The organism is Actinomadura vinacea, assembly GCF_039532545.1.
Lineage (GTDB): Bacteria > Actinomycetota > Actinomycetes > Streptosporangiales > Streptosporangiaceae > Spirillospora > Spirillospora vinacea.
On record NZ_BAAARW010000039.1, the window covers coordinates 452,920 to 510,590 of the forward strand.

52 protein-coding genes and 1 tRNA gene (2 of these 53 only partly in view) are annotated in these 57,671 nt (G+C 70.7%); 46 read left to right on the plus strand and 7 right to left on the minus strand.

Annotation, left to right across the window (positions count from 1 at the left end):
- Together ABD340_RS43355 and ABD340_RS43360 are read left to right on the plus strand one after the other, a co-directional pair.
- Positions 1–280 carry the 3' portion of an HXXEE domain-containing protein gene (locus ABD340_RS43355; protein WP_344597431.1) on the plus strand. 218 nt of this gene lie to the left of the window's left edge, so 280 of the gene's 498 nt are visible here — the last part of the coding sequence; its start codon lies beyond the left edge, outside the window; the stop codon is at positions 278–280.
- Between the two features lie 78 nt (positions 281–358).
- Entirely contained in the window at positions 359–649 is a 291-nt protein-coding gene (locus ABD340_RS43360) for a DUF1330 domain-containing protein (RefSeq protein WP_344597433.1), read from the plus strand.
- Positions 650–721: 72 nt separating this feature from the next.
- Here the strand turns inward: ABD340_RS43360 and ABD340_RS43365 are convergent, their stop codons facing one another.
- A complete protein-coding gene (locus tag ABD340_RS43365) occupies positions 722–1,177 on the minus strand; it encodes a hypothetical protein (protein ID WP_344597435.1) in 456 nt (151 codons plus the stop codon).
- A 175-nt stretch (positions 1,178–1,352) separates the two neighbouring features.
- Entirely contained in the window at positions 1,353–2,006 is a 654-nt protein-coding gene (locus tag ABD340_RS43370) for a GntR family transcriptional regulator (protein ID WP_344597437.1), read from the minus strand.
- A gap of 176 nt (positions 2,007–2,182) precedes the next feature.
- Here ABD340_RS43370 and ABD340_RS43375 point away from each other — a divergent pair, with 176 nt between their 5' ends.
- The 10 genes from ABD340_RS43375 to ABD340_RS43420 are packed head-to-tail and all read left to right on the plus strand — an operon-like array spanning position 2,183 to position 11,961.
- Positions 2,183–3,271: an ABC transporter substrate-binding protein gene (locus ABD340_RS43375; RefSeq protein WP_344597439.1), complete on the plus strand. Its 1,089-nt coding sequence runs from the start codon at positions 2,183–2,185 to the stop codon at positions 3,269–3,271.
- Positions 3,264–4,367, plus strand: coding sequence for an ABC transporter ATP-binding protein (locus tag ABD340_RS43380; protein ID WP_344597440.1), 1,104 nt, complete (start codon positions 3,264–3,266; stop codon positions 4,365–4,367). The genes ABD340_RS43375 and ABD340_RS43380 overlap by 8 nt, the downstream gene beginning before the upstream one ends.
- Positions 4,367–5,248 (plus strand): ABC transporter permease, encoded by an 882-nt coding sequence (locus tag ABD340_RS43385; RefSeq protein WP_344597442.1) that lies wholly within the window; start codon positions 4,367–4,369, stop codon positions 5,246–5,248. The genes ABD340_RS43380 and ABD340_RS43385 overlap by 1 nt, the downstream gene beginning before the upstream one ends.
- Complete coding sequence (locus ABD340_RS43390; RefSeq protein WP_344597559.1) at positions 5,248–6,027, plus strand: ABC transporter permease; 780 nt, start codon at positions 5,248–5,250, stop codon at positions 6,025–6,027. Before ABD340_RS43385 ends, ABD340_RS43390 begins: the two co-directional genes overlap by 1 nt.
- The gene (locus tag ABD340_RS43395) at positions 6,024–7,325 is read left to right on the plus strand and encodes a M20 family metallopeptidase (RefSeq protein ID WP_344597444.1); all 1,302 of its coding nucleotides are present in this window, start codon (positions 6,024–6,026) and stop codon (positions 7,323–7,325) included. The genes ABD340_RS43390 and ABD340_RS43395 overlap by 4 nt, the downstream gene beginning before the upstream one ends.
- Before the next feature lie 4 nt (positions 7,326–7,329).
- Positions 7,330–8,352, plus strand: a complete 1,023-nt coding sequence (locus ABD340_RS43400; protein WP_344597446.1) for a dipeptidase — start codon at positions 7,330–7,332, stop codon at positions 8,350–8,352.
- Positions 8,349–10,232, plus strand: coding sequence for an FAD/NAD(P)-binding protein (locus ABD340_RS43405; protein ID WP_344597448.1), 1,884 nt, complete (start codon positions 8,349–8,351; stop codon positions 10,230–10,232). Before ABD340_RS43400 ends, ABD340_RS43405 begins: the two co-directional genes overlap by 4 nt.
- On the plus strand, positions 10,219–10,584 hold the full coding sequence (locus ABD340_RS43410; RefSeq protein WP_344597450.1) for a hypothetical protein: 366 nt from the start codon (positions 10,219–10,221) through the stop codon (positions 10,582–10,584). The genes ABD340_RS43405 and ABD340_RS43410 overlap by 14 nt, the downstream gene beginning before the upstream one ends.
- Positions 10,581–11,138, plus strand: a complete 558-nt coding sequence (locus ABD340_RS43415; protein WP_344597452.1) for a peroxidase-related enzyme — start codon at positions 10,581–10,583, stop codon at positions 11,136–11,138. The genes ABD340_RS43410 and ABD340_RS43415 overlap by 4 nt, the downstream gene beginning before the upstream one ends.
- Positions 11,139–11,181: 43 nt before the next feature.
- A complete protein-coding gene (locus ABD340_RS43420; RefSeq protein WP_344597453.1) occupies positions 11,182–11,961 on the plus strand; it encodes a phytanoyl-CoA dioxygenase family protein in 780 nt (259 codons plus the stop codon).
- On the opposite strand, the gene ABD340_RS43425 is transcribed toward ABD340_RS43420, so the two are convergent.
- Positions 11,907–12,899, minus strand: a complete 993-nt coding sequence (locus ABD340_RS43425) for a sugar kinase (RefSeq protein ID WP_344597455.1) — start codon at positions 12,897–12,899, stop codon at positions 11,907–11,909. The genes ABD340_RS43420 and ABD340_RS43425 overlap by 55 nt on opposite strands.
- 75 nt (positions 12,900–12,974) lie before the next feature.
- Here ABD340_RS43425 and ABD340_RS43430 point away from each other — a divergent pair, with 75 nt between their 5' ends.
- The 11 genes from ABD340_RS43430 to ABD340_RS43480 all read left to right on the plus strand — a co-directional run bounded on the left by ABD340_RS43430 (position 12,975) and on the right by ABD340_RS43480 (position 26,063).
- Positions 12,975–14,183 (plus strand): glycoside hydrolase family 183 protein, encoded by a 1,209-nt coding sequence (locus ABD340_RS43430; RefSeq protein WP_344597456.1) that lies wholly within the window; start codon positions 12,975–12,977, stop codon positions 14,181–14,183.
- A complete protein-coding gene (locus ABD340_RS43435; RefSeq protein ID WP_344597458.1) occupies positions 14,180–15,226 on the plus strand; it encodes a DUF4432 family protein in 1,047 nt (348 codons plus the stop codon). The genes ABD340_RS43430 and ABD340_RS43435 overlap by 4 nt, the downstream gene beginning before the upstream one ends.
- A gap of 17 nt (positions 15,227–15,243) precedes the next feature.
- On the plus strand, positions 15,244–16,038 hold the full coding sequence (locus ABD340_RS43440) for an SDR family NAD(P)-dependent oxidoreductase (RefSeq protein WP_344597459.1): 795 nt from the start codon (positions 15,244–15,246) through the stop codon (positions 16,036–16,038).
- A 1-nt stretch (position 16,039) separates the two neighbouring features.
- Positions 16,040–16,852, plus strand: a complete 813-nt coding sequence (locus ABD340_RS43445) for an SMP-30/gluconolactonase/LRE family protein (RefSeq protein WP_344597460.1) — start codon at positions 16,040–16,042, stop codon at positions 16,850–16,852.
- A 14-nt stretch (positions 16,853–16,866) separates the two neighbouring features.
- A complete protein-coding gene (locus ABD340_RS43450) occupies positions 16,867–17,805 on the plus strand; it encodes an alpha/beta hydrolase (RefSeq protein WP_344597462.1) in 939 nt (312 codons plus the stop codon).
- A 37-nt stretch (positions 17,806–17,842) separates the two neighbouring features.
- Positions 17,843–18,538, plus strand: coding sequence for a FadR/GntR family transcriptional regulator (locus ABD340_RS43455; RefSeq protein WP_344597463.1), 696 nt, complete (start codon positions 17,843–17,845; stop codon positions 18,536–18,538).
- Between the two features lie 125 nt (positions 18,539–18,663).
- The gene (locus ABD340_RS43460; RefSeq protein ID WP_344597464.1) at positions 18,664–19,938 is read left to right on the plus strand and encodes an ABC transporter substrate-binding protein; all 1,275 of its coding nucleotides are present in this window, start codon (positions 18,664–18,666) and stop codon (positions 19,936–19,938) included.
- Positions 19,939–19,945: 7 nt separating this feature from the next.
- A complete protein-coding gene (locus tag ABD340_RS43465) occupies positions 19,946–20,899 on the plus strand; it encodes a carbohydrate ABC transporter permease (protein ID WP_344597466.1) in 954 nt (317 codons plus the stop codon).
- The gene (locus tag ABD340_RS43470) at positions 20,899–21,714 is read left to right on the plus strand and encodes a carbohydrate ABC transporter permease (protein ID WP_344597468.1); all 816 of its coding nucleotides are present in this window, start codon (positions 20,899–20,901) and stop codon (positions 21,712–21,714) included. Before ABD340_RS43465 ends, ABD340_RS43470 begins: the two co-directional genes overlap by 1 nt.
- A gap of 12 nt (positions 21,715–21,726) precedes the next feature.
- Entirely contained in the window at positions 21,727–24,810 is a 3,084-nt protein-coding gene (locus tag ABD340_RS43475; protein WP_344597470.1) for a glycoside hydrolase family 38 N-terminal domain-containing protein, read from the plus strand.
- Between the two features lie 20 nt (positions 24,811–24,830).
- Complete coding sequence (locus ABD340_RS43480; protein WP_344597472.1) at positions 24,831–26,063, plus strand: enolase C-terminal domain-like protein; 1,233 nt, start codon at positions 24,831–24,833, stop codon at positions 26,061–26,063.
- Between the two features lie 96 nt (positions 26,064–26,159).
- On the opposite strand, the gene ABD340_RS43485 is transcribed toward ABD340_RS43480, so the two are convergent.
- On the minus strand, positions 26,160–26,654 hold the full coding sequence (locus tag ABD340_RS43485; RefSeq protein WP_344597474.1) for a hypothetical protein: 495 nt from the start codon (positions 26,652–26,654) through the stop codon (positions 26,160–26,162).
- 423 nt (positions 26,655–27,077) lie between these two features.
- Between ABD340_RS43485 and ABD340_RS43490 the strand changes: the two genes are divergently transcribed.
- The gene (locus ABD340_RS43490) at positions 27,078–27,371 is read left to right on the plus strand and encodes a hypothetical protein (RefSeq protein WP_344597476.1); all 294 of its coding nucleotides are present in this window, start codon (positions 27,078–27,080) and stop codon (positions 27,369–27,371) included.
- Between the two features lie 66 nt (positions 27,372–27,437).
- Here ABD340_RS43490 and katG read toward each other — a convergent pair whose 3' ends face one another.
- Entirely contained in the window at positions 27,438–29,663 is a 2,226-nt protein-coding gene (katG, locus tag ABD340_RS43495; RefSeq protein WP_344597478.1) for a catalase/peroxidase HPI, read from the minus strand.
- 29 nt (positions 29,664–29,692) lie between these two features.
- Positions 29,693–30,097, minus strand: coding sequence for a Fur family transcriptional regulator (locus ABD340_RS43500; RefSeq protein WP_344597561.1), 405 nt, complete (start codon positions 30,095–30,097; stop codon positions 29,693–29,695).
- Positions 30,098–30,732: 635 nt separating this feature from the next.
- Here ABD340_RS43500 and dpgA point away from each other — a divergent pair.
- The 7 genes from dpgA (at position 30,733) to ABD340_RS43535 (ending at position 38,807) form a co-directional block, all read left to right on the plus strand.
- A complete protein-coding gene (gene dpgA / locus ABD340_RS43505) occupies positions 30,733–31,860 on the plus strand; it encodes a 3,5-dihydroxyphenylacetyl-CoA synthase DpgA (RefSeq protein WP_344597480.1) in 1,128 nt (375 codons plus the stop codon).
- Positions 31,857–32,543, plus strand: a complete 687-nt coding sequence (gene dpgB, locus ABD340_RS43510; RefSeq protein WP_344597482.1) for an enoyl-CoA-hydratase DpgB — start codon at positions 31,857–31,859, stop codon at positions 32,541–32,543. The genes dpgA and dpgB overlap by 4 nt, the downstream gene beginning before the upstream one ends.
- Positions 32,540–33,856 (plus strand): (3,5-dihydroxyphenyl)acetyl-CoA 1,2-dioxygenase DpgC, encoded by a 1,317-nt coding sequence (gene dpgC, locus ABD340_RS43515; protein ID WP_344597484.1) that lies wholly within the window; start codon positions 32,540–32,542, stop codon positions 33,854–33,856. Before dpgB ends, dpgC begins: the two co-directional genes overlap by 4 nt.
- Complete coding sequence (gene dpgD / locus ABD340_RS43520) at positions 33,853–34,641, plus strand: enoyl-CoA-hydratase DpgD (RefSeq protein ID WP_344597486.1); 789 nt, start codon at positions 33,853–33,855, stop codon at positions 34,639–34,641. The genes dpgC and dpgD overlap by 4 nt, the downstream gene beginning before the upstream one ends.
- A 545-nt stretch (positions 34,642–35,186) precedes the next feature.
- Positions 35,187–36,314: a ParB/RepB/Spo0J family partition protein gene (locus ABD340_RS43525; RefSeq protein WP_344597487.1), complete on the plus strand. Its 1,128-nt coding sequence runs from the start codon at positions 35,187–35,189 to the stop codon at positions 36,312–36,314.
- A 190-nt stretch (positions 36,315–36,504) separates the two neighbouring features.
- Positions 36,505–37,638 carry a 4-hydroxyphenylpyruvate dioxygenase gene (gene hppD, locus ABD340_RS43530; protein ID WP_344597488.1) on the plus strand — a complete coding sequence of 378 codons (1,134 nt, stop codon included), beginning with the start codon at positions 36,505–36,507 and terminating at the stop codon, positions 37,636–37,638.
- Positions 37,639–37,655: 17 nt separating this feature from the next.
- On the plus strand, positions 37,656–38,807 hold the full coding sequence (locus tag ABD340_RS43535) for a prephenate dehydrogenase (RefSeq protein ID WP_344597490.1): 1,152 nt from the start codon (positions 37,656–37,658) through the stop codon (positions 38,805–38,807).
- 98 nt (positions 38,808–38,905) lie between these two features.
- On the opposite strand, the gene ABD340_RS43540 is transcribed toward ABD340_RS43535, so the two are convergent.
- Positions 38,906–38,981, minus strand: a tRNA-Leu gene (locus tag ABD340_RS43540).
- Positions 38,982–39,218: 237 nt separating this feature from the next.
- Here ABD340_RS43540 and ABD340_RS43545 point away from each other — a divergent pair.
- The 15 genes from ABD340_RS43545 to ABD340_RS43615 form a co-directional block, all read left to right on the plus strand.
- Complete coding sequence (locus ABD340_RS43545; protein ID WP_344597491.1) at positions 39,219–41,687, plus strand: aminotransferase class I/II-fold pyridoxal phosphate-dependent enzyme; 2,469 nt, start codon at positions 39,219–39,221, stop codon at positions 41,685–41,687.
- 100 nt (positions 41,688–41,787) lie between these two features.
- Positions 41,788–42,738 (plus strand): ParB/RepB/Spo0J family partition protein, encoded by a 951-nt coding sequence (locus tag ABD340_RS43550; RefSeq protein ID WP_344597492.1) that lies wholly within the window; start codon positions 41,788–41,790, stop codon positions 42,736–42,738.
- A gap of 590 nt (positions 42,739–43,328) precedes the next feature.
- A complete protein-coding gene (gntD, locus tag ABD340_RS43555) occupies positions 43,329–44,330 on the plus strand; it encodes a guanitoxin biosynthesis L-enduracididine beta-hydroxylase GntD (RefSeq protein ID WP_344597494.1) in 1,002 nt (333 codons plus the stop codon).
- Positions 44,331–44,718: 388 nt separating this feature from the next.
- Positions 44,719–45,996 (plus strand): sensor histidine kinase, encoded by a 1,278-nt coding sequence (locus tag ABD340_RS43560; protein ID WP_344597495.1) that lies wholly within the window; start codon positions 44,719–44,721, stop codon positions 45,994–45,996.
- A complete protein-coding gene (locus ABD340_RS43565; RefSeq protein WP_344597497.1) occupies positions 45,993–46,685 on the plus strand; it encodes a response regulator in 693 nt (230 codons plus the stop codon). The genes ABD340_RS43560 and ABD340_RS43565 overlap by 4 nt, the downstream gene beginning before the upstream one ends.
- Positions 46,686–46,860: 175 nt before the next feature.
- A complete protein-coding gene (locus ABD340_RS43570; RefSeq protein ID WP_344597499.1) occupies positions 46,861–47,877 on the plus strand; it encodes a hypothetical protein in 1,017 nt (338 codons plus the stop codon).
- A 75-nt stretch (positions 47,878–47,952) separates the two neighbouring features.
- Positions 47,953–49,224 carry a cation:proton antiporter gene (locus ABD340_RS43575; protein ID WP_344597500.1) on the plus strand — a complete coding sequence of 424 codons (1,272 nt, stop codon included), beginning with the start codon at positions 47,953–47,955 and terminating at the stop codon, positions 49,222–49,224.
- 213 nt (positions 49,225–49,437) lie between these two features.
- Positions 49,438–51,216: a non-ribosomal peptide synthetase gene (locus ABD340_RS43580; protein WP_344597502.1), complete on the plus strand. Its 1,779-nt coding sequence runs from the start codon at positions 49,438–49,440 to the stop codon at positions 51,214–51,216.
- A 24-nt stretch (positions 51,217–51,240) separates the two neighbouring features.
- On the plus strand, positions 51,241–52,188 hold the full coding sequence (locus ABD340_RS43585) for a chlorinating enzyme (protein ID WP_344597504.1): 948 nt from the start codon (positions 51,241–51,243) through the stop codon (positions 52,186–52,188).
- Positions 52,188–53,342: an alpha/beta fold hydrolase gene (locus tag ABD340_RS43590; RefSeq protein ID WP_344597505.1), complete on the plus strand. Its 1,155-nt coding sequence runs from the start codon at positions 52,188–52,190 to the stop codon at positions 53,340–53,342. The genes ABD340_RS43585 and ABD340_RS43590 overlap by 1 nt, the downstream gene beginning before the upstream one ends.
- A gap of 120 nt (positions 53,343–53,462) precedes the next feature.
- Positions 53,463–53,738, plus strand: coding sequence for a hypothetical protein (locus tag ABD340_RS43595; protein WP_344597506.1), 276 nt, complete (start codon positions 53,463–53,465; stop codon positions 53,736–53,738).
- 40 nt (positions 53,739–53,778) lie between these two features.
- The gene (locus tag ABD340_RS43600; RefSeq protein WP_344597507.1) at positions 53,779–54,117 is read left to right on the plus strand and encodes a hypothetical protein; all 339 of its coding nucleotides are present in this window, start codon (positions 53,779–53,781) and stop codon (positions 54,115–54,117) included.
- Positions 54,117–55,085 (plus strand): phytanoyl-CoA dioxygenase family protein, encoded by a 969-nt coding sequence (locus tag ABD340_RS43605; protein WP_344597508.1) that lies wholly within the window; start codon positions 54,117–54,119, stop codon positions 55,083–55,085. Before ABD340_RS43600 ends, ABD340_RS43605 begins: the two co-directional genes overlap by 1 nt.
- Positions 55,086–55,138: 53 nt before the next feature.
- Complete coding sequence (locus ABD340_RS43610) at positions 55,139–56,635, plus strand: tryptophan 7-halogenase (protein WP_344597509.1); 1,497 nt, start codon at positions 55,139–55,141, stop codon at positions 56,633–56,635.
- 63 nt (positions 56,636–56,698) lie between these two features.
- Positions 56,699–57,671 carry the 5' portion of an MBL fold metallo-hydrolase gene (locus ABD340_RS43615; protein WP_344597510.1) on the plus strand. Its footprint extends 611 nt past the window's final position, so only the first 973 of its 1,584 coding nucleotides appear in the window; it begins with the start codon at positions 56,699–56,701; its stop codon lies beyond the right edge, outside the window.

Genomic DNA, 57,671 nt, shown 5'->3' on the forward strand with positions numbered 1-57,671 from the left:
GCGGGCGATGGTCGCGGATCGGAACGGTGGCTGGGTGGTGCTGGCCACCGCGTTCCAGTGGCAGTTCAGCGTCAACGCGCTGTTCCACCTGAGCAGTTGGGCCCTGCTCGGCGAGTACGCGCCCGGCGCCGTCACCGGAGCGGTGGTGTCCATTCCGGCGACGGTGTTCTACATGTGGTGGGTCCGCAGCCAGGAGCGCGCGACCAGTCGTGAGATCGCACTGGCGCTGGTGCTGGGGTCCGTCATCGCGGCTCTGGCGATCGGCTTCCTGTTCCTGTGAGCGTTGACGCCACCGCCGCGATGTGGAAGTCTGATGCGCAATATATGAGAATGTAATTCTCGGGCGCGAGGAGAGCCGATGCCCAAGGGGTACGTCATCTTGACCGAGGCCATCAAAGACCAGGCGGGCATGGACGCCTACGGCCGGGCGGCCGCGCCCTTGATGAGTCAAGGCCGGGTCTCCATCCTGGCGGTCGATTCACAGCCCGAGGTCCTGGAGGGCGATTGGCACGGCGACCGGACGGTCGTCCTCGAGTTCGAATCGGTGGAGGCGGCCCGGGCCTGGTACGAGTCGGCCGAATACGAGAAGGCGAAGGCACTGCGGCAGGCCGCGGCCGACACCAACGCCGTGATCGTCTCCGGCCTTTGACCGCCGGAGCGAGCCGGAAGGGAAGAGCCTCCCCACAGCCGATTCCGAGCCCTCCACCCGCCCCCGGTGAGATCAGGGGATGACGTCGGCGACGATCGCGATCGGGCCCTTCCGGCACGTGGAGAACCGGCCGGTGGTGGAGGCGGCCGCCGCCGTGTTGCTGGTGCAACGCCAGCCGCGAACGCTGGCCACGCCCGCGGAGCCCTGTTTGGGGGTGCCCGGCCGGTAGTACGTGCGGAAGACGCTCTGAACGGTGGCGCACGTCGTCCGGCCGCTCGACACCGCGACCGCGACCAGTTCGCCGTTGGCCGCCTTGACCTCGCCGCAGCCGGTGCGCGGCCCGACGAGTTTCGGCTGCGGCGCGCTCGGCTTCGGTGTGCCGGCCGACTCACCGGTGGCGGACGGGCTCGCCGCCGGCGCGGTCGTGGCGGGGGCTGACGAAGGCGCGGCCTTGGGGGATTCCTTCTCTTGGCATGCGCTCAGGGCGAGCAGCAGTACGAGGGCGGACGGGAGCAGGCGGGAACGCAAGGGTCGACTCCGCGGTTCGACTTCAAGATCGGCCGAGTGTCTCATGCGCGGCCGGTGAGGCCGCAAGGCGAGGTCGTGCGGGCAGGGAGGGGCCACCGATCGGTGGACGACAGGTTCGGTGGTCGTCGCCCTGGAGCAGGGCCTGCTGAAACGTCCGTGAGGGCGCTGGTCCCGGCTAGGCCGGGTCCAGGTCGCCGACGATGGCGTTGGCGATGCGGATGTCGGCTGCGGCGAGGTTGTGCGTCATGACGTCGCGGGCCGCCCGCGGGTCGCGGTCGCGGAGCGCGGCGAGCAGTTTCTCGTGCCGGTGCTTGCGCGGCACGCGCCCCTCGTCCAGCGCCTGCACGCGCAGGAACCACTGGACGTGCGTGTGCAGCCCCGCGAGGATCTCCGTCATCCGGGGCACCCTGGCCAGCTCGGCCACCGCGAGGTGGAAGCCCGAGTGCAGGGAGAAGTCCATCTCCTCATGGCCCGCCGTCCACTGCTCCTCGTCGAGCCGCTCCAGCCGTGCGATGTCGTCGGGCGTCGCGAGTTCGGCGGCCATCGCGGCGGCCTCGGGCTCCAGGAGGCGGCGCAGCAGGTAGACGTGCCGGACGTCGCGTACCGTGATGTGGCGCACCATCCAGCCGCGGCGGGGCAGGGTGTCGACGATGTTCTCGACCGCCAGCCGGCTCAGCGCCTGCCGTACGGGCGTCTTGCTCGTGCCGTAGCGCTCGGCCAGTTCGGCCTCGATGATGAGCTGGCCGGGACGCAGATCGCACCGGAGGATGTCGGCTCGCAGTAATCCGTAGACCCGTTCCTGCTTGGGCTCGGGGCGGTCGGTCTTCATCACGACGGATGATAGCAGTAGCGTCCGTGAGAAATTTCAGTAGGATTTCTCACGGACTTTAAGTTGACATCTCATCTCCTGCTATCCCACCCTGGATTGTCTGATATGCCCCGGTACCAGGGCGGATGGCTGACCGCCGGGCGCTACACGAGCCAACGGCGATGGAGGATGGCGAGATGCTAATGCGGGCGGGGCGGGGCGGACGGGTCGGCGTGCGGGGCGGCATAGTGCTCCTGGCGAGTGCGCTCATCGGCGCCGCCGCGTGCAGTTCGACGAGCACGACGGCGGGCGGCGGGTCGCAGAAGACGGTGACGTTCGCCGGCTTCTTCGGGGTCTTCCAGGACCAGTTCACCGAGGCCGTGATCGAGCCGTTCGAGAAGCAGCACCCCGACATCAAGGTGAACTTCGTGCCGATCAAGAACTCGGCCGAGGTGCTGGGCAAGCTGCGCGCCACCAAGTCGCGCCCCGATCTGGACGTGGCGCTCATGGACAGCTCGGTGGCGCCGACCGCCAACACCGAGGGCCTGTTCGCCCAGCTCGACCCGGCCAAGGTCGGCAACCTGGCCAACGTCGACAAGGCGGGCCGCAACGGGAACTGGGGCCCGGCGCTGACCTTCGACAGCCTGTCGATCCTCTACAACACCAAGCAGGTCAAGACCCCTCCGACCAGCTGGAACGACCTGTGGGACGGCGCCTACAAGGGCAAGATCGCGCTGCCCATCGCCGACACCCGCGGGGTGGCGCTGATCGTGGCGCTGGAGAAGATCGCGGGCGCGAACTACCAGCAGAGCATCGACCCCGCGCTCAACAGGCTCAAGCAGCTCGCGCCGAACGTGCAGACCTGGAACCCGCAGCCCGACGTCTACACCGCGATCGCCTCGGGTGCCGACAGCATCGGCGTCGGCTGGAACGCGCGCGGCCAGATCTTCAACCGGACGTCCAAGGGCGCGCTGGCCACCGTGCAGCCCAAGGAAGGCAACGTGCTGCAGGTCAACACGATCAATCTGGTGAAGAACTCGCCGCGGGCCGACGCCGCGCAGCAGTTCATCGACTACGCGATCAGCGCGCCCGCGCAGGAGGCGTTCGCCAAGGCGTCCTACTACGCGCCGACCAACACCAAGGCGACGCTGCCCGGCGACGTGCTCGAACTGACCGCGCAGAGCAAGCAGCAGCAGGCCAACCGGATCCCCATCGACTGGGCGTGGATCACGCCCCGCTACAGCGCCTGGGTCGACCGCATCAAGCGCGAGGTCATCAGTGAGTGATCCCCTGGCTAGAGAAGACCCGCCCGAGCTGCGGCTCGACGCGCTGTCGAAGGTCTACCCCGGGCAGCGGGAGGCCGCGGTGTCCGAGGTCAGCCTGACGCTGCCGGGCGGGCGGATGCTCGCCCTGCTGGGGCCGTCCGGCTGCGGCAAGACCACCACGCTGCGGATGATCGCCGGCCTGGTGAAGCCGACCGGCGGCCGGGTCCTGCTGGCCGGCGACGACCTGACCCGTACGCCGGTGCACCGCCGGGGGATGGGCATGGTGTTCCAGTCGTACGCGCTGTTCCCGCACCTGGACGTGGCGCGCAACGTCGCGTTCGGGCTGGAGATGCGCAACGTCGGCAAGGCCGAACGCAGGAAGAGGGTCGCCGAGGCGCTCGACCTCGTCCGGCTCGGGCACCTGGCGTCGCGGCGGGTCGGGCAGTTGTCGGGCGGGCAGCAGCAGCGCGTCGCGCTGGCCCGCGCGATGGTGGTCCGGCCGGCGCTGCTGCTGCTCGACGAGCCGCTGTCCAACCTGGACGCCAAGCTGCGCGAGGCCATGCGCGACGAGATCCGCGAGTTGCAGCGGGCCGCGCGCGTCACGACCGTGTTCGTCACGCACGACCAGGACGAGGCGCTGTCGATGGCCGACACGGTCGCGGTGATGTCCGAGGGAGAGGTCGCGCAGGTCGGCGCACCCGAGGAGATCTACGAGCGGCCCGCCACCCGGTTCGTGGCCGACTTCATCGGCCGCGCCAACCTGCTGACCGGCACGGTCGTGGCGCAGCGCGACGGCGTCGCCGAGGTCGCGGTCGAGGGGTGCGGGACGCTGCGCGCCCGGGCCGACGGGCCGGTGTCGGGCGAGGTGACCGTGCTGCTGCGGCCGCACCGGCTGTCGCTGCTGCCCGCCGGGACCGCCGCCTCCGCCGACGCCGACCGGCTGTCGGGGACGGTCGAGTCCGCCAGCTACACCGGCGGGCTGATCTCGTACCGGGTCCGGCTCGGCGACCGCCGCGTCAGCGTCGAGCAGCTGACCGGATCGGGCCCGGCCTGGGCGCCCGGCAGCGAGATCGACGTGACCTGGCCCGTCGCCGACGCGCGCGTGCTGGCCGCCTGATGGCGGCGGGCACGACGGAACGGACGGGCGGCCGGGTCGCGCTCGGCCTGCTGCTGCCCGGCGTGCTGGCGCTGGTCGCCACGTACGGGCTGCCGCTGGTGTGGGTGCTGCGGATGTCGCTCAACGAGGGCCGGTCCGGCGGTGCGATCCAGCAGACCGTCACCGCCGACAGCTTCGCCAAGGTGCTCGGCGACGGGTTCTACTGGAAGGTGATCGGCAGCACCGTGCAGCTCGGCGTGCTGGTCACGGTGTGCGCGGTGGTGCTGTCCTACCCGATCGCGCTGTTCCTGTCGCAGACCACCAGCCGCTGGCGCGGGGTGCTCGTCGCGCTGGCCGTGGCGCCGCTGCTGACCTCCTCGGTCGCCCGCACCTACGGCTGGATGGTGATCCTCGGCGACCAGGGCGTGGTGAACGGGACGCTGCGCGACCTCGGGCTGATCAGCGGCTCGGTGCCGCTGGCCAACAACCTGACCGGGGTGGTGATCGCGCTCACCGAGATCTTCATGCCGTACGCGGTCCTGGCGATGCTGTCGGGCTTCGGCCGGCTCAGCGGCGAGCTGGAGCACGCGGCGGCCTCGCTCGGCGCCAACCGGTGGCGGGTGTTCTGGCGGGTGACGCTGCCGCTCAGCCTGCCGGGCGTGCTGACCGCCGCACTGCTGGTGTTCGTGCTGGCCATCAGCGCGTACGTGACCCCGGCACTGATCGGCGGCGGCCGGGTCTTCGTGCTGGCCACCGAGATCTACGACGAGGCGACCGTGCAGCTCAACTGGCCGGTCGCGGCGGCCCTGTCGGTGCTGCTGCTGGTGCTGTTCAGCACGATCGTGCTGGTCTACCAGCGGGCCAACCGCGCCCTGGAGGCGCAGTCCGGGAGGCCGTCGTGATGGGGCGGGCGCTGTGGCGCACGCTGATCGCGGCGCTGTACCTGTTCCTGCTGGCGCCGATCATCGTGGTGCTGATCGTGTCGTTCGACACCTCCCCGTACCTGGTGTTCCCGCCGACCGGATTCTCGTTCGGTTCCTACCGGCAGGTCTTCTCCAACGAGGGCTTCCTGAACGGATTCAGGGTCAGCCTGGTCGTGGGGGCGGTCGTGGCGGTGCTGGCCACGGCGATCGGGACGATGGCGTCGCTGGCGCTGGTGCGCGGCCGGTTCCGGGGACGGGGCGCGATGAACGCGGTGTTCCTGTCGCCGCTGCTCGTCCCGCACGTGGTGCTGGCGCTGTCGCTGCTGCTGCTGTTCTCGCCGTTGGCGCTCACCGACACCTACCTCGGGCTGACCCTGTCGCACCTGGGCATCGCGATCCCGTACACGATCCGCACCGTGTCGGCGTCGCTGGCCACGGCCGACACCGGTTGCGAGGAGGCGGCGCGGGTGCTGGGCGCCGGGCCGTTCACCACCTTCCGCCGGGTCACGCTGCCGCTGATCCGGCCCGGGCTGGTCGCGGGCCTGGTCACCTCGTTCCTGATCTCGTTCGACGAGGCCGTGATCTCGCTGTTCGTCGCCGGCAACCGGGTGTCGCCGCTGCCCGTCCAGGTGCTGCAGTACGTGCAGTACCGCACGGACCCGCAGGTGGCCGCGCTGTCGGTGTACCTGATCCTGCTCTCGGTGCTGGTCGTGATCGTGGTCGAGCGCAGCCTCGGCCTGCGGAGGACGCTGCGATGAACGATCTCACCGCGGCGATCGCGGCCGAGACCGCGCGGCGCCGGGACGAGCTGCTCGAACTGCTGGCCGAGCTGATCGCCGTCCCGACCGAGACCTCCACCGGCGCGGGCTACCCGGCGATCGTCGACCGGCTCGGCACCGAGTTCGCCGCGCTCGGATTCACCACCGAACGCGTCGACCTGCCCGACGACGTGGTCGAACGTGAGTGCAGGCCGTACCAGCCGCCGCGCGACGCCGTGCACGCCAACCTGCTCGCGCGGCGCCGCGTCGGCGACCGGCCGCAGGCGCTCTGGTACACCCATCTGGACACCGTCCCGGCGGGCCCGCGCGAACTGTGGGACACCGACCCGTTCACGGCCGTGGTCGACGGCGACTTCGTGATCGGGCGCGGCGCGTCCGACAGCAAGGGCGCCGCCGCCGCGCTCGTGACGGCGTTCCGGGTGCTGGACGCGATCGGCGCCGAACCGTCGGTCAGCCCCATGGTCGCGCTCACCACCGACGAGGAGATCGGCCCGTACACAGGGCTGATGTACCTGGCCGACACCGGTGCGCTCGACGGCGCCCGCTGGTTCCACAGCTGCGACGGAACCGCGACCAACATCGGCATCGGCTACTGCGGTGCGCTCAACTGGACGGTGGCCGTGCGCGGCGAGAGCGTCCACTCGGGCATCTCCTACCTGGGCCGCAACCCCGTCGAGGGGTCGCTGCCGCTGCTGGAGGAACTGCTGGCGACCAAGGCCGCCGTGCAGGAACGCCGCAGCCGCACCCCCGCCCAGTGGCCCTGGCCGGAGGGCCGGGAACGCGTCGGGCCGCTGCTCAACGTCACGATGGCGCGCGCCGGGGTCAAGCACAACGTCGTGCCCGCGACGTTCACGGTCGAGGGCGACCGGCGCATCATCCCCGAGGAGGACTGGGACGAGGTCGTCGCCGAACTCCACGAGACGGTCGACCGCGCCCGCCGCCGCACCCCGGGCCTGGACCTCGAACTGACGATCGCGCCGTTCTACCGGGACGGCTGGGCGGTGGAGCCCGACGCGCCGTTCGTCACCGCGATGGCGGAGATCGCTTCCACCGAGCACGGCGAACGCGTCCGCCCCGGCGGCAGCAGCGGCTCGTCCGACGTCTCCCACACCGCCCGCCGCCTCGGCGTCCCGACCGTCTCGCACGGCCTGGCCAGGCCCGGCGAGTCCCGCTACCACAGCCCCAACGAACGGGCCAGGATCAGCGACCTGCTCGCCCTGGTCCGCATCATCTGCCGCGGCGCCACCGAGCTCGGCGCCCCACCGGAAGGAGCATGACGCCGTGACCGGACGATACGACGGCGCCCAGGAACTGCACTCATCGGCGGTGGTGTTCAACGCGCTGGACTGCACGCCGCTGGCGTACGCCGACGACGTCTACCACGGCAAGCTGCGCGACTCCGGCGTCACGGCGATCAACCATGCCGTCTCGTACTCGCAGGACCGCGACGGCGCCCTCGCCGCGCTCGCGGGCTGGTCGGCCAAGCTGCGCACCGACCCCGGCCCGCTGGTGCAGGCCGCGGGACTCGCGGACGTGGCCGCCGCCAAGCGGGACGGGAAGATCGCCTGGTTCGTCGGCTTCGAGGACAGCAAGCCGATCGGCGAGGACGTCGGCAACCTGGAGCTGTTCCACCGGCTCGGCCTGCGCTTCCTGGGCCTGACCTACCAGAACCGCAACTTCGCCGGGGACGGCTCGGGCGAGACCGCCAACGCGGGCCTCAGCCGCTTCGGCCGCCGCCTCGTGCGCGAGGCCAACGAGCTGGGCGTGGCGCTCGACCTCTCGCACACCGGGGAGCGCTCCACCCTGGAGACCATCGAGGCGTCCGCCAAGCCCGTGCTCGTCACGCACGCCGGGCTGCGGCACTTCGTCGACAGCCCGCGCAACAAGAGCGACGCGGAGGCGAAGCTGCTCGCCGAGCGCGGCGGCGCGTTCGGGCTCGCCGCCAAGTCCGGCTTCCTGTCGCCGACCGGCCTGACCGACGGCTCCGACCTCGACACCTTCGTCGACAACATCGACTACCTCGTCGAGCTGATCGGCATCGACCACGTCATCGTCGGCACCGACAACGGCGACGAGCGCAAGTACACGCGCGAGGGCATGGCCCGGGTCCGCCGCCTCTACCCGGAGATCCCGATCATCGGGGACGATCTCAACCTCGAGATCGTCCACCCGCGCGGGCTCGGCGACCCCAAGGACCTGCCCAACATCACCGGCGCGCTGCTCCGCCGCGGCTACACCCCCGAGGACGTCCGCAAGATCCTCGGGGAGAACCTGCTGCGCGTCCTCGCGGAAATCTGGTCATGACCCTTTCCATCTGCGTCGTCGGCGCGGGACCGCGGGGGACCGCGGTACTGGAGCGGATCGCCGCCAGCGCGCCGCTGCTGGCGGCCGGGAGGCCCGTCGACGTGCACCTGGTCGACCCGTACCCGCCGGGCGGCGGGCACGTCTGGCAGGTCGACCAGCCCGGCCACCTGCTGATGAACACCGTCGGCGCGGACGCGACCCTGTTCACCGACGACAGCGTGCGGTGCGAGGGACCCGCGGCCGACGGGCCCAGCCTGTACGAGTGGGCGCGTTCGGCGGCGGCCGGCCATCCCGACGCGTCGGTGCGCGCCGAGGCGGCCGGGATGCGGCCCTGGTCGCATCCCACGCGCCGCTTCCAGGGCCACTACCTCGCATGGTTCTTCGAGAGGGTGCGGGCCGGGCTGGCGCCCGAGGTGCGGCTGCACGAGCACCGTACCCGGGCCGTGTCGCTCACCGATCTCGAAGACGGCCGGCAGCTGGTCGCGCTGGAGGACGGCTCCGGGCCGCTGACCGTGGACGGCGTCGTGCTCGCGCTCGGCCACACCGACGTGTGGATGAGCCCGTCCCAGCACGGGCTCGCCGAGTTCGCCGCGCGGAACGGGCTGTTCTACGGCCCCCCGGCCAACCCGCTCGACGCGGACCTCGACGCGGTGCCGGAGGGCGAGCCGCTGCTGGTCAGCGGGCTCGGCATGAACTTCTTCGACTACATGTCGCTGCTGACGGCCGGCCGCGGCGGACGGTTCGTCCCGGTGGACGGGGGGCTGCGCTACGAGCCGTCCGGGCGCGAGCCGGTCTTCTACGCGGGGTCGCGGCGAGGCGTCCCCTACCAGGCCCGGGGCGACTACGGCGCGATGCCGCCGAGCTTCCCCGCCCGCTACTTCGATGACGGCGCCGTCGCCCGGCTGCGGGCGGCCGGCCCCGCCGACTTCCGCCGCGACGCCTGGCCGCTGATCGCCAAGGAGACCGCCTACGTCTATTACTCGACGCTCCTGCGGGAGCGGCCCGAGGCGTGCGCGATGGACGGCTTCCTCACCGCGTTCGACGCGCTCGCCTGGAACGACCCGGCGATGGCCGCGCTGGTCGAGTCGGCGTTCCCCGACGCGGCGGACCGGCTGGACTTCCACGCGCTGGACCGGCCGCTGGACGGCATGTCCTTCACGGACGGGGATTCACCCCATGACGTCGTCGTCGGCCTTCTGCGGACCGACCTGACGAAGGCCCGCAACGCCCCCCGCGACCCGCTCAAGAGGGCGCTGACCGCGCTCGGCGCGTCCCGCGGCAGGGTGCGCCGGCTTGTCGCCCACGGCGGCCTGACCGGCGAGTCGCACCGCCGTGACCTGGACGGATGGTTCCGGGGCTTCGCCGCGTCGCTGTCCAGCGGACCTCCGGTCACCCGCATCGCGGAACTGCTCGCCCTCGCGGACGCCGGCCTGGTCACGTTCGTCGGCGCGGACATGCGGGTGCGCGCCGACCCGGACCGGCGCGCGTTCGTGGCGGGCTCGGACGGTTCGTTCGCGGCCGGCGGCCTGCTGGAGGCGCACCTGCCGCCGCCCGACCTGCGGACCACCGCGGACCCGCTGCTGGGCCGGCTGCGCGAGACCGGAGCCGCCCGCCCGTACGTGATCCCGACGCCGGACGGCCCCGACTACGAGACCGGCGGGCTGGACGTCACGGCCAGCCCGTTCCACGTCATCGACGCCTCGGGACGGCCGCACCCGCGCCGGTTCGCGGTCGGCATCCCGATCGAGTCCGTCCACTGGGGCACCGCGATCGGCGCGAAGCCCCGCTCGAACGCCGTCCTGCTGAGCCAGGCCGACGCGGTCGCCCGCGCGGCGCTGCTGGCGGGCATCACCACCGAGGAGCACCATGCCGCCCGCTGATCCGGTCGAGCTGGAACGCCTGGCCCGCGACAGCCTGCTGGCGCCGGTCCCGGGGCTGAACCGCGATGACCTGCTGCGCGTCGCCGCGCACGCCGCCGCGATCTCCGGAGCCGCGGAGCTGGCGGCCGGGTACGCCGACCTGATCGGCCCGTCGGCGCCGCCGTCCCACGAGGCGCTGCTCGCCTACGCCGAACGGCTCACCGCCGACAGCGTCACCCCTGACGACCTGGCCGGGCTGCGCGATGCCGGGTTCGGTACGGCGGCCATCGTCGCGTTGAGTCAACTCGTCGCGTTCGTGTCGTACGAGGTCCGCGTGGCCGCCGGGCTGCGGGCGCTGGGAGGCGCGCGATGAGGTTCACCACCGACGAGCTGGTCTGGCGGCCCTGGGTGGAGCCGGTGGAGGCTTCGTCCGCGACGCCCGAGCAGGTCGAGGCGCTGGGGGAGACCAAGAAGCCGTCCCCCTATTACCGGGTGCTGGCGCACGTACCCGCCGCGCTGCGTAGCCGTACGCGCTTGTACGACGGCATCATGTACCACCGCGGCGGCCTTCCCCGCGCGGACCGGGAGCTGGCCGCCACCGCCGCATCGATGACCAACGGCTGCGTCTACTGCGTCTCCGTGCACGCCCGGCGGCTCGCCCAGCTCACCAAGGACCCCGGGTTCGTGGCCGGACTGATCGGTGAGAGCCCCGGCGCGCACCTGGACGAGCGGCGGCGCGCCATCGTCGACTTCGCCCGCGCGCTCACCGCCGGACCGTCCGACGTCGGTCCCGCCGGCATCCGCCCGCTGCGCGAGGCCGGGCTCTCCGACGAGGAGATCGAGGACCTCGTCCGGGTGGTGGCCCTCTTCGGCTGGGCCAACCGTCTCATGCAGTCCCTCGGCGCCCCGGAGCCTCAGGGCGGGTAGGGCGCCGCGGTCGCGTATTCAACTATTGACTAGATCACTTGATGTGTTCATTCTGGCGGTCATGGACATGCGCGAGTACGACTCCGACGGTTATGCGATCTTCCGTGACGTGCTGGACGCCGGCCTGGTGCAGGAGGCCGACGAGCACGTCCGGTGGCTTCAGGAGCGCCACCCCGGGCGCAGCGGCGAGGACCTGTCCACCGAGCTGGTCGCCAAGGACCCGTTCTGGGTGCGGCTGGTGTCCGACGACCGCCTGCTCGACATCGCCGAGCGCTTCATCGGCCCCGACATCGCCCTGTTCGCCTCGCACTACATCGCCAAGCCCCCGTACACCGGCAAGGCGGTGCTCTGGCACCAGGACGGCGCCTTCTGGCCGCTGGAGCCGATGAAGGTGGTCACGCTCTGGCTGGCGGTGGATCGCTCCGGCCCGGAGAACGGATGCCTCCGCGTCATCCCGGGCAGCCACCGGGAGGGGATCCACAAGGTGCGCGAGCGCGACGGGGAAGACGCGGTGTTCGGGGTGGAGAGCGATGTCGCCGTGGACGAGTCGCGCGCGGTGGACGTGATCCTGGAGCCCGGTGACGTGGAGGTCCACCATCCCAACATCATGCACGGCAGCAACGCCAACAACTCCCCGAACCGGCGGTGCGGACTGACGATCCGATACATCCCCACCTCGACCCGCATCACCGCCGAGCCGCTGCCTTTCCCCAGCGCGTTGCTGCTGCGCGGTGAACCGGGGGTCAACGAGTACCAGCCGCGGCCGCGCTACGTCGCGGGCGAGCACCTCCCGTTCCGCGGCGCGGAAGACTGGGCGGCCTGATCGGTGAGCGGGGGGAGGAGGGCGCCGGGGTGCCCGACGACCTCGGCGGCCAGGCGGCAGCCCGCCTCGGCGGCGTGCCGGGGGGCGCCGCCCGCGAGCCTGGCCGCCAGGTAGGCGCCGTTGAACGCGTCGCCCGCCGCGGTGGTGTCCACGACCGGCACGTCCGGGACTGCGGGCACGGACACCACCGCCGCGCCGCCGGAGAGCAGGCAGCCGTCCCCGCCCAGCTTGACGGCGATCTCGCGGACGCCCGCGGAACTCAGCCGGCGCACGGTGGCGCGGGCGTCGCGGTCGCCGTGGACGGCCCGGTCGTCCTCGAAGGTGGGCAGCGCGATGTCGGTGTGCCGGAGGACGGCGTCGGCCGCCCGCTTGGCCTCGGCCGCGGAGGCCCAGCCGGCGGCCCGGTAGTTGCTGTCGTAGACGACCAGGCCGCCGCGGCGCCGGGTGTCGGCCAGCACGGCGACCAGCCGTTCCCGGGCCGCTTCGGTGAGGATCGACAGCGTGATCCCCGACAGGTAGACCAGGTCGTGTCCGGCGATCTCCGCGTCCAGCGCGGCGGGCTGCTCGGGGCCGAACAGGCCGCGGGCGGCCGACTCCCGGCGGTAGTGCTGGAAGGTGCGCTCGCCCCGTTCGTCCGTGCGGATCAGGTAGAGGCCCGCTTTGCCGCCCGGCCGTGTCCGGGACAGCGCGTCCCCCACCCCGTAGGTCCGCCAGTGCTCCCGCATCGCGGCGCTGTAGGGGTCGTCGCCGGTCACGGTGGCGAACTGGACGTCCACCTCACCGGGTGCGGCGCTGCGGGCCAGGTAGGCCGCGGTGTTGAAGACGTCTCCCGCGTAGCCGACCGCGAGCCGGTCGGCGGCCAGATGGCGCAGCTCGATCATGCACTCGCCGATCAGTGCCACTCGGGCGGGCTGGGGCAGCCGGATCAGATCATCCACAAGCGCACGATACATCTAGACAATAAGTGATCTAATGACCAGACTCCTCATTGCGCAGATCTTGAGGAGGCCCCCTTGCGAAGAAGATCCCTGCGGAACGGCCTGGCCGCCGTAAGCCTGGCCCTCGGACTGACCCTCGCGCCGTTCGCCCCGGCGCAGGCGGCTCCGCCCAAACCGGTCCCCGCCCCCACGGCCGCCGTCGCGACCGCGAACCTCAAAGCCCCCGACTGTCAGGGCGCCCCCACCCCCGCGTTCCAGAGCACCGCGCCGAACACCCAGCTCAACGGCCTGTTCACCCGGTACGGCAACGACAACTCCAAGGTGAACGACTGGACCGGAGCGGACGGCACCTACTCGACCCAGCTTCCGGACGGGCGGCTGGCCTTCGTCTTCTCCGACACCTTCCTCGGCAGAGCGGACGGCGGCACCCGGTCACCGGTCATATCGGAGGGGGGCACCACCCCGTTCCTCAACAACACCTTCGTCGTCAAGGACGGCGACCGGCTGAGCACCGTCACGGCGGGCACCGCGAACGCGCCCCAATCGATCCTGCCGCAGCGTGACGCCACGCACTGGTTCTGGGCGGGCGACGCCATCACCGCGGGCGGGCTGGTGCAGACCACCTACCAGGAGTACGAGAAGTTCGGCCCGGACATCTGGGACTTCCGCTGGCACCGCAACGTGCTGGCCACGTTCGCGCCCGGCAACCTCTCCAAGCCCACCAGCGTCACGCCGCTGCCGTCCGGTCAGGGCGTCGCCTGGGCCTCCTGGCTGGAGAAGGTCGGCGACCATATCTACATTTACGGTGTGGAGGACCTCGACGGGAGCAAGTACATGCACCTGGCCCGGGTCAAGGGCGATCGCCTGACCGGCCAGTGGGAATACCGCACGGCCGGCGGGGACTGGTCCACGACCGAGGCCGACTCGGCGCGCATCATGTCCGGAGTGGGCAACGAGTACAGCGTCAGCAAGCTCGGCAACGCCTACGTCCTCATCACCCAGGACACCACCACGGCGTTCAGCGCCGACATCGTGGCGTACTTCTCCTGCTCCCCCGAGGGGCCGTTCACCGGCAAGACCAAGATCTACACCACCCCGGAGACCGGCCTGTGGGGCAGCTACGAGAACAAGGACGTCTACACCTACAACGCTCACGCTCATCCTGAGCTGAGCACCGGCAATCGGATCGTGGTCTCCTACAACGTCAACTCGCTCAAGAACACCGACCACTACCGGGACGTGTCCATCTACCGGCCGCGCTTCCTCGACGTGACGTTCCGGTGACCGGCCGGCGCCACCGGCCCTCTCGCAACTGGGGCGCGCGACTCCACGAGATCGTCTGGTCGGGGATGCGGGCCGTCGTGCTGGAGAACGAACTGCTGCGGGTCACCGTCCTGGCGGACAAGGGCGGGGACGTGGCGGAGTTCTGCTACAAGCGGCGCGACATGGACTTCGTCTGGCTGTCGCCGGAGGGGATCCGTGCCCCGCGGGACGTGGCCGGTGGCGCCGCCGACGACGTGGCGGCCTTCCACGACCACTACGAGGGAGGCTGGCAGGAGGCGCTGCCGAACGGCGGCGCCCCGACCATCTACCGGGGCGCGGCGCTGGCCCAGCACGGCGAGGTCGCCGGCCTGCCCTGGGACTACGACATCGCGGCCGACGACCCCGGCGAGGTCGCCGTCCGGCTGACCGTGCGGGCGCGGCGGCTGCCGCTGCGGGTCGTCAAGACGTTCCGGCTGGTCTCGGGCTCGCAGGAGCTGCTGATCGACGAGGAACTGGCCAACGAGGCCGGGGTTCCGCTGGAGGTCATGTGGGGGCACCACATCGTCTTCGGAGCCCCGTTCCTGCGGCCCGGTCACCGCATCAGGCTGCCGGACGGCGTCGAGGTCGTCCCGCACGAGACCGCCATCCATCCGGCGGGCCGGCGGGTCCGTCCGGGCGGGCCGTACCGGTGGCCGGACGTCCCGGCCGACGGCGGGGGCGAGGTGGACCTCAGCGTGGTGCCCGCCCACGGCGAGCTCAGCGAGATCGTCTATCTGACGGGGTTCACCACCGGCTCCTACGAGATCGTCGACCCCGCGGGCGGGCTGGGGCTCGGTGTGCGGTGGGACGCCTCCGTGCTGCCGTACCTGTGGATGTGGCAGGAACTCGGCGCGTCCCTGGACTACCCCTGGTGGGGACGGGCGTACGTGATGGGGCTGGAACCGTTCGCGGGTCGCCCGACCGACGGGCTGGCCGAGGCGGCGGCCAACGGTACGGCCCTCACCCTCGGCCCGCGGGAGGTCCGCACGCTGTGGCTGCGCGCGGCAGTGATCGACCGGCAGTGATCAGACAGGGAGCGCTGATGGGGGAGTTCGACGGCAAGGTCGCCGTGGTCACCGGCGGTTCGCTCGGCATCGGCCGGGCCGTGGTGGAGCGGCTGGCCGGAGACGGGGCGGCGGTGGTGTTCTGCGGCGTGGACGACTCCGTCCGGGAGGCCGAGACGGCTCTGCGGGACAAGGGCCTGGACGTCGCGGGCGTGGTCGCCGACGTCACGGACGCGGCGGCGATGCGGGATCTGGTGGGGCTGGCGGTGACGCGGCACGGCGGGCTGGACACCCTGGTCACCTCGGCCGGGATCCAGCGGTACGGCTCGGTGGAGGAGACCTCCGAGGAGCTGTGGGACGAGGTCCTGTCGGTCAACCTGAAGGGCGTGTTCCTGGCCTGCAAGGCGGCCGTCCACGCGCTGCGCGAGCGCGGCGGCGGGACCATCGTCACCATCTCGTCCGTCCAGGCGTTCACCGCGCAGGACGGGGTCGCCGCGTACACCGCGAGCAAGGCCGCCATCAACGGGCTCACCCGGGCGATGGCGATGGACCACGCCAGGGACGGCATCCGCGCCAACGTGGTGTGCCCCGGTTCGGTGGAGACGCCCATGCTGCGCTGGGCCGCCGACCTCTTCCGGGGCGGGACCTCGCAGGACGAGCAGGTCGCCGCCTGGGGCAGGGCCCATCCGCTGGGCCGGGTCGCGCGTGCCGAGGAGGTCGCCGAGGTGGTGGCGTTCCTGGCCGGGCCGCGCTCGTCGTTCGTCACCGGGGCCGAGCACCGCGTGGACGGCGGCCTGCTCGCCCGCAACCCCGCAGCCCTTCCGGAGGTCTGACGTGCTCACTGCCGAGGTCTTCTTCGACGGCCTGTTCACCACGCCGCGCCTGGATCACCCGGAGGGCGTGGCCGTGCATCCGGACGGCAGCGTGTGGTGCGGCGGCGAGGCGGGCCAGATCTTCCGCATCGACTCCGCGGGCGAGGGCGTCGAGCAGGTGGCCTCGACCGGGGGATTCGTGCTCGGCATCGCCTTCGACGCGGCGGGGACGGCGCTGTTCATCTGCGATATCGCGCATCCGGGCGTGTTCCGGCTCGATCTGGCTTCGGGACGGGTGGAGCTGTTCGCGGACGGTGCGGACGGGCACCGGTTCGTCAACCCCAACTATCCGGTGTTCGACTCGACCGGGGCGCTCTACGTCTCCGACAGCCGTCAGCTGGACCGGCCCGGGCCCGCCGTGTACCGGTTCGACCCGGACGGCACCGGCCAGGTGTGGGACGAACGGCCGATGGCGTTCGCGAACGGCTTGGCGATGGCCCCCGACGAGTCGTCCCTGTACGTGGTGGAGTCGTTCCTGCCCGGCGTGAGCCGCGTCCGGGTACTCCCGGACGGTAGCGCGGGGGAGCGCGACCTGGTGGTCGAACTCCCCGGCACCGTGCCGGACGGGATCGGCTTCGGGCCGGACGGGCTGCTGTACGTGGCGTGCTACGAGCCCAGCCAGGTGCTGCGGCTGGGGCCCGCCGGCGTGGAGGTGGTCGTGCACGATCCCACCGCCCATGTGCTGTGCCATCCGACCAACATCGCCTTCCGCGGCACGACCGCCTTCCTGGCGAACCTGGGGCGCTGGCACATCAGCAGGTTCGAACTCCCCTAGTGGTGAGGAGCCGTATGGATCCCGAACTCGCCGCCGCCGTCGCCGGAATGCCGTACGTCGGGCTGGCGGATCCGGTCAAGGCCCGCGCGGCCATGCGAGAGCTCGTCGCGCACTTGGGGACGCCCGCCGCGGACGAACGGGTCGAGGTCACCGACCGGCGGATTCCAGTTCCGGTCAGGACCTACGTCCCGCGTGAAGCGGCACGGCCTACGCCGGTGCTGGTGTACTTCCACGGCGGCGGGTTCGTCACAGGTGACCTGGAGAACGAGCACCGGCGCTGCCTGGACATCGCCGCCGAGTGCCATATCGCGGTGGTGTCGGTGGACTACCGGCTCGCGCCCGAGCATCCCTTCCCCGCCGGTTTCGACGACTGCTACGAGGCCACGTGCTGGACCCGCGAGCACGCCGCGGAACTCGGGGCGGACCCGTCGCGGCTGGCGGTGGGCGGGGGCAGCGCGGGCGGGGCGCTGGCCGCCGGGGTGGCGCTCAGGGCGCGCGACGAAGGCGGCCCCCCGCTGGCCTTCCAGATGCTGCTGTTCCCCGTGCTGGACGATCGGATGGACACGTCCTCCATGCGGGTCTTCACCGAGCCGCCGCTGTTCAACCGGACCGATGCCGGGCACATGTGGCGTCATTACCTGGGCGGCCAGGCCTCCATGCACGGGGTTCTCAAGCACGGGGCACCGGTGTACGCGGCGCCCGCACGGGCGACGGACCTGACCGGTCTGCCTCCGGCCTATGTGCTGGCCGTCGAGATCGACCCGCTGCGCGACGAGGCGCTCGCGTATGCCCAGCGGCTGATCCAGGCCGGAGTGGCGACCGAGTTGCACCACGTGCCCGGCGCGTACCACGGTTTCGACGGGGTGACCAGCGCGGGTGTGGCCCGGCGGGCGCTTGCCGCCCAGCGGGACGTCCTTCGTCGGGCGCTCTGGACAGCCCGTCCGGATAAGTGATTAGATGACTTACCCAATTCCGTGAACGGGGTAAGTGATGGCATCCCAGGACGTGACCCGGCCCAGCCTGTCCGACACGCTGACCGAACGGCTGCTGGACCTGATCAGCTCCGGCGGGCTCCGTCCGGGCGACCGGCTGCCCTCCGCGCGGGAGCTCTCCCAGCGGTTCGCGGTCACCACGCCGACGCTGCGGGAGGCGCTGCGCCGGCTGGAGGCCACCGGCGCGGTGGAGATGCGGCACGGCTCGGGCATCTACGTCGGCTCCGATCTGGAACGTGTGGTCATCCCCAATCCCAACGTCCGGCGGCTCCAGGGCGACCAGCTCCGGCAGCTGCTGGACGCCCGAATGCTGATCGAGCCGCCGCTGGCCGCTTTCGCGGCCCGCCGCGCCGACCCGGACGACCTGGCCCGGCTGCGCGCGGTGCTGGAGGAGGCCGGCCGCCATCTGGACGGGCGGGACGCCGAGCTGCACGAGGCCAACATGGCGTTCCACCGCGCCGCCGCCCGCGCGGCCGGCAACGCCGTGCTGGGCGAGGTCGTCGACTCGCTGCTGACCGTGCACGCCTCCGAGCAGCGGGAGATACTGCGGATCTTCGACGACCGGAGCCGCGACTACGACGAGCACCAGGCCATCCTCGGCGCCATCGAGCGCGGCGACGCCGGGGCGGCCGAGGAGCTGATGCGCACCCACCTCGCCGACGTCAAGTGCGTCATCGAAGAACGCCTCGGCTGACCTCAGTGGTCCGGGGCCGGCCCCGGACCCGACCCCGAAAAGCGGGACGCACCGCCCCGGCGCAACGGAACCTTGCCGCGGGGCGGGATTTGGGCACCCACCCACCCTCTGAAGGAGGCCCACCAATGAAGCCGTCGAAACGACCGCGGGTCACCGCCCTCTCGATAGGCGCCGCGATGCTCGCGCTGGCCGCCTGCGGCGGCGGTGGATCCGGTGAGAAGAAGACCGAGCTCAAGCTCTACAACGACAAGGGCGGCTGGACGCAGTACTTCGACCAGATGGGGGTCAAGTCCAAGCAGGAGATCGGGCTCGGCATGAAGCCGGTCGGCTACACCGACGAGCCGTCCTACACCGCGTTCATCAAGGCGTCGTTCCGCACCAAGGTGAAACCCGACCTGTTCACCTGGAGCACCGGCGGCCGGCTTGAGGAGATCGTCCGGCAGAAGCAGGTGTCGGACACCACGGCGCTCTGGCAGGAGGCCGTCAAGAACGGCGACCTGACCCAGGCTCTGGCGAAGTACTACACCATCGACGGCAAGCAGTACTGCGTGCCGCTGAACACCGCCTACTGGGGCATGTTCTACGACAAGAAGGTCTTCGCGAAGCACGGGCTGGAACCGCCGAAGACCTGGAACGATCTGATGAAGATCGCCGAGACCCTCAAGTCCAAGGGCCAGGTGCCCTTCCAGCACACCACCCCGACCTCGCTGTTCTCGTTCGTGTGGTTCGAGCAGCTGCTGGCCGGCACCGACCCCGACCTGTACGAGCGGCTGGGCAGCGGCAAGGCGTCCTTCACCGACCCGGGCGTGGTCAAGGTGATGGAGCAGTGGAAGTCCATGATCGACAAGGGCTGGTTCTCCAACCCCGGCGACAAGGCCGACCCCGCCGACCACTTCAAGACCGGCAAGGCCGCCATGGTCTCCTCCGGCACCTGGTTCAACACCAGCATGACCCAGCGCGGCCTCAAGCAGGGCAAGGACTACGGGTTCTTCTTCATCCCCAACGTCGACCCCGCCCTGCCCAAACGGTCGCTGATCTTCGAGAGCGGGCCGCTGTGCTCGCTGCGCAAGGCCGCCGACAGCGAGGCCAGTGCCAAGTACCTCAAGTGGTGGATCTCTCCGGGCGCCCAGGAGCAGTGGGCCAACTCGCGCGGCGACGTGTCCGGCAACCCCAAGGTGAAGGTCGCCGATCCGGATCTGGACCGCATCACCAAGGACGCCGCCGGCGACCAGAACCGGCTGGTGCTGCGCTTCTTCGAGGCGGTGCCCGCGCCGGTGCTCACCGCCGCGCTGGACGGCCTGAGCGGGTTCGTGGTCAAGCCCGACACTTACATGAAGGTGCTCCAGGACATCCAGAAGGCCAACGAGGACTACTGGAAGAACAAGGCGAACGGCGGATGAGCCTGCCATGACCCTCACATCCAAATCGCTTCCCGGCACCCCGGCCCCGCCCGCCCGGCGGCCGGGTGGCCGGGGCAGGGGCCGGGCCCGGAACCGGTTCGCGCTGTTCGGCCGGTTCCGGTTCGGCTTCGTCTCGCCGGCCGTGCTCCTGGTCGCGGTCCTGCTCTACCTGCCGTTCGTATGGACGGCGTACCTGAGCCTGACCCGCTATGACGGGCTCGCCTCGCCGGAGTTCACCGGGCTGGACAACTACGCCCGGCTGCTGGACGACCCGGCTCTGCTGACCTCGATCCGCAACACCCTGCTGTGGGTGCTCGGCACGACGGTGCTGCCGGTGGGCCTCGGCCTGCTGGTGGCCGTCCTGTCGTACGACATCAAGGGCGGCACCTGGTACCGGCTGCCGTTCCTGCTGCCGTACGCGATGTCCGGCGCGGGCCTCGGCATGCTGTGGGGCTTCATCCTCCAGCCGGAAGGCGTGGCCAACCGCGTCCTCGGGTTCCTGGGGATGCCCGGCGCGGACATGGCGTTCCTCGACGACGGGCCGGAGAACACCATCGCCATGATCGTGGTGTGGACCTGGCAGCAGCTCGGGGTCAACATGCTGCTGTTCGTGGTCGGCCTGCAGTCGATCCCGCGCGCCCCGATCGAGGCGGCCCGGATCGACGGCGCCTCCGGCTGGCGGCTGTTCCGGCACGTCACCTGGCCGCTGATGCGCCCGCTGACCACGGTGGTGTTCGGGCTGGCGCTGGTGGCCAGCCTGAAGACCTTCGACGTCGTCTGGGTAATGACTCAGGGCGGCCCGGGCCGGACGTCGGAGACCCTCGCGGTGACCATGTACCGGGACGTGTTCGTGGCCGACGAGTACGGCTACGGCTCGGCGGTCGCGGTGCTGCTGACCACCGTCACGGGCCTGGCCTCCTATCTCTACATGCGTCGCCAGATCGGCAAGGAGGTCCGCTGATGCGACCGGTGCGGCACGGGGTGCTGGCCCTGCTCGGCCTGCTGTGGCTCGCCCCCACCTACCTGATCCTCGCGAACGCGCTGCGTCCGGTCGACGCCTACGACCCGGAGGAGGCGGCCAAGCCCCCGACGGACTTCGCGCTGTTCGCCAACCTCGGCGAGGTGTGGGAACGCACCGAGCTGGGACCGGGCATGGTCAGCTCGCTGCTCTACAGCGTGGCGTCCCCGGCGGTGGCGGTGCTGGTAGGCGCGCTGGCGGGGTACGCGATCGTGGTCCTGCGGCTGCGGCGCGGCTTCCTGTGGTTCATGCTGATCTACGGCGGGTCGGCCTTCCCGCTGCAGATGCTGGTGGTGCCGCTGTTCGTCGGCTACAGCCAGACGTCGCTGTACGACACCCGGTTCGGCATGATGCTGGTCTACACCGCGGTCAGCGTGCCGCTGGCCGCGCTGGTGATGCGCAACTTCTTCGGCGGCATCGCCGTCTCGGTCTTCGAGGCGGCGCGCATGGACGGCGCCTCCACCCTGCGCATCTTCTGGAAGATCTACCTGCCGCTGTCGTGGACCGCGCTGGCGGCGGTGTTCATCCTGGAGTTCACCTACATTTGGAACGACCTGCTGTTCGGGCTGACGCTCACGCAGTCCGAGGGCGTGCGGCCGGCGATGACCGAGCTGGCGGCGCTCACCACCGACGTGCACGCGGGCACCCCGGTGCCGGTCGCGCTGGCCGCCGGCCTGGTCGTGTCGCTTCCCACCATCGCGGTATTCCTGCTGACACAGCGGTTGTTCACCCGTGGCCTCACGCTGGCCCAGATCTGACGAGGGACATCGATGACCAGTCGCCTGTTGCAGTCCAGCCTGGGCGCGCCCGACTACGACGGCATCCGCGAGGCGCTGCGCGACGACACCTCCACCGAGGTCCTGGCGGTGCGAGGACTGTCGGTGCGGGCCGACACCCCGCCGCTGTTCCGCCGGGACGAGGCCGGGACGATGCGGCAGGCGGTGCGCGTCACGGCGGCTCCGGGCCTGGACCTCGCCCTGGAGACCGGCGACGGCGCCCCGGTCGCCACCGGCCGGACGTCCGACGCCGGAACGGCCACACTGCTGGTCCCGGAGGGCGCCGGCCGCTACACCCTGCGGGTCCACGACGCGCAGGGGCTGGTGGGGGCCGCGCCGCTGGACGTCGCTCCGCAGCGCAAGTGGAACGTCTTCGTCGTGCACCACTCCCACCTGGACATCGGCTACACCGACCCGCAGGGCACGGTGCTGCGCCACCACCTGGACTACCTGGACGCGGCGGTGCGGCTCAGCCGCCAGACCGACGACTGGGCCGACGACGCCAGATTCCGCTGGTCGGTGGAATCGTCGCTGCCCGCGCTGCGCTGGCTGGAGGCACGTCCCGAGGAGATGGTGGCCGAGTTCGCCGAACGGTGCCGGGCCGGCCGGATCGAGGTCACCGCCTTCCCGATGCAGCTGCACACCGAGGCGTGCTCGGCCGAGGAGCTGTACCGGCAGCTGCGTTTCGTGGAGGAGCTCCGGGAGCGGTACGGCATCGGGGTGCGCTCGGCGATGCACACCGACATCCCCGGCGCCGTCGTCGGAGTCGTGGACGCGCTGAACGCCGCCGGAGTGCGCTACCTGGCGGCCGCGCACAACTGGGCCGGACGCTCGGTCCCGTACATCACCGGCGGCGACGCGCTGCACCGCCCGTTCCGGTGGCGGGCTCCTTCGGGACGTGAACTGATCGTGTGGTTCACCGACACCCCGCACGGCATGGCCTACATGGAGGGCAACACCGTCGGCCTGGTCGACTCCTACGAGCTCGCCGAGGACCTGCTGCCGCGCTACCTGGACTCGCTGTCCGCGCGTCCCTATCCGTACGGGCCGGGGACGTTCGGCTGGTACGCGGCCCCCGGCCAGGTGGGGGCGGCCAAGGACCCCGACGCGCTGGACGTCGTCCACCTGCGGGTGCAGGGAGCGCACGCCGACAACGCGGGACCGTCCATCATGCCGTCGGAGGTGGCGCGCAGGTGGAACGAGACCTGGGACTACCCCCGGGTGCGCATCGCGACCAACGCCGAGTTCTTCGAATACGTCGAAGAGCACCACGGCGACCGTCTCCAGGTCCATGAAGGCGACTGGACCGACTGGTGGGCCGACGGGCTCGGCTCGGGAGCGCGCCCCCTCGGATACGTACGGCGTGCACAGAACATACTGCGGGCCGCCGAGACCCTGCACACGCTGTCGGACGCCCGCAGCGGACAGCGCGACGACGCCGCGATCGCCGGCATCGACGAGGCGTACGACAAGGCGGCGCTGTTCGACGAGCACACCTGGGGCGCGGCCAACCCCTGGGAGGACGCCGAGGAGGCCGGCGACTCGGGCGGCCTGCAGTGGAACCGCAAGTCGTCGGTGGCCTACCAGGCGTACGACGACGCCGCCGACCTCCTGCAGGCGGGAGCGCGACGTTTCGGGGCGACGTGCGGACGCGGCGCGGACGCGCTCGCCTCGTTCGTCGTGTTCAACCCGTCCGGCACGGCCCGCACCGACGTGGTCCGGGCGTTCCTCCCCCGTGACGTGGTGGCCGTATCGGCGCCGATCGCGCTGGTGGACGCGCGGACCGGTGACCGGGTGCCCCACCGTGAGGAGGAGGTCGACCCGGACGAGTGGCCGACCCGCCCCATCGGCCGCCACCTGGAGGCGGTGCTGCCCGACGTGCCGGGCCTCGGCTACGTGCGCCTCGACGTCGTGCGGGCCGAGGCCGGCCCCGTCGTCGAGGACCTCGGCCGCGACGGCGTCCTGTCGAACGAGCACTTCCGCGTGACCTATGACGCGGCGGCGGGCCACATCGCCTCGCTGTTCGACAAGGCCGCCGGGCGCGAGCTGGTCAACCCCCTCGCCGCCGCCGGGTTCGGCCAGTACATCTACGACCGGTACGCCACCGCGCCGCACTTCAACCACATGTCCGGGCACATGCTCGTCCACGACAAGACGCTGCTGGGGGACCGGGCGATCGGCCGGCACGCCGTCATCACGCGCTGCGAGCGCACGCCCGCCGGTGAACGCCTGGTCGCCGAGTTGCACGGCAAGGGCGTCGACTGGCTCCGGATGACGTTGGACCTGTACGCGGGAGTGCCCCGCCTGGATCTGCGCTGCCGGCTCGCCAAGCAGGGGACCTCCGCCAAGGAGGCGGTGTTCTTCTCCTTCCCGTTCGCCGTCGACGCGCCGCCGTCCGCCTGGGAACTGACCGGCGGGGTGGGCGGCACGGAGGTGCCGAGCGTGCCGGGGTCGGCCGAGCACATGCGGCCGATCCGGCACTGGGTCGCCTTCGAGGACCCCGAACTCACGGTGGCGTGGGCCACGCTGGAGGCGCCGCTGGTGCAGTTCGGCTCCATCCACATGCCGTACGCGCCGTTCCCGCCCACGCTCGATCACGAGCCGGCGACGGTCTACTCGTGGGCGCTCAACAACATCTGGGACACCAACTTCCCGTCCCAGCAGCAGGGCGAGACGACCTTCCAGTACGCCGTCTCGTCTGCGGCGGGCGTATCGGGGCGCCGTCTGGGGGCCGCCACCGCCGCCGGCCTGACCGACCCGTTCGTCGCGACCCTGGCCACGGGCGCGGACGGCGCGGGCACGGACGGCGCGGGCGCGACCGGCGTGTTCGTCTCGGTGGACGACCCGGACGTGCTGGTCACCTCGATTGGGCGTTCCCGGCACGGGCATCAGCTGCTCGTACGGATGCGGTCGCTGGCCGCCGGACCGGTCGAGGCCGGTCTCCGGGTGCCGGGCGCCCGGCGGGCATGGATCAGCGGGGGCCTCGAACGCGATCCGCGCGAGCTTCCGGTACAGGACGGCGAGATCACCGTGCGCCTGCCCGGCTGCGCGGTCGCCGCCGTCGCCGTCGCGCTTTGAATCGAGATCGGGGAACCGAAGTGAAGATCACCGACATCCGGGCCACCACGGTCGCGCTGCCTCTGGAGGCGCCCCTGCTGCACAGCAACGGCGCGCACTGGGGCCGCTTCGTCCGCACCATCGTGGAGGTGGAGACCGACAACGGCCTGATCGGCCTCGGCGAGCTGGGCGGCGGGGGGCAGAGCGCCGAACAGCAGGTGACCGCGCTGCGCGCCTACCTGGAGGGGCATGACCCGTTCGAGCTGGAGGCCCTGCGCTTCAAGATCGCGAACCCGACGGCCGGGCTCTACAACAACCGGGTCCAGCTGCTGGCCGCCGTCGAGTTCGCCTGCATCGACCTGATCGGACAGCACCTGAACGTGCCCGCCCACGACCTGCTGGGCGGGCGGATCCGCGACAGCGTCCCCTTCGCGTCCTACCTGTTCTTCCGTTACCCGGGACCGGACGCGCCGGAGGTCCGCACGCCGGAGCAGCTGGTGTCCCATGCCCGCGGGCTGAAGGCGGAGCACGGCTTCAGCGTGCACAAGCTCAAGGGCGGGGTGTTCCCCCCGGCCTACGAGCTGGAGTGCTACCGGGCCCTGGCCGCCGCGTTCCCCGGCGACCGGCTGCGGTACGACCCCAACTCGGTGCTCTCCCTGGACGAGGCCACCCGCTTCGGCAACGCCATCGCGGACCTCGACAACGACTATTTCGAAGACCCGGTGTTCGGCCTGGAAGGGCTCCACCTGCTCCGCGAACGGGTCGGCCTGCCGCTGGCGACCAACACGGTCGTGGTCAACTTCGAGCAGCTCGCCGCGAACGTGATGCGCCGCGGCGTGGACGTGGTGCTGCTCGACACCACGTTCTGGGGAGGCATCCGAGCCTGTCTCAAGGCCGCCGCCGTCTGCGAGACCTTCCAGCTGGGCGTCGCCGTCCACTCTTCGGGAGAACTGGGCATCCAGCTGGCGACGATGCTCCACCTCGGCGCCGTCCTGCCCAACCTCACCTATGCGGCCGACGCGCACTACCACCACCTGGCCGACGACGTCATCGAGGGCGGCAAGCTGACGTACGTCGACGGCCGGATCCGCGTCCCGACCGGTCCCGGTCTGGGCGTGCGCCTGGATCGCGAGAAGCTGGCCAAGTACGCGGCCCTCTACCAGGAGCTGGGCGGCTACCCCTATGACCGGGACCCGGGCCGCCCCGGTTGGTACCCCACCGTCCCCAACCAGAACTGGGCGGACCCCGAACTCCCCCTCCGCCCCATCTCCTGACCGTGATGGGCAAGACGATGACCCCCGATGGCAGCTGCCACGGGGGTCACCGTGTGAGCGAGGACTAGCGGTCGCCGGGGCGGCGGGCCCCTGGGATCACGGCTGCGTGAAGACGTAGGTGGCGCTGACGTTGACGTTGCTGAAGCAGAGACCGCCCGACCCGGTGACGGGCACCCTGGTGAAGGTGGCGGTCGCGGGGGGAGCGGCGCCGGTGTAGGGGCCGCTCAGGTTGCCGGTGTAGGTGCAGCCGAGGGCGGTCATCTTGAAGCCGTTGATGGCGGCGGTGCCACTGGTCGGGCTGCTGCTGGTGAAGCTTCCGCTCCAGGGGAAACCGGTCGGGGTGACCGTGACGCCGCATCCGGTGGCGGTGGCCGAGGTGACGGAGAACGAGCCCGTACTGGTGATGGAGCCGCGCAGGGTGGAACCGCTGCAGGTGGCCACGACGGTGTCATTCACCCTGACCACCAGGCTGTTGGCGTTGGCCGTGGCCGTGAAGGTGCCGTTCGTCCAGGCCAGGGCAGGGGCGGCCGTCAAGGTGACGGCGGCGGTGGAGACCGCGGCGAGCGCGGCCAGCTTCGCTACGCGAGACATGTCGTCTCTCTTTCTGGAGTGGGCGCGTGAACACCCGGGGTGGGATGGTCGGCAACGGCCGACGATGTTCGCCTCCCGCCCATCTCGAGTGGGCGGAGATTGGCCCCGCGCGCCTCGGGGACCGGTCGGTGTCGGATCAGCGGCTCCGGTCACGGAACCCGGCGTCCCCTCCCCTCGCCGGAGTGGAATTTCAACGTGAACGTAAGCAGCATTCGCCGGCCGGTCAATGCACAAGCGCTAGGTTGGTATGGCCGGATTGTGACAGGCGATGTGGTGGTGGCCGTCCGATTTCGTGCGCTTCCGTCCGAGGGGTGGTCCGAGCGGCCGGAACCCGCCTTGGATGGACGTGCGGACCTCAGCGGGGGCGAGGTCCGTGATCACCCGACACGGCCTTCGGGAGAGTGCGGCCGTTAGGTTCGTTGCGTGGAGACGGTTGTGGCGAGGGGCGTGTGGCTGTACGACGACGTGGTGCCGACAACGGTCCGGGTGGTGATGCTCGACTACGACTTCTGGTACGAGGTCGGCGTGGCCGACGGCGAAGCGGGGCCGGACGAGACCGCGGAGCTGAACGACGAAGGGCGGCTGTACTACGTCCGGCATCGCCCTGGATGGCGGGCGGGGGAGCCGTTCTGGCCGGACTCGCAAGGGTTCCACACGCTGGACGAGGCCATCGCCGCCGCGGAGTCGGCCGTGCCCGGCAGGATCGAGTGGCGGTAGGAGCAGGCCGCGGCGGTGCCTGAGGACGTCCAGGCCGGCCACCGCGGGCCGGCCTGGACATCGGGATCAGACGAGGTCGAACCGGTCGAGGTTCATCACCTTGTCCCACGCCGAGACGAAGTCGTGCACGAACTTCTCCCGGGCGTCGTCGCTCGCGTAGACCTCGGCGAGCGCGCGCAGCTCCGAGTTCGAGCCGAAGAGGAGGTCGACGCGGCTGCCGGTCCACTTGACCTCGCCCGTGGCGTCGCGGCCCTCGAAGGTCTCCGCGTCCTCGGACGTCGGCTTCCACGTCGTGCCCAGCTCGAGCAGGTTGACGAAGAAGTCGTTGGTCAGCGACCCGGGGGCGGTGGTGAGGACGCCGAGCTGCGACTGCTTGTGATTCGCGCCCAGCACCCGGAGACCGCCGACGAGGACCGTCATCTCGGGCGCGCTCAGGGTCAGCAGGTTCGCCTTGTCGATCAGGAGGAACTCGGCCGGGTACCGCTGGGCCTTCCCGAGGTAGTTGCGGAACCCGTCCGAGCCCGGCTCCATCGCGGCGAAGGACTCCACGTCGGTCTGCTCCTGCGACGCGTCCGTGCGGCCCGGGGTGAAGGGGACCTCGATGTCGTGGCCGGCGGTCTTGGCCGCCTGCTCGACGGCGGCGCACCCGCCGAGCACGATCAGGTCGGCGAGCGAGACCTGCTTGCCGCCGGTCTGGCCGGTGTTGAAGGCCTCCTGGACGCCCTCCAGGGTGCGCAGCACCGTCGCCAGCTGGTCGGGGTCGTTGACCTCCCAGTTGTTCTGCGGCTCGAGGCGGATGCGCGCGCCGTTGGCGCCGCCGCGCTTGTCGCTGCCGCGGAACGACGAGGCCGCCGCCCACGCGGTGGAGACCAGCTGGGAGACCGACAGCCCCGACGCGAGGATCCGGCCCTTGAGGTCGGCGATGTCCTCGGCGCCGATGAGCTCGTGCGTCGCCGCCGGGACGGGGTCCTGCCACAGCAGCGTCTCGGCCGGGACCTCCGGGCCGAGATAGCGCGCGATCGGCCCCATGTCGCGGTGGGTCAGCTTGTACCACGCCCGGGCGAAGGCGTCCGCGAACTCGTCGGGGTTCTCCAGGAAGCGCCGCGAGATCGGCTCGTAGACCGGGTCCATGCGGAGCGCGAGGTCGGTCGTCAGCATCGTCGGGGCGTGGCGCTTCGACGGGTCGTGCGCGTCGGGGACGGTGCCCGCGCCCGCGCCGTCCTTCGGCCGCCACTGGTTCGCCCCGGCCGGGCTCTTCGTGAGCTCCCACTCGTACCCGAAGAGGATCTCGAAGAAGCTGTTGTCCCAGGTGATCGGGGTGTTCGTCCAGATGCCCTCGAGCCCGCTGGTGATCGCGTCCCCGCCCTTGCCGGTGCCGAAGGCGTTCGTCCAGCCCAGGCCCTGCGCCTCGAGGGGCGCCGCCTCCGGCTCCGGGCCGACGTACTGGTCGGCGTCGCCGGCACCGTGCGTCTTGCCGAAGGTGTGACCGCCGGCGACCAGGGCGACCGTCTCCTCGTCGTTCATCGCCATGCGGCGGAACGTCTCGCGGATGTCCCGGGCGGCCGCGATCGGGTCCGGGTTGCCGTTCGGCCCCTCCGGGTTGACGTAGATGAGCCCCATCTGGACCGCGCCAAGGGGGGTCTCGAGCTCCCGGTCGCCGGTGTAGCGCTCGTCGGCGAGCCAGGTGCTCTCGGGGCCCCAGTAGACGTCCTCCTCGGGCTCCCAGACGTCCTCACGGCCACCGGCGAAGCCGAAGGTCTTGAAGCCCATCGACTCCAGCGCGACGTTGCCGGCCAGGATCATCAGGTCGGCCCACGAGATCTTCTGGCCGTACTTGGCCTTGACCGGCCACAGCAGCCGGCGGGCCTTGTCGAGGTTCCCGTTGTCCGGCCAGCTGTTGAGGGGCGCGAAGCGCTGCTGGCCGGCGCCGCCGCCGCCACGACCGTCGCTGATGCGGTAGGTGCCCGCGCTGTGCCACGCCATCCGGATCATGAACGGGCCGTAGTGCCCGAAGTCCGCCGGCCACCAGTCCTGGGAGGTCGTCAGCACCTCCGCGATGTCCTGCTTCACGGCGGCGAGGTCGAGGCTCTTGAACGCCTCGGCGTAGTCGAACTCCGCGCCGAGCGGGTTGGCCACGACGGGGTTCTTGGCGAGGATCCTCAGGTTGAGCCGGTTCGGCCACCAACCGCGGTTGCCGCCGCCCTGGGTGGGGTGCGGGGCGCGTCCGTGCGCGACCGGGCACCCGCCTCCGCTCTCGGCGTTCGTGTCGTATGCGGTGGTGTTCTCGGACATGTGCTTCCTCCAGGGTTAGGCGGGGTGGATCAGGAACTCTGGACGGTGGAACAGTCGGGGCACCGGCCCCAGTAGATGACCTCGGCCTCGTCGATCGAGAAGCCGCGGTCGTCGGACGCGGTCAGGCAGGGCGCCCCGCCGACGGCGCAGTCGACGTCGGCGATGGCGCCGCACGACCGGCACACGACGTGGTGGTGGTTGTCCCCGATCCGCGACTCGTAGCGCGCCACGGAGCCGGACGGCTGGATGCGCCGCACCAGCCCCGCCGCCGTCAGCGCGTGCAGCGAGTCGTAAACGGTCTGGTGCGACACTTTCGGGAGGTCCCTGCGCACCGCGCCGATGATCGAGTCCGTGTCGGCGTGCGGATGCGCGTGCACCGCGCTCAACACCGCGACCCGGGGACGGGTCACGCGCAAGGCGGCCCCGCGCAGCATCTGCCGGAAGTCCAAGGGCGTGGCCACGTCCCACAGACTGGCCCATTTTCTGGAATCAGTCAAGAAACGCGCTCTCCATGTTCAGGTCAAGATCGGGCTCCACGCGGCAGGCCGCCGCCCTTCGGAGCGCCCGCGCCATCGCCGCCGTGCTCCCCGACAGCCGGCACCGCGGGCGGACGGGCCGCGGGGGAACGCGCCCCCGCCGAGGAGAACTCCGTGGCATTCGGGTCGTCCCCGTCACCCACCGTGCCTCCAGGGTTCGCACCGTCCGCAACCAAGGTACGTGAGGGGCCCGGCTATTCGTCGGTGCAAGATCCCACCGGTAGTCCAGAACGTCATCCAGTACGACTGCTCGCTTCCCTCGATCATCAGGCCCCCACCGTTGACGACCCGCAGCCAAGGCGAACTCCCGTGCCGGCGACGAAACGGACCCGCCCGCCGAACTCCGCAGTTGGACGGCGGCGCGGGATCCGGGCAGGTCGCGGCGGACGCCCCTGGACGGCCGTTGCCGATCGGAGATCGCCGGGTTACGTTGACTCGGCCCATGACTGAATCCGAAAGGTGCGAAAGGTGCCTGCGACCAGAGTCAAACGATTAATCCGCAGCAAGACCCGGATGTGGGGGTGGACCTTTCGATGACCATCAGCCTGGACCGTCCGGAGACCTCGACCGCGACGACGACCACGACCGCCGCGACCACCGCCACGAAGGCCCGGATCATCGGCGTGGGGACCGCCGTCACCCCCACCTCCTACGCGCAGGACGAGCTGCTCGACCTCCTCCAGATCACCGACCCGAAGGTCCGTTCGGTCTTCCTGAACAGCGCGATCGGCCGCCGCCACCTCAGCCTGCCGCCGGCCGACGATGCCGGTGTCCGGGTGCCCGAGGCACAGGGCGACCTGCTGGACAAGCACAAGAGACTGGCCGTCGAGATGGGCGCCGAGGCGCTGCGGATCTGCCTGGAGCGGGCGGGCGCCGAGCTGTCAGATCTCCGCCACCTGTGCTGCGTGACCTCGACCGGATTCCTCACACCCGGCCTGAGCGCCCTGCTCATCCGTGAGCTGGGCATCGACCGGCACTGCAGCCGGACCGACATCGTCGGGATGGGCTGCAACGCCGGGCTCAACGCGCTGAACGTCGTCGCGGGCTGGGCCGCCGCGCATCCCGGCGAGCTCACGGTCGTGCTTTGCGCCGAGGCGTGCTCGGCCGCCTACGCGCTCGACTCCACGATGCGCACCGCCGTCGTGAACAGCCTCTTCGGCGACGGCGCCGCCGCGATCGCCCTCCGCGGTGACGACCTCGCGAGCGCCGGGAGCGCCGCGGGGCCGCGCATCCTCGACTTCGCCAGCTGCATCATCACCGACGCGGTCGACGCCATGCGCTACGACTGGGACCGCGACCTGGGCAGATTCAGCTTCTACCTCGACCCGCAGATCCCCTACGTGGTCGGTGCGCACGCGGAGCCGGTCGTCGACCGCCTGCTCGGTCGGCGCGGCCTGCGCCGCAGCGAAATCGACCACTGGCTGGTGCACTCGGGCGGCAAGAAGGTCATCGACGCGGTGGTGGTCAACCTCGGGCTCAGCCGCCACGACGTCCGGCACACGACCGGCGTCCTGCGCGACAACGGGAACGTTTCCAGCGCCTCGTTCCTCTTCTCCTACGAGCGGCTGCAGCACGAAGGCGTCACCGGACCGGGCGAATACGGGGTGCTCATGACGATGGGACCGGGTTCCACGATAGAGACGGCGCTGGTCCAGTGGTGAGCGAGTCGAGCCCAGGCAACGCACTCGTGCTGCGCATCGACGGTGCGCAACCCCTGTCCGCCTCCTCGGTGGAGGCGGTCGCAGAGGTCTGCGACAGGGCCGAGGACCACGGACGTCCCGGCGTCGTCGAGGTCCAGCTGACCGGCGCGCCGGGCGGCCTCTGGGCCAGGGAACTGACCGTCGGCCTGGTGACCAAGTGGGAACGGATCGTGCGCCGCCTGGAGCGGCTCCCGCTGGCGACTGTCGCGGTGGTCTCCGGCGACTGCGGCGGAACGGCCCTGGACCTCCTCCTGGCCACCGACCTCCGGATCGCCGCGCACGGCACCCGGCTCCTGATCCCGATGGACGGGACCGCGACCTGGCCGGGCATGGCGCTCTACCGGCTCGTCCAGCAAGCCGGTCCGGCGGCGGTCCGCCGGGCGGTGCTGCTCGGCGCCCCGATCGACGCCGACCGGGCCGTGGCGCTGCACCTCCTCGACGAGGTCGTGACGGACCCGGCGGCCGGGCTTGCGGCGCTCGCCGGTGTCGCGGGCCCCATCTCGGAGCGGGACCTGGCGATCAGGCGGCAGTTGATGTTCGACACGACCACGACCAGCTTTGAGGACGCTCTCGGCGCGCACCTTGCGGCGTGCGAACGGGTCCTGCGCCGGGGACGTGCGGAAGCGCCCGGAGCGGCGTCGTGACGGCCGCCATCGCGTCCACCCCTGCCGGGGCGGACCTCCGGCGGGCGGCCGGCGAGGTGGCCGGCGCCGCCGAACGGGCCGAGGAGCGGCTGGCCTCCCTGCAGTCCCCGGGGTCGCGTTCCGCGGAGCAACGTGCCGTCGCCGCCGCGGTCCACGACGAGGTCCGCGCACGTCGTACCACGTTCATGGAGGCGCACGCGGCGGAGGTCTACGACGCGCTCACCGACGGCCGCACCCGCGCGGTGCGGCTCGCCGAGCTGGTGGAGGCCGCCGCGGACGCCTTCCCCGGGCTGGTCCCGGGCGCCGGACGGCTCGCCGCCGAACGGGGCAGAGCACAGGCCGACAAGGAAGGGCTCGAGATCGATCAGGGCATCTTCCTGCGTGCCGTCCTGCGCTCGGCGACCGCCGGTCCGCATCTGCTCGAGTCCATGCTGCGCCCGACGTCGCGGGCCCTGCGGCTGCTGCCCGAGTTCACCCGCACCGGCGTGCTGGAGACGGAGTCGGTCCGGCTGGAACGGCGTGACGGGGTGGCCCGGCTGACCATGTGCCGGGACGACTGCCTGAACGCCGAGGACGAGCGCCAGGTCGACGACATGGAGACCGCCGTCGACCTCGCCCTGCTCGACCCGGGCGTGCGGGTGGGCCTGCTGCGCGGCGGAAAGATGAGCCATCCCCGCCACCGGGGCAGGCGGGTGTTCAGCGCGGGAATCAATCTCAAGAGCCTGCATGCGGGCGAGATCTCCCTGGTCGGTTTCCTGCTGCGCCGCGAGCTCGGCTACATCAGCAAGCTCGTCAGGGGAGTGCTCACCGAGGACACTGGGCGGTGGCACTCGCCCGCGATAGAGAAACCCTGGACGGCGGCCGTGGACACCTTCGCGATCGGCGGCGGGGCCCAGCTGCTGCTGGTGTTCGACCAGGTCCTCGCCGCGTCCGACTCCTATCTCAGCCTTCCCGCGGCGCGCGAGGGCATCATCCCGGGAGCGGGCAACTTCCGGCTGGGTGGTGCCACCGGTCCCAGGATCGCCCGCCAGATCATCCTGCAGGGCCGCCGGATCTGGGCGACGGAACCCGAGGCGCGCCTCCTGGTAGACGAGGTCGTGGAACCCGACCGATTCGATGACGCGATCGAGGCGGCCGTGCGCCGCCTCGACGGCGAGGCTGTCGTCGCCAACCGGCGGATGCTGAACCTCGCGGAAGAGCCGCCGGAGGAGTTCCGCCGGTACATGGCCGAGTTCGCGCTCCAGCAGTCGCTCCGGTTGTACGGCGAGGACGTTCTGGACAAGGTCGGTCGCTTCGGGGCGAGGCGCTCGTGACGGTGCGCTACGAGAAGAGGGACCACGTCGCCCGCGTCACGCTGAACCGGCCCGAGGTCCTGAACGCGATGGACCTGCGGACGCACGAGGAGCTCGCCGCGATCTGGGACGACGTCGAGGCGGACGACGAGGTGCGGGTCGCGGTGCTCACCGGCGCAGGCGACCGTGCCTTCTCGGTGGGACAGGACCTCAAGGAGCGGGCCCGGCTGACCGAGCAGGGCGCGCCCCCGACGACGTTCGGCAGCCGCGGCCAGCCTGGCTGGCCTCGGCTGACAGAACGTTTCACCCTGTCCAAGCCGGTGGTCGCCCGCGTCCACGGGTATGCCCTGGGCGGCGGCTTCGAGCTGGCGCTGGCGTGCGACCTCATCGTCGCGTCCGAGGAGGCGGTCTTCGCGCTTCCGGAGGTGAAGCTCGGACTGGTCCCGGGTGCCGGTGGCGCGTTCCGCCTGGCACGGCAGATGCCGTTGAAGGCCGCGATGGGATATCTGCTCACGGGACGTCGCATGACGGCGGCCACGGCGTTGCGGTTCGGCCTGGTCAATGACGTCGTCCCGTACGCCGGACTGGACCGGTGCATCGCGGAATGGACCACCGACCTGGTCCGGAGCGCGCCGTTGTCGGTATGGGCGCTGAAGGAGAGCGTCCTCAGATCCGTCGACATGCCGTTGGAAGAGGCGTTCTCCACGCGGTACGTGTGGGAGCAGCGGCGTAGGGCCAGCGACGACGCGATGGAAGGCGTGCGTGCCTTCGCGGACAAGCGGGACCCCGTCTGGACCGGCCGCTGACCACCGGCATCCGGCAGTTCTTGGGCGGCGGGTCCCCACCCGCCGCCCAAGAATGAGAATGCGGTCGGCCCTGCGAGGGCTCCGCCCGGGCCGTAACGCTCCGTTGCCCTGTCGTCCAATAGCGTGAAGTGCAGCGATAAAATCACCGAGCGCGACTTGCTGAAACGGTGAATTTGCAATGGAAATGGCCGCATCTGGCCGGAAGTAGGGTAGTCAAGGATTGATCTAATAAAATCAATTTTGGGCGAGCGTGATCGGGGGATCGATCTGTGATTGCAGTATTCCAGGCCGCGATAAAGGGCGATAGGTTCTTCAGGGAAGGCGGAAACGGGGTTCCCGGAATGGGCCGTCCACCGGCGGGCCCGGCCGGCCGGTGGACCGCCGTGTGCTGGCGGCGACCCGTCCGGGAACCAGTTCAGCTTCGTGCGACCGAGGATTCGATGCACCCCGCGCCCGGCCCGTGGTGGGGCTCAGCCGTTTCTGACAACCCCGATGGCTGCTCTCAACTGCCCGTATGGGCGCGATTCAGATGCTGAGGAGTTGACTTGTCGTCCGCACCGAGTCAAGTCGAACTGCATGCTGTCGAAGAGGTTGAAATAGGTTCGCTCGCCGCCGGCGGGTCGCCACGGCTCGCGGGCGAGGACCCCGCCCACGTGGAGACCCTGGCCGGCACCCAGGCCGAGCTCCCGCCCATCATCGTCCACCGGCAGACGATGCGCGTCATCGACGGAATGCACCGAGTCCGGGCCGCCGTGCTGCTGGGCCGGCGGAAGATCGCCGTCAGGTTCTTCGACGGCCCCGAGGAGGACGCCTTCGTCCTCGGCGTGAAATCCAACATCGCGCACGGCCTGCCGCTGTCGCTCGCCGACCGCAAGCACGCGGCCGAGCGCGTGATCTCGTCCCATCCGCGGTGGTCGGACCGGATGATCGCGGCGGTCACGGGCATCTCGGCCAAGACGGTCGCCGAGATCCGCCGGAACGCCGGCGGGGATGCCGAGGGCCTGCCCGGCCGGATCGGCCGGGACGGCCGGGTGCGCCCGGCCGACGTGATCGAGGGGCGCTGGCTGGCTCGCGAGCTGATCACCAAGGACCCGGGCCTTTCGCTGCGCCAGGTCGCCCGCGCGGCGGGAATCTCGCCGGAAACGGTCAGGGATGTCAAGAAAAGGCTGCTGCGCGGCGAGGATCCCTTGCCCCGGGGGCGGCCGGATGTCCTGCCTCAGAGGCGTCCGGCGGAGTCGCCGCAGCCACGGCCCGCGGGGATCACCGGCCTGAACCCCGCCGGCCGGAATCCCGCAGGTCGCGGCCGCGCCGGAGGGAGCCATGCCGGCGGCGGTCCCGCCGACCGGGACGCGGCGGGGCGGAACATCGGCGTGCGACCCCGGCGGGCCGGTCTCGCCGGGAGCCCGGCCGCGGGAACGCGGGCGGGCTCGGCACCGCCGCCCGCGGTCGCGGTGGAACGGTTGCGGGCCGACCCGGCCCTGCGGTTCAACGAGAACGGGCGTGACCTCATCCGGCTGCTGAACCTCCACGTGGTCCGGACCGAGGACTGGAGCGGCATCATCGACAGCGTGCCCGCGCACTGCCGCGAAACGGTCGCCCAGCTCGCCCGCGACTGCGCGCGCAAATGGCTGGAACTGGCTTCGCTCATCGAGCGGAATATGGCTCAGCCCTGACAAGGTCGTAACGCCTTTCTTCGCTCTAGCGCCTCCGTGTCGTCGGGGTGTTCCTTCGTGTCGTTCCAGTGTTGCCCGGATGATGGCGAGGGAATGTTTCGGTGACGTGTCCAACTGCCGGAAACGCTCAGTTGGACACCGAAATGAGGGAATCGCTTGGATGGTCGGAGGCCGATTGCATTCGAGTAAATTGACCAACCACAGAGAGGCGCCCGGCGAGTTCCGCGGCGCCACGACGGAGGTGGGCACATTGGAGATCCGGTCGGTCGACCACATCGAGATGTTCGTCGAGGACATCGAACAGGCGGCGGGGCATCTGCGCGACTGCTACGGGTTCGCCCTCGCGGGCCGGGGCGGCCCGGACACCGGCCTGCGCGGCTGCGAGTCCCTGCTGCTGCGCCAGCGCGACATCACCGTGCTGCTGACCACCGCGACCAGTGCCGACCACCGCGCCGCCGAGTTCGTCCGATTACACGGCGACGGCGTCGCGGTGATCGGCATCGGCGTCGACGACGCGCAGGCCGCGTTCGCCGAGGCGGTGGAACGGGGCGCCGTCCCGGTGGCCCCGCCCGAGACGTTCTGGCCCGGCGGGTCCCGGGTGACCTTCGCCTCGGTGATGGGGTTCGGTGACGTGGAGCATCGCTTCGTCTCCCGCGACCGGCCCGACGTGCCGTTCGCGCCCGTCATCGACGAGACGGGCTGCGGCCGGTCCGGCGGGGGCCTGCTGCGGGCGATCGACCACTTCGCCGTGTGCGTCCCCGCCGGTGAGCTGGACGAGACCGTGCGCGGCTACCAGGAGGTCTTCGGCCTCGGCCAGACCTTCGAGGAACGGATCATCGTGGGTTCGCAGGCGATGGACTCCAAGGTCGTGCAGAGCGCGTCGGGGCAGGTGACCTTCACCATCCTCGAACCGGACACCACCCGCGACCCGGGCCAGATCGACGCGTTCGTGGAGTCGCACGGCGGCGCCGGCATCCAGCACGTCGCGTTCCTCACCGATGACATCACCGCCGCGGTGCGCGGCTGCACCGAGCGCGGCGCGGCCTTCCTGCCAACGCCGGGCGAGTACTACGACGCGCTGACCGCGCGGCTCGGCCCCATCGGCGTCACGGTGGACGTGCTGCGCGAGCTCAACGTCCTCGCCGACCGCGACCACTCGGGCGTCATGCTCCAGATCTTCTCCCGGTCGGTGCACCCGCGGCACACGCTCTTCTACGAGCTGATCGACCGCCGGGGCGCCCGCACCTTCGGCAGCAACAACATCCATGCTCTGTACGAGGCCATCGAACGCCAGCAGGCGGCGGCCCGGCCCGGGTCGGCCTGAGCGGAGGAGCTCACGTGATGGCCGCGGCGATCCCGCACGGAACCGACGCCGTGCTCGAACGCGTTCTGATCATCGGCACCGGGCTCATCGGCACCTCGATCGCGCTCGCGCTGCGGGAGCGCGGCATCGAGGTGCTGCTGGCCGACCGTGACCCCGAGGCGGCGCGCGTCGCCGCCGACATGGGGGCGGGCGTGCCGGCCCCCGCCACCCCGGACGAGCCCGCCGACCTCGCCGTGCTGGCGGTGCCGCCGCCCGCGGTCGCCGCGGCGCTGCTGGACGCGCAGAAGAGCGGGGCGGCGCAGGTGTACACCGACGTCGCCAGCGTCAAAGGGCTTCCGCTCGCGCAGGCCGCCGAACTGGGCTGCGACCTGGCGGTCTTCGCCGGCGGTCACCCGCTCGGCGGGCGGGAGCGATCGGGTCCCCTGGCCGCCCGGCCCGGTCTCTTCCTGGGGCGTCCCTGGGTCCTGTGTCCCACCGCCGAGTCCACCGAGGCCGTCGTGGCGAGCGCCGCGGCGCTCGCCCTGGCCTGCGGCGCGAACCCCGTCACGATGGACGCCGTCGAGCACGATCGTGCCGTCGCGCTGATCTCCCACGCCCCGCACGTGGTGGCCTCGGCGATGGCGGCACGGTTCACGGCCGGCCCGGAGCGGGCGCTGGCGCTGGCCGGGCAGGGCGCGCGTGACGTCACGCGGATCGCCGGTGGCGATCCGCGGCTGTGGCACGGGATCCTGGCGGCGAACGCGCAACCGGTCGCTGACGTGATCGACGCGGTGGCACGGGACCTCGCCGCCGCGGCCGCCGGGTTGCGCGCCGCAGCGGGTGGCGTGGCGGCCGGTGGCGCCGAACCCGGTGGTGTGGGAGCGGCCCGGGACACGCTCGACCTCCTCGCACGGGGCGCGGCCGGGCACGGCCGGATCCCCGGCAAGCACGGCGGGCCCGCCACCCGGCACGCGGTCGTTCCGGTGCTCGCCGCCGACCGGCCCGGCGAGCTGGCCTTGATCGTCCAGGCGGCCGGGGTCGCCGGGATCAACATCGAGGACGTGCTGATCGAGCACTCGCAGGGGCGCTCGGTCGGCGTGGTGGAACTGGCGGTGGCGCCGGAGTCGGCGCGGCGCCTGATCGAGGAGCTGCGTGCCCGCGGCTGGTCCGTGCCCGTCGCCCCGGCATGACGGCCGGCCCGGGGGAGGCGGCAGGCCCGGTCACCGGTTCCCTCCGGTGACCGGGCCTGCCGCGCCGAGCTCGCCGCAGGCCCGGCGGCCGATCGAACTGGTACCCCCCATCGGATTTGAACCGATAACTAGTCCCTTTTAAGGGGAGCGCCTCTACCGTTGGGCCAAGGGGGCTTGATCGGCTCGATCATAACTATGGCCGCTCGCATAAATCGACCATTCTTGAGCTCGGTGGTCGGACGGTGACGGGCGGTCGAAGTGTGGCTCTCGATCTTGCTGGACGCCCTGGTCGAATGAGAAGCTATATGGGGATCCGCACCCAGTTATCAGGCGCCTTGGACGCCTTTGTGAATCATTGGCATTGGGGTACTGTCATGCCGGTGCATTCGTGTTCGGCTGCGGAGGCGGGCGATGGAATTAACACTCGGTGACTTCGCCTGGCTGGCCCGGGAACGGCTCGATCCGGGGGTCTGGGATTTCATCGAGGGCGGGGCCGGTGAGGAGCACACGCTCGCGGCCAACCTCGAGGCCTTCGACCGGGTGCGGCTGCGGCCGTCGGTACTGCGAGGGGCAGTGCGCCCGGAGACCGCCACCAAGATCCTCGGCCGGACCTGGGACCTGCCGGTGGCGATCGCCCCGCTGGCGTACCACAACCTGGCGCATCCGCTGGGCGAGCTCGGCACCGTCCAGGGAGTCACGGCCGCGGCCGGCGTCCCGATCGTGGTGAGCACCTTCGCCGGCCGCACCTTCGAGGAGCTCGCAGAGGCCGGCGGTGTCCCGCTGTGGCTCCAGGTCTACTGCATGCGCGACCGTTCGATCACCGAGGGCCTGATCGAACGCGCGGCTCGCGCGGGCGTGGAGGCGCTGGTCCTGACCGTGGACGCGCCCCACCTCGGCCGCAGGGCCCGCGACCTGCGCAACGGCTTCCGGCTGCCGGCCGGCATCGTCCCCGCCAACCTCGACGGGGACGGCTTCGCGACGCCGGCCGAGCACGCGGCGGCCGAGTTCGCCCCCGACCTCGACTGGTCGGTGGTCGGCTGGCTGCGTTCGATCAGCCCGCTGCCGATCCTGCTCAAGGGCATCCTCACCGACGCCGACGCGGTGCGCGCGGCCGACGCCGGCGCGGATGGGATCGTGGTGTCCAACCACGGCGGCCGTCAGCTTGACGGCGTCCCGGCCACGTTGGAGGTTCTGCCCGAGGTCGCCGCCGCGGTGGGCGGACGCCTGCCGATCCTGCTCGACGGTGGAGTGCGGCGGGGGCGTGACGTGCTGGCCGCACTGGCGCTGGGTGCCGATGCGGTACTGCTGGGCCGGCCGGTCCTGCATGGTCTCGCGGTCGGCGGGGCCGAGGGTGTGACCCGGGTGCTGGACATCGTGCGGGTGGAGCTGACCGATGCCATGTCGCTCGCCGGTATCCGCGCGATCGCCGACGTCGGCCCCGAACTCGTCCGGCCGGCCCCGCCCGCCGTTCCGCGCGTCGTCGCACCTGCCGTTGCGTCGGTCGTCCGTCCCGATGCGCACTCGGCCGGTAACGGTGCTCAGCCTGGGGCGCCGGGTGCTCAGCCGGGTGGGCGGGTTCTGCGTAAGGAGGATCTGCATTCCAGCGTCGCCGATCCGGTGATGGACACGATGAACTTCCTGAACGAGGTGACGCTGCGGTATCCCGAGGCGGTTTCGTTCGCTCCGGGGCGTCCCACTGACGGGTTCTTCGATACCGAACAGATCTTCACCTATGTGCGCCGGTATCTGGAGTACCTGGCCGAACAGGGCGACTCTGCGGCTCAGGTGCGTGATGCGGTGTTCCAGTACGGTCCGGCGGCGGGCCGGATCCGTGAGCTCGTCGCCCACTCGCTGCGTGCCGACGAGGGCATCGATGTGCCGCCCGAATCGATCGTGGTCACGGTCGGTTGCCAGGAGGCGATGTTCCTGGCGCTGCGCGCGCTCATGTCCGGCCCCGACGACGTGCTGCTGGTCTCCAGCCCCTGCTATGTGGGGATCACCGGTGCGGCCCGGTTGCTGGACATCGAGGTGACCGCCGTCCGGGAGGGTGAGAACGGGCTGTCATGCGCTGATCTGGAGGCCGCGATCCAGGCTGAGCGGGCGCGCGGGCGCCGGCCCAAGGCGGTGTACGTGATCCCGGACCATTCGAACCCGTCGGGCGTCACCATGCCGCTGCGCGCCCGGCGAGAACTGCTCGACCTCGCCGGCCGGCTGGACATCCTCGTGCTGGAGGACAGCCCGTACCGGCTGGTGAGTCCGGGCGCCCAGGTGCCGAGCCTGAAGTCCCTCGACCGTGCGCGCCGGGTGATCCATCTGGGTTCGTACGCCAAGACGGTCTTCCCTGGTGCGCGGGTCGGGTTCGCCGTGGCCGACCAGCCCGTGCTGGACGCCGGCGGCGGCACGGGCCTGCTCGCCGACGAGCTCACCAAGATCAAGAGCATGGTCACCGTGAACACCTCGCCGCTCAGCCAGGCGGCGGTCGCGGGCGCGCTGCTGGCGTCCGGCGGGCGGATCTCGGAACTGAACGCCGAGACGGCCGCCTACTACGGCGACGCCATGCGCTTCACGCTGCGATGCCTGGAGGAGGAGTTCCCCGCGGAGCGCCGGGCCCGGCTCCGGATGAGCTGGAACTCGCCCGGCGGGGGCTTCTTCCTCGCACTCCAGGTGCCGTTCCGTGCCGACAACGCGGCGCTGACCCGATCCGCGCAGCGGTTCGGGGTCATCTGGACGCCGATGGCGTACTTCTATCCGGAGGGCGGGGGCCACCACACCATCCGGCTGTCCATCAGCTATCTGGCGCACGCGGAGATCCAGCAGGGAGTTTCCAGGCTGGCGGATTTCATCGAGGCGGAGTCAGCCGAAATGCGCGAGCAGGCCTGAGCCTCACCCAGAGAAAGTGCCCTACTCTTACCGCACAGGAGTGGCATTGGAGATGTCAGTTCATAATCAGTTAGGCCTTGTTCCCCAGGGTGAACCGGTCATGGTCCCGGTCGCCTCACTTCGCCACGCGGACTCCCCTCGCCTGGAAGGGGAGAGCTCGGAGCACGTTCGTGCGCTCGCCGGGGTCAGCGCCGACCTTCCCCCGATCCTCGTGCACCGGGGGACGATGCGGGTCGTCGACGGTATGCACCGCCTTCGGGCCGCGATCCTGAACGGCCGGCGCGAGATCAAGGTGCTGTACTTCGACGGAGCCGACGCCGACGTGTTCGTCGCCGCGGTCCGGGCCAACATCGGGCACGGGCTGCCGCTGTCGCTGCCCGACCGGGAGGCCGCGGCGGCGCGCATCCTCTTCTCGCACCCGCAGTGGTCGGACCGCGCCATCGGCGAGGCGACCGGGCTCGCCGCCACAACGGTCGCCCGGATCAGAATCCGCACCATCGACAAGGACTCCCAGCCGGACGTCCGGATCGGCAGGGACGGCCGGGTGCGCCCGATCAACGGCGCCGCCGGCCGACGGCTCGCGGGCCGGCTGTTCGGCGAGCGTCCCGAAGCCTCGCTGCGTGAGATCGCGGAGATGGCCGGGATCTCGCCCGCGACGGCCAAGGACGTACGGGAACGGCTGCGCCGCGGGGACGACCCCGTCCCCGCCAAGCTGACGCTGGCCGAGCGCAAGAGCGAGGCCGTGGCGCGTGGCGGCAGGGCCGAGACGCCCGTGGTCAGCACGCTGCAGCGGAAGGGCGTGATGCCGGACGCGGAGCAGATCCTGCGGAAGCTGCAACGGGACCCTTCCCTCCGGTTGAACGACAACGGTCGCGTGCTGCTGCGCTGGCTCAGCTCTCGTTCGGTGAACACCCAGGAGTGGGAGGGCATCGAGGACGAGATTCCGGCCCACTGCGTCCCGCTCGTCGCCGATCTGGCCGTCGGCCTCGCCGACGAGTGGGCCAAGTTCGCGGAGGTGCTGAGGCGGAGGGCGCGCACCGAGATGGCCTAGCCGGTCATCCTGGCCGGGCGGGCGGCCCGCACCGGCGGAGCCCCCGCCGGTGCGCGGTCCAGAACCCCGTCCGCCGCGGCGGCGGCCGGTGGCGGCCGGTCCGGCCGCCGGGGGCCCGGCCGCCGGAGGCCGCGATCAGGACGACGCCGGCCTTCCACAGCCGGGCACGGTCAATGCGTCCTGCCCGCGGAGGTTCAACTGCCCGACCGCGCCGGTCGAACGCCGTTCGCCCGGCGGAAACAGGAAGGCGAAACAGGAAACAGGAAGCCGAAACCGGAAACCGGAGATCTTGTCGGGCGGTGGCGGCTGTGTAAGCATTCGGTTCAGCTCCAACTCTGACTGGCGGTGTTGTTCTCAGCGACAGCGATCGCCCGGTTAGTGAGCGCGAATGAGCGTGCTCCATGGCAGCGCAGAGCACAGGGCAAGAGGTTTGTGCGGATGTCGATGTCGAAGGATCGCGACCGGATGTCGTGCCGTTTCGCGGCGCGCAGCCCGGCCGGCGCCTTCTCAACCGGGCCGGAGAGATATCTCGCTGGCGCGTCTGCGGACATTCGATCGTCGAAGTCTAGGTATGGAGAGGAACGTTCAGAATGGACAGGCTGGAACTTCAACCGGCGGAATTACGTGAGGTGAACGACCTCCTCGACGAGTTCGAGGACGATTTCGAGAGGCTCGACCGGGAGGACGCGCTCCACCGCGCCACGGTCCTCGCGCATCGCCTGCCCCACCGGATCCGGCTCTATCTGGACGCGTTCCGGCGGGAACAGCTGTCCGGCGTCGTGTGCATCTCGGGCTACCAGGTCGACCAGGACCGCCTCGGCCCGACGCCCGCGCACTGGCGCGACCGGCCGCCGCATTCCCCCGCGCACCGGGAGGAACTCCTGCTCGTCATGTACGGATCGCTGCTCGGCGACCCGTTCAGCTGGGCGACGCAGCAGGACGGGCGGCTGATTCACGACGTCGTCCCGATCAAGGGACACGAGAACGAGCAGATGGGGTCCAGCAGCGAGGCGGTGCTGACCTGGCACACCGAGGACGCCTTCCACCCGCTGCGCGGCGACTTCCTGGTGTTCGCCTGCCTCCGCAACCCCTACGGCGCCGCGACGACCGTGGGGTACGGCGAGACACTGCCGCTCCCCGCGGACGTCCGGAAGATCCTCTTCGAGGAGCGCTTCGTCATCCGTCCCGACGAGTCGCACCTGGCGAAGAACAACTCCGAGCCGGCCCTCGACCCGTTCGACGAGATCGACGAGATGAACCGGAATCCCGACCGCGTGGCCGTGCTGTTCGGGAACCCGGAGAAGCCCTACATCAGGGCCGACCCCTACTTCATGGCCGTCGCCGACGGCGACCACGAGGCACGGGCCGCCCTGGAACTGCTCGACACGGCGATGTACGAGCACATGTTCGACCTCAGGCTCGCGAGCGGCGACTTCTGCTTCCTGGACAACTACCGGGCCGTTCATGGCAGGAAGCCGTTCAAGGCGCGCCACGACGGGACCGACCGCTGGCTGAAGCGCCTCAACCTCACCAGCGATATACGCAAGTTCAAGGCGGCGCAGGCGCTCGGCGAGGTCCAGGCCGTCCACTGACGGGCTCGGCGAACGCGCCCTTCCGCGGTGGACTTCAAGGGCCTTCTCCGGAAAATAGGAACGGTACGGGCGTAGGTTGGTGCCGGCCCCCGCACCGGGCCGGCACCCGGATCCACGCCAAGGGCCAAGGCTCCGGCGGCTGTGTGCTGCAGCCGCCGGATCGGCGCCTTGCCCGCCCGCCATGGACCCACGCCCGCGGACCCGTCGGCCCGCGCCTTCACTTTCCCCGTTCACGGGCGCCGGGGCATCCCTCTCAGATGGAATCTGTGCGTCCCCCGCGTCAGGGATGCCGCCGTCCCTCACGGGAGGGACGGGGCCGCCGCCACCAGGGTCGGTCGATCGTCGCTGTGGGACGTCGGCGCCGCGCCGCACTGCCATAATGACCATCGTGGATCGTGCGGCTGTCCGGCGGCGAGGCTGGGCCGGCAGGACCCAGCGGATCGCCGGGCATCACCATCTGCTCATCGTCGTCGGCACGCTGCTGGGACTGCTCTCGCTGGCTGAGGTGGTCCTCGGGCTGCTGCTGGACCGCGGGCCGGTCGCGCAACTGGCGGCGTCCTCCTCGAGTGCCCGCACCGAACGTGTCTTGTTCACCGTTCTGGTCTGCCTGCTGTGCCTGATCACGACGCTGCCCGCGGCTCTGCCGCGGCCCCGCGGCGCGGCGACCGCGATCTCGGCGGCGGGCGTGACGTCGCTGCTGATCCTGGAGTCGGTGACCGCGGCCGGCATGGCCGCCCAGATGATCGTCGCCGGCCGGCTCGGCCGCGCCGGTGACCGGCTGCCGACGCTGCTGGTGGGCGTGCCGTTCCTCGTCCTGGCGCTGGCCGGCCCGCAGGACGCCGAGGCCCGGGTGCGCACGGTGCTGCTGGCCTCGCTGGTCCCGATCTCAGCGCTGGCCGGTCTGGGGCACCGGGCGCGCCTGGACGCCCGGGAGAGCACCGCCACCCGGAACGCCATCGCCGGCACGATCCTGGAGAACACCGCCCGCGGCGAGCGCGCCCGCATCGCCCGCGAGCTGCACGACGTCGTGGCCCACCACATCTCCATGGTCGCGATCCAGGCCGAGACGGCCCGGCTGGCCACCCGCGGCATGCCGCCCGAGGGGGCCGAACGCCTGCTCGACATCGGCGACACCGCGCGGGAGGCGCTGACCGAGATGCGCCGGCTGCTCGGCGTGCTTCGGGAGGATACCCGGACCGGCGCCGCCGTCGAGGGGAGCGGCGGGGAGCCGGCGGGCGGCGAGCGGAGCGGCGGGGAACGGCATCCGCAACCGGGCCTGGGCCAGCTCAACGGTCTGCTCGACGAGGCCAGGGCGGCGTCGGGCAGCGCGCTGCGCCTCATCATCCGCGGTCCTCCCGAGCCGCTCGATCCAGGCGTCGAGCTCGTCGCCTACCGCATCGTCCAGGAGTCCCTCACCAACGCCCGCCGGCACGCACCCGGTGCCGCCATCGACGTGGAACTGTTGTACACCCAGGACGCGCTGTGGCTGCGCGTCCGCGACAACGGCCCGGGCCCGTCGCCGACGGCGCGGCCCGGCGGTCACGGGCTGCTGGGCATGCGCGAGCGCGCAGCGGCCGTCGGCGGCCGGGTCCAGGCCGGCCCGGTGTCCGGCGTCGGGTTCCTTGTCGAAGCCACCTTGCCGACCAAGACAGAAGGGGCCCGATGAGCGACGAGCCCGCGCCGGTCCGGATCATCATCGCCGATGACCACCCGGTCGTCCGCACCGGCTTCGCGGCCCTGCTGGACACCCAGCCGGACTTCACGGTGATCAAGACCGCCACCGACGGCGACGAGGCGGTGCGGCTGTGCGGCGAGCTGTCCCCGGACGTGGTGCTCATGGACATCCGGATGCCGGGCTTGGACGGCATCGAGGCGACCCGCCGGCTGACCGCCGGCGGGGCCGACAAGCCCCGCATTCTCATCCTGACGACGTTCGACCTCGACGAGTACGTCTACGACGCGCTGCGCGCGGGGGCGAGCGGATTCCTACTCAAGGACGTCAGCGCCGAACGGCTCTTCGACGCGGTGCGGGTCATCGCCGCGGGGGAGGCGCTGCTGGCGCCCGCCGTCACCCGCCGGCTCATCAGCGAGTTCGCGCAGCTGAAGCCGTCCGCCGACGTCGCCCCGGCGAGCAGGCTCACCGGGCTCACCCCGCGCGAGACGCAGGTGCTGCGGCTTGTCGCCGAGGGACTGTCCAACCCCGAGATCGCCGCCCGGCTGGTCGTCACCGAGGAGACGGTGAAGACCCATGTCAGCCACATCCTGGCCAAACTCGCGCTGCGCGACCGCACCCAGGCGGTCATCACCGCGTACGAGACGGGCCTGGTGGTCCCGGGTTCCCGCGGATGCGGATGACCGGGCCCGGCGGCCGCAACCGGCCGTGCATATTTCACCCGGCGCCGCTTCGAATTACTCTCACATCGGTCTGGGGGGCGGCCCCGACGCTCCCAAGCTCCCGACGTTGAACAACTCCCGATTGTTTGTCGTCATCTGTCCAGGAACCGTGTAATTCAGATGCCGAGGAGTTGGCTTGCAGTCCGCACACGGTCAATTCGATCTGCAAGAAGTTGAGGAAGTAGAACTCAGTTCGCTGTCGACCGCCGGCTCCCCGCGCATCGCGGGTGAGAGCCACGCGCACGTGGAGACCCTGGCGGGTTCCCAGGCGCCGCTTCCACCGATCATCGTGCACCGCCCCACCATGCGCGTCATCGACGGCATGCACCGGGTCCTGGCCGCCAGGCGCCTGGGCCGGGGGAAGATCGCCGTCAGGTACTTCGACGGCCCGGAGGAGGACGCCTTCGTCCTGGCCGTCAGGTCGAACATCGCGCACGGCCTCCCGCTGTCACTCGCCGACCGCAAGCATGCCGCCGAACGCGTGATCGCCTCCCACCCGCAATGGTCCGATCGAATGATCGCCTCGGTCACGGGGATCTCGGCGAAGACGGTCGCCGAGATCCGCAGGAACGCCGGTGCCGGATCCGCGGCCGGGCCCGACCGGCTCGGGAACGGCGGCCGGATCGGGAAGGACGGCCGGGTCCGTTCCGTCGACGTGACGCAGGCGCGGCGCCGCGCCCAGGAACTGATCGTCAAGGACCCGGGCCTTTCACTGCGCCAGGTCGCCCGGGCGGTGGGGATCTCGCCCGAAACGGCCAGGGATGTCAGGAACCGGCTGTCGCTCGGCGAGGATCCGCTCCCGCAGGGACGGTCCAAGGAGACCGCCGACCGGCCGGCGGTGCTCCGGCCGGGCGCCCCGGGCGACGGGCGCGGCCCGGCCGGCGCCCGCGCCCCGGTCGGCGAGCGTTCTCCGGCGCCTTCGCCCGCGGTGATCGTGGAACGTTTAAAAGCCGACCCGGCCCTGCGTTTCAACGAGAACGGACGCAACCTCCTGCGACTGCTGGCCGGCATGGTCCGGATCGAGGACTGGAGCAGAATGGCCGACGGCGTCCCCCCGCACACCCGGGAAACGGTCGCCTTTCTCGCGCGTGACTGCGCGCGCAGATGGACGGAGCTCGCCTCGGACGTCGAGCGAAACAGGCTACGACCCTGACCATGGCCGACGATCGCCCGGAGGTTCGCGATGCTGGCCGCCGCACCCGTGCCCCCCATTCCCGCCCATCAGTTATTGGTCTTCCTGCTGCAGGTCGGGACGTTGCTCATGCTCGCGTTCCTGCTCGGCCGGCTGGCCATGCGGTTCGGCATGCCCGCCATCGTCGGAGAGTTATGCGCGGGCGTGCTCATGGGCCCGTCGATCCTCCAGCAGGCCGCCCCCGGCCTCGGCGACTGGCTCCTGCCTCGGGACCCCGGGCAGTTCCATATGCTCGACGCGACGGGGCAGGTGGGCGTGCTGTTGCTGGTCGCGCTCACGGGCATCCACATGGACCTGTCCCTGGTGCGGCGGCGCGGTTCGGTGGCGGCCCGCGTCAGCATCGCGGGGATCGTCGTCCCGCTCGCCCTGGGTGTGGCCGTCGGCCTGCTGTTACCCGGTTCGCTCGTCCCGTCCTCGGCCGACCGGGCCACCTTCGCGCTGTTCCTGGGGATCGCCATGGGGGTCAGTGCCATCCCGGTCATCGCCAAGACGCTGATGGACATGCGGCTCCTGCACCGCAACATCGGGCAGCTGATCCTCTGCGCGGTGACGGTCGACGACATCGTCGGCTGGATGCTGCTCTCGGTCGTTGCGGCGATGGCCACGACCGGGGTCCATACGGGTGACATCGCGCTGTCGGCCGGCTGGCTGGCGGTCGTTCTCGTCGGCGCGGCGCTGCTGCGTCCGGTCGCCGGCTTCCTGCTGCGCGCCGCCGCGCGGGCCCCGGGCGCCGGGCCGACCACCACCGTCGTGGTGGTGCTGGCGTTGCTGGGCTCGGCCGCCACCCAGGCGATGGGCCTGGAGGCGGTCTTGGGCGCCTTCGTGGTCGGAATCGTGATCAGCGGCTGCGGCGGGCTGAACCGCGAGCGGCTCGCCCCGCTCCAGACCCTCGTGTTCGCGGTGCTCGCCCCCGTCTTCTTCGCCACCGCCGGTCTCCGGATGGACCTCACCGCGCTCGTCCGCCCGGCCGTGCTGCTCGCCGGGCTCGGCGTGCTCGCCGCCGCCATTCTCGGCAAGTTCGCCGGGGCCTACGCGGGGGCGCGGCTCAGCGGGCTCGGGCACTGGGAGGGGCTCGCGCTCGGCGCGGGCATGAACGCCCGCGGGGTCATCGAGGTGATCATCGCGATGGTGGGGCTGCGGCTCGGCGTGCTCGGCCCCGAGATGTACACGATCATCATCCTGGTCGCGATCGTGACATCGCTGATGGCCCCGCCCATCCTGCGGTTCGCGATGTCGAAGGTCGAGCACACCGCCGAGGAACGGCTGCGGGAGCAGACCTTCGGAGCGCCGGACACCGCAAGCAGGTAGGGCGGCGGAGATTGCGGGTTCACGCCCGCAATCGCGGGGCGTCGTGGAGCCGTTCAACTGGTCAGTTACGGCAGTTGAACGCGGCTGTCCGCGCCTCGTTCATTCCTTGACTGAGGTACGGCCATCCTGAAGGCTGAGCGTTGTCGGACGGCCTCGATATTCGCCCGCTCAATCACATTCGAAAGACCTTGAAACTGATTGGGAAATCAAGTAATGGCGCTCCATCAGATGTTCGCCGCCAGGGCCGCTGAGCACCCGGGCAGGATTTCCGTCACCGAGGGCGACCGAGCTCACAGCTACGCCGACCTCGATCGGGCGTCCGACCGGGTCACCCACAACTTATGGGCGGCCGGCGCCCGGCCCGGCGACAATATCGGGCTCTACGCGGACCGCGGTTTCGACTTCGTCGCGGGAATGCTCGGAATTCTCAAGTTCGGCGCGGTATACGTGCCCATGGACCCGCGCCTGCCCGCCGCCCGGATCGAGCACGTGGCCGTGGACGCGGGCATCACGCACGCGGTGACGGCGGACGACGTGCCCGTCGACGACCTCCTCAGGTCGGGACTCAAGATCCTCAGAGCCGGGGAGGAGGGTGACCTGTCGGCCGGTGCGTTCGAGCCCCCGCCCGCCGACCCCTCCGCCCTCGCGTACATCATCTACACCTCCGGGTCGACCGGAACGCCGAAGGGCGTGCCGATCGAACACCGGCAGGTCATCTCGCTCTTCGAGGGCGCGGCCGGGCTTTACGGGTTCGACGCAGACGACGTGTGGACCCAGTTCCACTCGGTCGGCTTCGACTTCTCGGTCTGGGAGATCTGGGGCGCGCTCCTGTTCGGCGGCCGGCTGGTCATCGTGCCGAGGGGAATGACCCGGTCCCCCGGGGAGTTCCGCCGCCTCTTGGCCGACGAGCGGGTCACGGTCCTGAGCCAGACGCCGTCGGCGTTCCGGCAGCTGGTCGCCGCCGACGCCCGGATGCCGGCCGCGGACCACCGGCTCAGGCTCGTGGTCTTCGGCGGCGAGCGGCTGGACTTCGGCATCCTCCGGCCGTGGCTGGAGCGGTACGGCGACGCCACGCCGCAGCTGGTCAACATGTACGGCATCACCGAGACGTGCGTGCACGTGACCCATCGGACCGTGCGGACCGCCGACCTGGACGACACCGTCGGCAGCCCGATCGGGTGTCCGCTGCCCGGCGTCGAGGTGTACCTGTTGGACGAGGACGGCGCCGAGGTGCCCACCGGAACGCCGGGCGGGATCTTCGTCGGCGGCACCGGTGTGGGGCGCGGCTATCTCGGGCAGCCCCGGCTCACCGCCGAGCGGTTCGTCCGCAGGAACGTCTCCGGGACCGACGTGCTGCTCTACGACTCGGGCGATCGGGCCGTCCGCACGCCGGACGGTGAGCTGCTGTTCCTCGGCAGGAGCGACGACCAGCTCAGTGTGCTCGGCCACCGCATCGAGCCCCAGGAGGTCGAGATATGCCTTGCCGCGCATCCCTGGGTACGTGCCGCCGTCGTCTTCTCCAAAGATCACGGTGAGGGGGACGTCCGGCTGACCGCCCATCTGGTCCTTGCCCCGGAAGCCGAACGAGAGCGCGCCCTTGCCGAGGTCGGCGAGCACGTCGCAGCGCGGCTGCCCGAACACCTCCGGCCCGTGGACTGTGCGGTCGTCGACGAGCTCCTGCTGACCCCGCAGGGGAAGGTCGACCGGGCCGCCCACGCCGCGGCGGAGCTGCCGGGAGTACCCGAGGTCCCCGTCACTGCCGGGAACGGGGTCGACGCCGTCGCCGCGGTCGTGGCCGACGTCCTCCGGCGCGAGGTGAAGGACCGGGATCTCGACCTGTTCGACATCGGCGTCACCTCCCTGGCCTTCGTACGGATCATCGCCGCGGTGAACGCCCGATTCGGCACGGAGCTGACCGGCAGCGAGCTGCAGACGGTCGCGTCGATCTCGCAGCTCGCCGCCTGCGTCGACGAGCACCTGGCACGCACCTGATAGCCGATCGAGCTGGAGATGACGATGGAAGAACAGCAGACGCACGCCCGCTACCACCTCGCGCCGGACGAGATCGAGCAGTTCCGGGCCAACGGCTACTTCGGGCCGTTCAAGGTCTATGAGCCCGACGAGATGCGGGCGGCCTGGCGCCGGGAACGGCTGGCCCTCATGGACCGTTCTGTCGCCGCCTACCGTGACGAGGAACTGTCCGGGAACACGAACATCTCCAACTACGACCGGCACCTGGACTCGGCGTTCCTCGCCGACCACATCTGCCGGCCGCAGATCGTCGACCGGGTGACCAGCGTCCTGGGGCCCGACCTCCTGTGCTGGCGGACCGAGTTCTTCCCCAAGTACGGGGGGGACGAGGGCACCGACTGGCACCAGGCCGACACCTTCGCCAACGCCTCGGGATCGCCGCAGATCCTCTGGCCGGACGAGCTCAAGGAGTTCGGCGGCACGCTCACGGTCTGGACGGCCTTCACCGAGGCCACGGAGCAGAACGGCTGCCTGCAGTTCATCCCGGGAACGCACACGGAGATGAACTACGACGAGACGAAGCGGATGCACTACTCGCCCGACCAGATCAACAACTCGGAGAAGAACGGTGTGCGCCGGGGCTTCTTCGGCTACGACTACCGGGAACTCCAGATCGACCCCGACTGGCGGCCGGACGAAGGCCAGGCCCGTTCCATGGTCATGGCGCCCGGCGAGGCCATCATGTTCTGGTCGACGCTGATGCACGCCTCGCTGCCGCACACCGGCGAGACCGAGGCGATGCGGCTGGGGTTCGCGGCCCGCTACGTCCCGACGAGCGTGCAGGTCTATCCGGGAAGCGACTCGATCGAGGAGTACGGCGGGAAGATCTCGCTGGAGAACTACGGGGCCGTCCTGGTCGCGGGCGAGAACGAGTACGACCACAACCAGATGGCGACGGCCACCTTGCGCGGGCACGTCTTCCCAGCTCTGTGATGGGCGAGGATCTCCCCGGCGAGGTTCTCGCCAGACTGGCCACGGTTCTGCTGTCGCTCCGTCCGCTCGCCAGTGCGATCGACGAGCGGCCGGTCACCGTGGACCCGGAGGTGCTCGCGTCCGTCGAGCGCCTTCGCCTCGCACTCGTGACCGAGCACCTGGAGCTGCCGAGCTTCGGCCCGCGGCCCGCAGGGGCCAAGGTCACGGCCTTCCAGCAGCTGATCGATGAGCGGCTGCGCTCGGTCGGAGGCGCGCGGACGCCCGCCGCCGGTGTCGGTGCCGGTGAGCTTACGCGGATCATCGACGCCGCCCGCGCGGAGGACGTGCATCGGCGACTGGGCAGGCGGATCATCACCGCCTCCGACGGCATGGAGTTCCCCGCCTACGCCGCGGGAGATCCTGCCGCGCCCCCGGTCGTGATCGCGCCGGCCACCGGTATGCCCGTCGAGCTCTCGATGCCGTGGATCACGGCCCTGGCCACGGAGTTCCGCGTCCTGACCTGGGAGACTCGCGGCCTCTTCCATGAGCGGGACGGCGAATGGGGTGTCCCTGAGCAGGTACTCGACATGGTGGCGGTGCTCGACTCGTTCGGCGTGACGGAGGGGCACGTCTTCGGCATGTGCAGCGGAGCGGCGGTGGCGCTCGCCGTGGCCGCCGAATGCCCCGGCCGTGTCTCGTCGATGAGCCTGTGGCACGGCGACTTCGAGCTCGGGTCCGCCGGCCCGAAGACGCTCCACCAGCGGGATCTCGAGGCGCTGATGACCGATGTCGCGACCGGGGTGATCACCGCGGAAAGCGTCCACGCGTCCCTGGGGCAGACCCTTCTGGCCACGACCCCGGACGACCTGGCGCATCTGGTGCTGTACCCCTATGCCTCGCCGGGGCTGTTGCACCGGTACTGCCAGACGATCAGCGCCGGCATGCGGACGGACGTCCGTGGCCATCTCGCCGACATCAAGGCCGCGACGCTGGTCGTCACCAGTGAGACCGACACCACGGCTCATCCCGAAGGATCCAGGTACGTGGCCGGCGAACTTGGCGAGGGCACTTTGCACGTCCTGCCGGAAGGCGACCATCTCTCCTTGTTCCGGGCCGGGTCGGCGCTGGTGTCCCTGGCAATGGAATTCATCAAGAAACAACTCGATCGCCGGTAGTTCCACACCGTTCAACTGAGGTGATGGAGAAGTTGAACATGACCGTGGATAGGCGGACGGCGGTGCCGTACGCTGAGGAACTGGAAAGGCGATTCGAGCATCTCGATTTCGGAGGTTCCGGTGAAGAAGTACTGCAAGTCATATCCGCTCGGTGAACTGCGCCGCTTTTCTGGCTGGGCCACCGCCGCCAGTCCGGAGGAGCGGGAGCTGGCGGACGACACTCCGGTGTTCCTCTGTGACGAATTCACCGTTCTCATCAGCCCGGTCGGGGTTGAGAAGGACAAGAGGCTCTTCACCGAGGACACCCCGGAATGGCGGGAGTTCTGCACGCAGACCCTGAAGTTCGAGATCCCCGCGGACCTCGCCTTCGCCTATGCCGAGCCGGAACAAGCCTGAGAAACGCCAAGAAGTGCTAGGAAGTGCTGAGAGGTGATCCATGGATGAGCTGACCAAGCGGCTGGCCGACGACCAGCCGGTGGAGGTGGGCGGGCCGAAGCCCACGCTGGCGGAGCTGCGCACCCGGCTCGAGGACATCGGGACCGTGTTCGTCAAGTTCACCGGGACGCGCGGCGGCACCGACCTGGGCATCCGGCTGGACCGTGCCCGGTCCGACCTCGACGCGGCCGACTTCGACCAGGGGAGCGGCAGCGTGCACATCGAGGGCACCCTGATCCTGAATGACGACCCGGTGCGCTGCATCGCCGACATCGACCTGTCGACACTGAAGGGCACCGGCCGCCTGGTCGTCGTGGAAGAGGCCGATCTCGTGGGCTGATGGTCGCCCCCGTGCAGGCCAGTGGTCGGTCGATGCCATCCCTGGAGATAACTGTGAGAGCCGAGAAATTCGTACTGACCACTGCCGAAACGAAACTGCTGCCCTCAGCCGAGGAAGTCCGGTCTTATCGGCGGAGGGGCTGGTACCTGTCGGAGAAACTCTTCACCGATGCGGAGGTGGACGCGTTATCGGAGGCGAGCGAGAGGTTCTATGCCGGCCATCGTGACCGCGACCTCCCGGCGCACCCTGCCACGCTCGCCTACTGGACGCCCGGCATGGGCGGCGACATCCTGCGACACAACGACTACGTCCACTACGAGGTCGATGCCCTCAGGGAGATTCTGACCAAGCCCCTGATCGGTGCCGTGGCCGCCCTGCTGTCCGGGGCCGAGACCATCCGCGTCTTCCAGGCCACGCTGATCTACAAACCGCCACGGCCGGAGGAGAAGTCGAACGAGGTGCCGTGGCACTTTGACCGCAACTATTGGGCGACCAGCACCTCGGAGCGGATGCTGACCGCGTTCATCCCGTTCCACGACTGCGGCGAGGCCAACGGGACCATCGCGATGATCGACGGCAGCCACCGCTGGGAGGAGATCGGCGCCGACGACTCCGGTACCCTCCACTTTGCCGCGCGGGACCGGGACCGGATGGAGGAACTGCTCCAGCGCAACGCCGAGCACAACGGATGCGAGGTGCACAAGGTCCCGATGGTCATTCCCAAGGGCCATGTGAGCTTCCATCACTGCCGGACCTACCACGGCAGCGGCGCGAACACGGCCCCTGAGGCGCGCCGGGCGATCTCACTCCATCTCCAGGACGGCGACAACCGCTGGCGGCCCTATCCGCTGGAGGACGGATCGCTGCTCGCGTACAACCACGACTCGCTGGTGCGGTGCGACGCGAACGGCGATCCCGACTACACCGATCCGCGGTTCTGCCCGGTGATCTGGCAGGAGCGCGCGTGAACATCCGTGGGCGTCAGAGTCCAGCGAATGCCGAGGCGAAAGGTGATCGGGAAATGAGTAGCGACAATCACGGGGACTTCGACGTCGTGGTGGTCGGCGGGGGGCCGGGCGGTTCGACGCTGGCGACGCTCGTGGCGATGCGGGGGCACCGCGTCCTCCTGCTGGAGAAGGAGTCGTTCCCGCGCTACCAGATCGGTGAGTCGCTGTTACCGTCGACGGTGCACGGCGTCTGCCGCCTCACCGGCGTCGCCGACGAGCTGGCGGAGGCCGGCTTCACCCTGAAGCGCGGCGGCACGATGCGCTGGGGCGCCAATCCCGACCCCTGGACGTTCGCCTTCTCGGTCTCCCAGAAGACGGCCGGCCGCACCTCCACCGCCTTCCAGGTGGAGCGGATGAAGTTCGACCAGATCCTGCTCGACAACGCGCGCCGCAAGGGCGTCGACGTCCGCGAACGCTGCACGGTCATCGACGTCACCGAGGACGGCGGGCGCGTACGCGGCGTGACGTACACCGACGCCGACGGGGCCGACCACCGGGTGAACGCCGCGTACATCGTGGACGCCTCGGGCAACGGCAGCCGCATCCACAAGCACGTCGGCGGCACCCGCGAGTACTCCGAGTTCTTCCGCAGCCTCGCGCTCTTCGGTTACTTCGAGGGCGGCAAGCGGCTGCCCGCGCCCAATTCGGGCAACATCCTGTGCGCGGCGTTCGAGAGCGGCTGGTTCTGGTACATCCCGCTGAGCGACACCCTGACCAGCGTCGGCGCGGTGGTACGCCGGGAGGACGCCGAGAAGATCCAGGGCGATCCGGAGACGGCCCTGCTGAAACTCGTCGACGAATGCCCGCTTGTCAAGGACTACCTGTCTGACGCCACGCGGGTCACGACAGGGGAATACGGCAAGCTCCGGGTCCGCAAGGACTACTCGTATCACAACACGACTTTCTGGCGCCCCGGGATGGTGCTCATCGGAGACGCCGCCTGCTTCGTCGACCCCGTCTTCTCCTCGGGCGTGCACCTGGCGACCTACAGCGCCTTGCTCGCGGCCCGCTCCATCAACAGCATCCTGGCCGGGCTGGTCGACGAGGAAACGGCGCTGACCGAGTTCGAGGCGCGCTACCGCCGCGAGTACAGCGTCTTCTACGAGTTCCTGATGTCCTTCTACGACATGCACGTCGACGAGAACTCCTACTTCTGGTCGGCGAAGAAGCTCACCAAGAACACCCACGGCGAACTGGAGTCGTTCGTCGAGCTCGTCGCCGGGATGTCGGCGTCGGAGTTCGGCCTGAACGACGCCGAGTCCGCCGCCCTGCGCTTCAAGAAGCGGTCCGCGGAGTTCGCGGACGCCGTGGACGAGCTCGTCGGCGACCAGGAGCGGAGCATGATGCCCCTGTTCAAGTCGTCGGTGGTCCGCCAGGCGATGCAGCAGGGGGCCCAGGAACAGACCCGCGTGCAGTTGGGGGCCGAGGCGGGCGTCGACGCCCCGATGTTCCCGGACGGGCTCGTGCCCTCCGAGGACGGCCTCCTGTGGGTCGCGTCGGCGGACGCCTGACGGCAGGCGGACGGCGGCCGACGGAGTTTCGAACCTTCCAGCTCGTATCCGAGGGACAAAGACATGGCCGACCAGCAACTCTTCCTCCGCTCCAAGGCGATCATCGAGCCCCTGGTCGATCGCTTCTACGCCTGGCACCACACGGTGGCTCCCGTCCAGGGCTCGATGAACCTGGCCTTCCTGCAGGTGCCGATGCTGGAGTCCTACCTTCAGTCGCCGCAGGTGCACATCACGGCGAGCAGCAACCCGGACCTGCGCGGCGGCTACTTCGTCAACGTCCCCGAAGAGCGCAGCGCGGAGGTGCGCGATCTGCTCGCCTCGATCAAGCGCGACCGCGCGCACATGCTGCGGTTCGCCGAGGCCATCGCGCAGGCCGAGGAGCTGGTGCGGCAGGAGGCCGCCGGGTTCGACCTGACGCCGCTGTACCCGAAGCTGCCCGCCGAGCTGGCCGGCCTGGTGGAGATCGCCTACGACACCAACAACCAGGCGGCCCTGCGCTTCATGGAGCCCCTCGCGTACAGGAGCGAGGCCTTCATGGAGGACCGGCAGTCGGTCCAGCTGTCCCTCGAGACCGGCTACGAGCGGCCGTTCATCCTCAGCACGCCGCGGCTGCCGTCACCGGACGTGCTCGACCTGCACATCCCGTTCCGGCACCCCGGGTTCCAGGAGCTGTTCCTCGCCAGGGTGAAGCCCACCACCCTGGCGAGGCTGCGCGAGGCCCTGGAGCTCGACGACGCTCAGGCGGCACGGCTTGAGACGCTGCTGACCACCGAGAGCAGCCTCAATCCCGACCGGCACATCGAGTCCGGCGGCCGCATCCGCTACTTCGGGCATGCCTGCCTCGTGCTCCAGTCGCCGGAGGCGGCGATCATCACCGACCCGTTCATCAGCGCGGATTCCGACGCCTCCGGCCGGTACACCTACGACGACCTGCCCGACTACGCCGACCTCGTCCTGATCACGCACGGGCACCAGGACCACATCGTGCTGGAGACGCTGCTGCAGCTGCGCGGCCGCGTCGGCGCCGTGGTGGTGC

What these genes read in the sequence shown, in the direction of transcription:
- ABD340_RS43360 (WP_344597433.1), top strand. Translation starts at nt 359, where the DNA reads ATGCCCAAGGGGTACGTCATCTTGACCGAGGCCATCAAAGACCAGGCG.
- ABD340_RS43370 (WP_344597437.1), bottom strand. Translation starts at nt 2,006, where the DNA reads ATGAAGACCGACCGCCCCGAGCCCAAGCAGGAACGGGTCTACGGATTA.
- ABD340_RS43375 (WP_344597439.1), top strand. Translation starts at nt 2,183, where the DNA reads ATGCTAATGCGGGCGGGGCGGGGCGGACGGGTCGGCGTGCGGGGCGGC.
- ABD340_RS43385 (WP_344597442.1), top strand. Translation starts at nt 4,367, where the DNA reads ATGGCGGCGGGCACGACGGAACGGACGGGCGGCCGGGTCGCGCTCGGC.
- ABD340_RS43390 (WP_344597559.1), top strand. Translation starts at nt 5,248, where the DNA reads ATGGGGCGGGCGCTGTGGCGCACGCTGATCGCGGCGCTGTACCTGTTC.
- ABD340_RS43395 (WP_344597444.1), top strand. Translation starts at nt 6,024, where the DNA reads ATGAACGATCTCACCGCGGCGATCGCGGCCGAGACCGCGCGGCGCCGG.
- ABD340_RS43405 (WP_344597448.1), top strand. Translation starts at nt 8,349, where the DNA reads ATGACCCTTTCCATCTGCGTCGTCGGCGCGGGACCGCGGGGGACCGCG.
- ABD340_RS43410 (WP_344597450.1), top strand. Translation starts at nt 10,219, where the DNA reads ATGCCGCCCGCTGATCCGGTCGAGCTGGAACGCCTGGCCCGCGACAGC.
- ABD340_RS43415 (WP_344597452.1), top strand. Translation starts at nt 10,581, where the DNA reads ATGAGGTTCACCACCGACGAGCTGGTCTGGCGGCCCTGGGTGGAGCCG.
- ABD340_RS43440 (WP_344597459.1), top strand. Translation starts at nt 15,244, where the DNA reads ATGGGGGAGTTCGACGGCAAGGTCGCCGTGGTCACCGGCGGTTCGCTC.
- ABD340_RS43450 (WP_344597462.1), top strand. Translation starts at nt 16,867, where the DNA reads ATGGATCCCGAACTCGCCGCCGCCGTCGCCGGAATGCCGTACGTCGGG.
- ABD340_RS43455 (WP_344597463.1), top strand. Translation starts at nt 17,843, where the DNA reads ATGGCATCCCAGGACGTGACCCGGCCCAGCCTGTCCGACACGCTGACC.
- ABD340_RS43460 (WP_344597464.1), top strand. Translation starts at nt 18,664, where the DNA reads ATGAAGCCGTCGAAACGACCGCGGGTCACCGCCCTCTCGATAGGCGCC.
- ABD340_RS43465 (WP_344597466.1), top strand. Translation starts at nt 19,946, where the DNA reads ATGACCCTCACATCCAAATCGCTTCCCGGCACCCCGGCCCCGCCCGCC.
- ABD340_RS43470 (WP_344597468.1), top strand. Translation starts at nt 20,899, where the DNA reads ATGCGACCGGTGCGGCACGGGGTGCTGGCCCTGCTCGGCCTGCTGTGG.
- ABD340_RS43475 (WP_344597470.1), top strand. Translation starts at nt 21,727, where the DNA reads ATGACCAGTCGCCTGTTGCAGTCCAGCCTGGGCGCGCCCGACTACGAC.
- ABD340_RS43485 (WP_344597474.1), bottom strand. Translation starts at nt 26,654, where the DNA reads ATGTCTCGCGTAGCGAAGCTGGCCGCGCTCGCCGCGGTCTCCACCGCC.
- katG (WP_344597478.1), bottom strand. Translation starts at nt 29,663, where the DNA reads ATGTCCGAGAACACCACCGCATACGACACGAACGCCGAGAGCGGAGGC.
- ABD340_RS43500 (WP_344597561.1), bottom strand. Translation starts at nt 30,097, where the DNA reads ATGCTGCGCGGGGCCGCCTTGCGCGTGACCCGTCCCCGGGTCGCGGTG.
- dpgA (WP_344597480.1), top strand. Translation starts at nt 30,733, where the DNA reads ATGACCATCAGCCTGGACCGTCCGGAGACCTCGACCGCGACGACGACC.
- ABD340_RS43535 (WP_344597490.1), top strand. Translation starts at nt 37,656, where the DNA reads ATGGCCGCGGCGATCCCGCACGGAACCGACGCCGTGCTCGAACGCGTT.
- ABD340_RS43545 (WP_344597491.1), top strand. Translation starts at nt 39,219, where the DNA reads ATGGAATTAACACTCGGTGACTTCGCCTGGCTGGCCCGGGAACGGCTC.
- ABD340_RS43550 (WP_344597492.1), top strand. Translation starts at nt 41,788, where the DNA reads ATGGTCCCGGTCGCCTCACTTCGCCACGCGGACTCCCCTCGCCTGGAA.
- gntD (WP_344597494.1), top strand. Translation starts at nt 43,329, where the DNA reads ATGGACAGGCTGGAACTTCAACCGGCGGAATTACGTGAGGTGAACGAC.
- ABD340_RS43565 (WP_344597497.1), top strand. Translation starts at nt 45,993, where the DNA reads ATGAGCGACGAGCCCGCGCCGGTCCGGATCATCATCGCCGATGACCAC.
- ABD340_RS43580 (WP_344597502.1), top strand. Translation starts at nt 49,438, where the DNA reads ATGGCGCTCCATCAGATGTTCGCCGCCAGGGCCGCTGAGCACCCGGGC.
- ABD340_RS43585 (WP_344597504.1), top strand. Translation starts at nt 51,241, where the DNA reads ATGGAAGAACAGCAGACGCACGCCCGCTACCACCTCGCGCCGGACGAG.
- ABD340_RS43590 (WP_344597505.1), top strand. Translation starts at nt 52,188, where the DNA reads ATGGGCGAGGATCTCCCCGGCGAGGTTCTCGCCAGACTGGCCACGGTT.
- ABD340_RS43600 (WP_344597507.1), top strand. Translation starts at nt 53,779, where the DNA reads ATGGATGAGCTGACCAAGCGGCTGGCCGACGACCAGCCGGTGGAGGTG.
- ABD340_RS43605 (WP_344597508.1), top strand. Translation starts at nt 54,117, where the DNA reads ATGGTCGCCCCCGTGCAGGCCAGTGGTCGGTCGATGCCATCCCTGGAG.
- ABD340_RS43610 (WP_344597509.1), top strand. Translation starts at nt 55,139, where the DNA reads ATGAGTAGCGACAATCACGGGGACTTCGACGTCGTGGTGGTCGGCGGG.